59 protein-coding genes, 1 tRNA gene and 1 other RNA gene (2 of these 61 running past the window's edge) are annotated in these 55822 nt (G+C 66.9%); 28 read left to right on the top strand and 33 right to left on the bottom strand.

Features of this window, described 5'->3' with window-relative positions; translation table 11 throughout:
- A protein-coding gene (locus MHEC_RS01480) for a GatB/YqeY domain-containing protein (protein WP_048891512.1) crosses the window boundary here: on the bottom strand, positions 1–259 show its 5' portion. 206 nt of this gene lie to the left of the window's left edge; 259 of the gene's 465 nt are visible here — the first part of the coding sequence; the start codon lies at positions 257–259; the stop codon falls past the left edge of the window.
- Between MHEC_RS01480 and MHEC_RS01475 the strand changes: the two genes are divergently transcribed.
- From MHEC_RS01475 to MHEC_RS01455, 5 genes are read left to right on the top strand one after another with little or no spacing between them, the layout of a single operon-like run.
- A complete protein-coding gene (locus MHEC_RS01475; RefSeq protein ID WP_235434793.1) occupies positions 258–1622 on the top strand; it encodes a hypothetical protein in 1365 nt (454 codons plus the stop codon). The genes MHEC_RS01480 and MHEC_RS01475 overlap by 2 nt on opposite strands.
- 13 nt (positions 1623–1635) lie before the next feature.
- A complete protein-coding gene (locus tag MHEC_RS01470) occupies positions 1636–2244 on the top strand; it encodes a DUF4129 domain-containing protein (protein WP_048891461.1) in 609 nt (202 codons plus the stop codon).
- Positions 2244–3380, top strand: a complete 1137-nt coding sequence (locus MHEC_RS01465) for a DUF4350 domain-containing protein (protein ID WP_048891460.1) — start codon at positions 2244–2246, stop codon at positions 3378–3380. Before MHEC_RS01470 ends, MHEC_RS01465 begins: the two co-directional genes overlap by 1 nt.
- A complete protein-coding gene (locus MHEC_RS01460; RefSeq protein WP_048891459.1) occupies positions 3377–4363 on the top strand; it encodes an AAA family ATPase in 987 nt (328 codons plus the stop codon). Before MHEC_RS01465 ends, MHEC_RS01460 begins: the two co-directional genes overlap by 4 nt.
- Positions 4360–5682 carry a DUF58 domain-containing protein gene (locus MHEC_RS01455; RefSeq protein WP_048891458.1) on the top strand — a complete coding sequence of 441 codons (1323 nt, stop codon included), beginning with the start codon at positions 4360–4362 and terminating at the stop codon, positions 5680–5682. The genes MHEC_RS01460 and MHEC_RS01455 overlap by 4 nt, the downstream gene beginning before the upstream one ends.
- A 486-nt stretch (positions 5683–6168) precedes the next feature.
- Here MHEC_RS01455 and MHEC_RS24915 read toward each other — a convergent pair whose 3' ends face one another.
- Together MHEC_RS24915 and MHEC_RS01445 are read right to left on the bottom strand one after the other, a co-directional pair.
- Complete coding sequence (locus MHEC_RS24915; RefSeq protein ID WP_071700620.1) at positions 6169–6405, bottom strand: helix-turn-helix domain-containing protein; 237 nt, start codon at positions 6403–6405, stop codon at positions 6169–6171.
- Positions 6406–6578: 173 nt separating this feature from the next.
- Positions 6579–7571 (bottom strand): stage II sporulation protein M, encoded by a 993-nt coding sequence (locus MHEC_RS01445; protein WP_048891457.1) that lies wholly within the window; start codon positions 7569–7571, stop codon positions 6579–6581.
- A 35-nt stretch (positions 7572–7606) separates the two neighbouring features.
- On the opposite strand from MHEC_RS01445, the gene MHEC_RS01440 reads away from it, so the two are divergent.
- On the top strand, positions 7607–8443 hold the full coding sequence (locus MHEC_RS01440) for an RDD family protein (protein WP_048891456.1): 837 nt from the start codon (positions 7607–7609) through the stop codon (positions 8441–8443).
- A 4-nt stretch (positions 8444–8447) separates the two neighbouring features.
- Here MHEC_RS01440 and MHEC_RS01435 read toward each other — a convergent pair whose 3' ends face one another.
- Positions 8448–8840 carry a hypothetical protein gene (locus MHEC_RS01435; RefSeq protein WP_053093998.1) on the bottom strand — a complete coding sequence of 131 codons (393 nt, stop codon included), beginning with the start codon at positions 8838–8840 and terminating at the stop codon, positions 8448–8450.
- A gap of 132 nt (positions 8841–8972) precedes the next feature.
- On the opposite strand from MHEC_RS01435, the gene MHEC_RS01430 reads away from it, so the two are divergent.
- Positions 8973–9626, top strand: coding sequence for a PadR family transcriptional regulator (locus MHEC_RS01430; RefSeq protein ID WP_048891509.1), 654 nt, complete (start codon positions 8973–8975; stop codon positions 9624–9626).
- A 28-nt stretch (positions 9627–9654) separates the two neighbouring features.
- Here the strand turns inward: MHEC_RS01430 and glpK are convergent, their stop codons facing one another.
- The gene (gene glpK / locus MHEC_RS01425) at positions 9655–11172 is read right to left on the bottom strand and encodes a glycerol kinase GlpK (RefSeq protein ID WP_071700320.1); all 1518 of its coding nucleotides are present in this window, start codon (positions 11170–11172) and stop codon (positions 9655–9657) included.
- Positions 11173–11322: 150 nt separating this feature from the next.
- On the opposite strand from glpK, the gene MHEC_RS01420 reads away from it, so the two are divergent.
- Positions 11323–12822 carry a hypothetical protein gene (locus MHEC_RS01420; protein WP_048891455.1) on the top strand — a complete coding sequence of 500 codons (1500 nt, stop codon included), beginning with the start codon at positions 11323–11325 and terminating at the stop codon, positions 12820–12822.
- A gap of 100 nt (positions 12823–12922) precedes the next feature.
- Here MHEC_RS01420 and MHEC_RS23880 read toward each other — a convergent pair whose 3' ends face one another.
- From MHEC_RS23880 to MHEC_RS01385, 7 genes are all read right to left on the bottom strand, one after another.
- A complete protein-coding gene (locus tag MHEC_RS23880) occupies positions 12923–13420 on the bottom strand; it encodes a cytochrome P450 (RefSeq protein ID WP_082169867.1) in 498 nt (165 codons plus the stop codon).
- 212 nt (positions 13421–13632) lie between these two features.
- Positions 13633–14598 carry an L-histidine N(alpha)-methyltransferase gene (gene egtD, locus MHEC_RS01410; RefSeq protein WP_048891453.1) on the bottom strand — a complete coding sequence of 322 codons (966 nt, stop codon included), beginning with the start codon at positions 14596–14598 and terminating at the stop codon, positions 13633–13635.
- Entirely contained in the window at positions 14598–15296 is a 699-nt protein-coding gene (gene egtC / locus MHEC_RS01405; RefSeq protein ID WP_048891507.1) for an ergothioneine biosynthesis protein EgtC, read from the bottom strand. The genes egtD and egtC overlap by 1 nt, the downstream gene beginning before the upstream one ends.
- The gene (gene egtB / locus MHEC_RS01400; protein WP_048891452.1) at positions 15296–16579 is read right to left on the bottom strand and encodes an ergothioneine biosynthesis protein EgtB; all 1284 of its coding nucleotides are present in this window, start codon (positions 16577–16579) and stop codon (positions 15296–15298) included. The genes egtC and egtB overlap by 1 nt, the downstream gene beginning before the upstream one ends.
- Complete coding sequence (egtA, locus tag MHEC_RS01395) at positions 16576–17847, bottom strand: ergothioneine biosynthesis glutamate--cysteine ligase EgtA (RefSeq protein ID WP_048891451.1); 1272 nt, start codon at positions 17845–17847, stop codon at positions 16576–16578. Before egtA ends, egtB begins: the two co-directional genes overlap by 4 nt.
- 146 nt (positions 17848–17993) lie before the next feature.
- A complete protein-coding gene (locus MHEC_RS01390) occupies positions 17994–18650 on the bottom strand; it encodes a sensor domain-containing protein (protein ID WP_048891450.1) in 657 nt (218 codons plus the stop codon).
- A 4-nt stretch (positions 18651–18654) separates the two neighbouring features.
- A complete protein-coding gene (locus tag MHEC_RS01385) occupies positions 18655–19083 on the bottom strand; it encodes an organic hydroperoxide resistance protein (RefSeq protein WP_048891449.1) in 429 nt (142 codons plus the stop codon).
- Between the two features lie 154 nt (positions 19084–19237).
- Between MHEC_RS01385 and MHEC_RS24910 the strand changes: the two genes are divergently transcribed.
- Positions 19238–19693, top strand: a complete 456-nt coding sequence (locus tag MHEC_RS24910) for a hypothetical protein (protein WP_201399414.1) — start codon at positions 19238–19240, stop codon at positions 19691–19693.
- 76 nt (positions 19694–19769) lie between these two features.
- Here MHEC_RS24910 and MHEC_RS01375 read toward each other — a convergent pair whose 3' ends face one another.
- Together MHEC_RS01375 and MHEC_RS01370 are read right to left on the bottom strand one after the other, a co-directional pair.
- Positions 19770–19946, bottom strand: a complete 177-nt coding sequence (locus MHEC_RS01375; RefSeq protein WP_162490222.1) for a hypothetical protein — start codon at positions 19944–19946, stop codon at positions 19770–19772.
- Between the two features lie 175 nt (positions 19947–20121).
- A complete protein-coding gene (locus MHEC_RS01370) occupies positions 20122–20490 on the bottom strand; it encodes a hypothetical protein (protein WP_048891447.1) in 369 nt (122 codons plus the stop codon).
- A 255-nt stretch (positions 20491–20745) separates the two neighbouring features.
- Here MHEC_RS01370 and MHEC_RS01365 point away from each other — a divergent pair, with 255 nt between their 5' ends.
- The 4 genes from MHEC_RS01365 to MHEC_RS24640 all read left to right on the top strand — a co-directional run bounded on the left by MHEC_RS01365 (position 20746) and on the right by MHEC_RS24640 (position 23664).
- On the top strand, positions 20746–21048 hold the full coding sequence (locus MHEC_RS01365) for a hypothetical protein (RefSeq protein ID WP_048891446.1): 303 nt from the start codon (positions 20746–20748) through the stop codon (positions 21046–21048).
- The gene (locus tag MHEC_RS01360; protein WP_053093997.1) at positions 21048–22514 is read left to right on the top strand and encodes a hypothetical protein; all 1467 of its coding nucleotides are present in this window, start codon (positions 21048–21050) and stop codon (positions 22512–22514) included. The genes MHEC_RS01365 and MHEC_RS01360 overlap by 1 nt, the downstream gene beginning before the upstream one ends.
- Before the next feature lie 367 nt (positions 22515–22881).
- Positions 22882–23196, top strand: a complete 315-nt coding sequence (locus MHEC_RS23875) for a hypothetical protein (protein ID WP_235434792.1) — start codon at positions 22882–22884, stop codon at positions 23194–23196.
- A gap of 42 nt (positions 23197–23238) precedes the next feature.
- Positions 23239–23664, top strand: coding sequence for a recombinase family protein (locus tag MHEC_RS24640; RefSeq protein WP_142358684.1), 426 nt, complete (start codon positions 23239–23241; stop codon positions 23662–23664).
- A 397-nt stretch (positions 23665–24061) separates the two neighbouring features.
- On the opposite strand, the gene MHEC_RS01345 is transcribed toward MHEC_RS24640, so the two are convergent.
- From MHEC_RS01345 to MHEC_RS01335, 3 genes are read right to left on the bottom strand one after another with little or no spacing between them, the layout of a single operon-like run.
- On the bottom strand, positions 24062–25222 hold the full coding sequence (locus MHEC_RS01345) for a DUF4185 domain-containing protein (protein ID WP_048891445.1): 1161 nt from the start codon (positions 25220–25222) through the stop codon (positions 24062–24064).
- Between the two features lie 7 nt (positions 25223–25229).
- A complete protein-coding gene (locus tag MHEC_RS01340; RefSeq protein ID WP_048891444.1) occupies positions 25230–26273 on the bottom strand; it encodes an aspartate-semialdehyde dehydrogenase in 1044 nt (347 codons plus the stop codon).
- Positions 26273–27538: an aspartate kinase gene (locus MHEC_RS01335; protein ID WP_048891443.1), complete on the bottom strand. Its 1266-nt coding sequence runs from the start codon at positions 27536–27538 to the stop codon at positions 26273–26275. The genes MHEC_RS01340 and MHEC_RS01335 overlap by 1 nt, the downstream gene beginning before the upstream one ends.
- Positions 27539–27786: 248 nt before the next feature.
- Here MHEC_RS01335 and leuA point away from each other — a divergent pair, with 248 nt between their 5' ends.
- Positions 27787–29607: a 2-isopropylmalate synthase gene (gene leuA / locus MHEC_RS01330; protein WP_048891442.1), complete on the top strand. Its 1821-nt coding sequence runs from the start codon at positions 27787–27789 to the stop codon at positions 29605–29607.
- A 5-nt stretch (positions 29608–29612) separates the two neighbouring features.
- Here leuA and MHEC_RS01325 read toward each other — a convergent pair whose 3' ends face one another.
- Entirely contained in the window at positions 29613–30602 is a 990-nt protein-coding gene (locus MHEC_RS01325; RefSeq protein WP_048891441.1) for a DEDDh family exonuclease, read from the bottom strand.
- 98 nt (positions 30603–30700) lie between these two features.
- On the opposite strand from MHEC_RS01325, the gene MHEC_RS01320 reads away from it, so the two are divergent.
- Entirely contained in the window at positions 30701–31933 is a 1233-nt protein-coding gene (locus MHEC_RS01320) for a Mur ligase family protein (protein ID WP_048891440.1), read from the top strand.
- The gene (locus tag MHEC_RS01315; protein ID WP_048891439.1) at positions 31926–32639 is read left to right on the top strand and encodes a type 1 glutamine amidotransferase; all 714 of its coding nucleotides are present in this window, start codon (positions 31926–31928) and stop codon (positions 32637–32639) included. The genes MHEC_RS01320 and MHEC_RS01315 overlap by 8 nt, the downstream gene beginning before the upstream one ends.
- A gap of 255 nt (positions 32640–32894) precedes the next feature.
- On the opposite strand, the gene recR is transcribed toward MHEC_RS01315, so the two are convergent.
- Together recR and MHEC_RS01305 are read right to left on the bottom strand one after the other, a co-directional pair.
- Positions 32895–33506 (bottom strand): recombination mediator RecR, encoded by a 612-nt coding sequence (gene recR, locus MHEC_RS01310; RefSeq protein WP_048891438.1) that lies wholly within the window; start codon positions 33504–33506, stop codon positions 32895–32897.
- 1 nt (position 33507) lies between these two features.
- Positions 33508–33843, bottom strand: a complete 336-nt coding sequence (locus MHEC_RS01305) for a YbaB/EbfC family nucleoid-associated protein (RefSeq protein WP_201399413.1) — start codon at positions 33841–33843, stop codon at positions 33508–33510.
- Positions 33844–33941: 98 nt separating this feature from the next.
- Here MHEC_RS01305 and MHEC_RS01300 point away from each other — a divergent pair, with 98 nt between their 5' ends.
- Together MHEC_RS01300 and MHEC_RS01295 are read left to right on the top strand one after the other, a co-directional pair.
- Positions 33942–34703, top strand: a complete 762-nt coding sequence (locus tag MHEC_RS01300; RefSeq protein ID WP_048891436.1) for an Rv3717 family N-acetylmuramoyl-L-alanine amidase — start codon at positions 33942–33944, stop codon at positions 34701–34703.
- Between the two features lie 155 nt (positions 34704–34858).
- Positions 34859–35089: an MbtH family protein gene (locus MHEC_RS01295; RefSeq protein WP_048891435.1), complete on the top strand. Its 231-nt coding sequence runs from the start codon at positions 34859–34861 to the stop codon at positions 35087–35089.
- An 18-nt stretch (positions 35090–35107) separates the two neighbouring features.
- Here MHEC_RS01295 and MHEC_RS01290 read toward each other — a convergent pair whose 3' ends face one another.
- A complete protein-coding gene (locus MHEC_RS01290; RefSeq protein ID WP_048891434.1) occupies positions 35108–35545 on the bottom strand; it encodes an SRPBCC family protein in 438 nt (145 codons plus the stop codon).
- Positions 35546–35625: 80 nt separating this feature from the next.
- Between MHEC_RS01290 and MHEC_RS01285 the strand changes: the two genes are divergently transcribed.
- Together MHEC_RS01285 and MHEC_RS01280 are read left to right on the top strand one after the other, a co-directional pair.
- Positions 35626–37005 (top strand): FAD-binding oxidoreductase, encoded by a 1380-nt coding sequence (locus MHEC_RS01285; protein ID WP_048891433.1) that lies wholly within the window; start codon positions 35626–35628, stop codon positions 37003–37005.
- The gene (locus tag MHEC_RS01280; protein ID WP_048891432.1) at positions 37002–38312 is read left to right on the top strand and encodes a class I SAM-dependent methyltransferase; all 1311 of its coding nucleotides are present in this window, start codon (positions 37002–37004) and stop codon (positions 38310–38312) included. The genes MHEC_RS01285 and MHEC_RS01280 overlap by 4 nt, the downstream gene beginning before the upstream one ends.
- A 7-nt stretch (positions 38313–38319) precedes the next feature.
- On the opposite strand, the gene MHEC_RS01275 is transcribed toward MHEC_RS01280, so the two are convergent.
- The 3 genes from MHEC_RS01275 to ffs all read right to left on the bottom strand — a co-directional run bounded on the left by MHEC_RS01275 (position 38320) and on the right by ffs (position 41487).
- The gene (locus tag MHEC_RS01275) at positions 38320–40011 is read right to left on the bottom strand and encodes a DNA polymerase III subunits gamma/tau (RefSeq protein ID WP_048891431.1); all 1692 of its coding nucleotides are present in this window, start codon (positions 40009–40011) and stop codon (positions 38320–38322) included.
- A gap of 10 nt (positions 40012–40021) precedes the next feature.
- Entirely contained in the window at positions 40022–41317 is a 1296-nt protein-coding gene (locus tag MHEC_RS01270) for an aminotransferase class I/II-fold pyridoxal phosphate-dependent enzyme (protein WP_099869439.1), read from the bottom strand.
- Between the two features lie 73 nt (positions 41318–41390).
- Positions 41391–41487: signal recognition particle sRNA small type (gene ffs / locus MHEC_RS01265), an RNA gene on the bottom strand.
- Between the two features lie 53 nt (positions 41488–41540).
- Between ffs and MHEC_RS01260 the strand changes: the two genes are divergently transcribed.
- The 3 genes from MHEC_RS01260 to MHEC_RS01250 all read left to right on the top strand — a co-directional run bounded on the left by MHEC_RS01260 (position 41541) and on the right by MHEC_RS01250 (position 43562).
- A tRNA-Ser gene (locus MHEC_RS01260) sits at positions 41541–41626 on the top strand.
- 88 nt (positions 41627–41714) lie between these two features.
- Positions 41715–42461 carry a hypothetical protein gene (locus MHEC_RS01255; protein ID WP_048891429.1) on the top strand — a complete coding sequence of 249 codons (747 nt, stop codon included), beginning with the start codon at positions 41715–41717 and terminating at the stop codon, positions 42459–42461.
- Between the two features lie 42 nt (positions 42462–42503).
- Positions 42504–43562, top strand: coding sequence for an NAD(P)H-dependent amine dehydrogenase family protein (locus tag MHEC_RS01250; RefSeq protein ID WP_048891428.1), 1059 nt, complete (start codon positions 42504–42506; stop codon positions 43560–43562).
- 34 nt (positions 43563–43596) lie between these two features.
- Here the strand turns inward: MHEC_RS01250 and MHEC_RS01245 are convergent, their stop codons facing one another.
- Positions 43597–43932, bottom strand: coding sequence for a DUF732 domain-containing protein (locus MHEC_RS01245; RefSeq protein ID WP_048891427.1), 336 nt, complete (start codon positions 43930–43932; stop codon positions 43597–43599).
- Between the two features lie 396 nt (positions 43933–44328).
- On the opposite strand from MHEC_RS01245, the gene MHEC_RS01240 reads away from it, so the two are divergent.
- Together MHEC_RS01240 and MHEC_RS01235 are read left to right on the top strand one after the other, a co-directional pair.
- Positions 44329–44760 carry an MmpS family transport accessory protein gene (locus tag MHEC_RS01240; RefSeq protein WP_048891426.1) on the top strand — a complete coding sequence of 144 codons (432 nt, stop codon included), beginning with the start codon at positions 44329–44331 and terminating at the stop codon, positions 44758–44760.
- A complete protein-coding gene (locus tag MHEC_RS01235; protein WP_048891425.1) occupies positions 44757–47657 on the top strand; it encodes an MMPL/RND family transporter in 2901 nt (966 codons plus the stop codon). Before MHEC_RS01240 ends, MHEC_RS01235 begins: the two co-directional genes overlap by 4 nt.
- Before the next feature lie 81 nt (positions 47658–47738).
- Here MHEC_RS01235 and MHEC_RS01230 read toward each other — a convergent pair whose 3' ends face one another.
- Positions 47739–48200, bottom strand: coding sequence for a DUF5078 domain-containing protein (locus tag MHEC_RS01230; protein WP_048891424.1), 462 nt, complete (start codon positions 48198–48200; stop codon positions 47739–47741).
- A 162-nt stretch (positions 48201–48362) separates the two neighbouring features.
- Here MHEC_RS01230 and MHEC_RS01225 point away from each other — a divergent pair, with 162 nt between their 5' ends.
- A complete protein-coding gene (locus tag MHEC_RS01225) occupies positions 48363–48965 on the top strand; it encodes a cutinase family protein (RefSeq protein ID WP_048891503.1) in 603 nt (200 codons plus the stop codon).
- 63 nt (positions 48966–49028) lie between these two features.
- A complete protein-coding gene (locus MHEC_RS01220) occupies positions 49029–49682 on the top strand; it encodes a cutinase family protein (RefSeq protein WP_048891423.1) in 654 nt (217 codons plus the stop codon).
- An 11-nt stretch (positions 49683–49693) separates the two neighbouring features.
- On the opposite strand, the gene MHEC_RS01215 is transcribed toward MHEC_RS01220, so the two are convergent.
- From MHEC_RS01215 to MHEC_RS01205, 4 genes are all read right to left on the bottom strand, one after another.
- Positions 49694–49972, bottom strand: a complete 279-nt coding sequence (locus tag MHEC_RS01215; protein ID WP_048891422.1) for a GlsB/YeaQ/YmgE family stress response membrane protein — start codon at positions 49970–49972, stop codon at positions 49694–49696.
- A gap of 106 nt (positions 49973–50078) precedes the next feature.
- Positions 50079–50207 (bottom strand): hypothetical protein, encoded by a 129-nt coding sequence (locus MHEC_RS24635; protein WP_264016475.1) that lies wholly within the window; start codon positions 50205–50207, stop codon positions 50079–50081.
- Between the two features lie 55 nt (positions 50208–50262).
- Positions 50263–51315, bottom strand: coding sequence for a DNA polymerase domain-containing protein (locus MHEC_RS01210; protein ID WP_048891421.1), 1053 nt, complete (start codon positions 51313–51315; stop codon positions 50263–50265).
- A complete protein-coding gene (locus MHEC_RS01205) occupies positions 51315–52355 on the bottom strand; it encodes an ATP-dependent DNA ligase (RefSeq protein ID WP_048891420.1) in 1041 nt (346 codons plus the stop codon). Before MHEC_RS01205 ends, MHEC_RS01210 begins: the two co-directional genes overlap by 1 nt.
- Positions 52356–52415: 60 nt before the next feature.
- Here MHEC_RS01205 and MHEC_RS01200 point away from each other — a divergent pair, with 60 nt between their 5' ends.
- The gene (locus MHEC_RS01200) at positions 52416–53492 is read left to right on the top strand and encodes an ATP-dependent DNA ligase (RefSeq protein WP_048891419.1); all 1077 of its coding nucleotides are present in this window, start codon (positions 52416–52418) and stop codon (positions 53490–53492) included.
- 210 nt (positions 53493–53702) lie between these two features.
- Here the strand turns inward: MHEC_RS01200 and MHEC_RS01195 are convergent, their stop codons facing one another.
- The 3 genes in view from MHEC_RS01195 to MHEC_RS01185 are tightly spaced (at most 44 nt apart) and all read right to left on the bottom strand, a layout consistent with a single transcriptional unit that may run on beyond the window.
- The gene (locus MHEC_RS01195; protein ID WP_048891502.1) at positions 53703–54617 is read right to left on the bottom strand and encodes a haloalkane dehalogenase; all 915 of its coding nucleotides are present in this window, start codon (positions 54615–54617) and stop codon (positions 53703–53705) included.
- Positions 54618–54647: 30 nt separating this feature from the next.
- A complete protein-coding gene (locus tag MHEC_RS01190) occupies positions 54648–55133 on the bottom strand; it encodes an NUDIX domain-containing protein (RefSeq protein WP_048891418.1) in 486 nt (161 codons plus the stop codon).
- Between the two features lie 44 nt (positions 55134–55177).
- Positions 55178–55822, bottom strand: partial view of a DUF7159 family protein gene (locus tag MHEC_RS01185; protein WP_201399412.1) — the end only. 900 nt of this gene lie beyond the right edge of the window; 645 of the gene's 1545 nt are visible here — the last part of the coding sequence; the start codon falls outside the window, past its right edge; the stop codon is at positions 55178–55180.

The following is a 55822-nucleotide window of genomic DNA, read 5'->3' as shown; positions in this document are numbered from 1 at the left end:
GCGCCTCGGCGAGCTCATTGGCGGCGAGCTCGCCACGGCCGTTCTGGGTGTAGACTTCGGCGGCCTCACCACGCTTGCGGGATTCCCGGGTCAGGACCTTGATCACCTCGTCGTCGGAAAGCTCGCGCGACTGTTTGCCGGAGACCTCTTCGGTCTGGATCGCGGCCAGCAGCATCCGCAGGGTCGCGGTGCGCAATTTGTCCTGGGTTTTCATCGCGTCGGTGAGATCCGCCCGCAATCGGGACTTCAGTTCCGGCATGGCCAAGACGGTACGCGCCGCGGTCCGTTCGGGCATGGCCGCGGCAATTGAGAAGATGGAGAATTGCCGTGCAGGCCGAGAGGATGGGAGCCATGAGCGACGACGACGGCGGCGCCACCTGGTGAGCACGCCGCCGCCCGACTACCAGGACTACCCGGCGCCTGATAACCCGCCACCCGGTTACGCCAGTCCTGGGTATTCCGCGCCGGGTTACCCGCCGCTGGGTTACGGCCCACCGCCGGCTTATCCTCCGCCCCCTGGCTATGGCCCGCCACCGGGCTACGGCCCGCCACCGGGCTACGGCCCGCCACCGGGCTACGGCCCGCCGCAGGGATACGGCCCGCCGTTTGGCCCACCCCCGGGATACGGTGCTCCCCCCGGCTATGGCCCGCCGCCCGGCTACGGCGGCATGCCACCGGGAACGCCCGGAGCGCTCAGGCCCGGGATCATCCCGCTTCGGCCGTTAAGCCTCAGCGAGATTTTCAACGGCGCGGTCGGCTACATCCGGGTCAACCCGAAGACCACGCTGGGACTGACCGCCGCGGTGGTGCTCATCATGCAGGTCGTCGGGTTGATCGCCCGGGCCGGGCCGCTCACGGCTGCCGGCTCCCGCGACAACGCCGCCTGGACCCTGTCGGTCGCAGTCGGCGGCCTGATCACCTGGCTGGCCGGCATCCTGCTCAGCGGCATCCTCACCGTGATCGTCGGCAGAGCGGTGTTCGGCTCGACCATCACCATCGGCGAGGCATGGGACAAGGTTCGCCGACGCCTGCCGGCACTGCTCGGGTTGGCGGCGCTGGAAGCCGCGGGCGTGGTGGCGCTGATCGCCGTAACGGCGATGGCGGTCGCAACCGGCGCCTCGATGGCCAACGCCGCCGGGGCCGTCGTCTTCGGTTTGCCGATGGCACTCGCGCTGATCGCGACCATGGTCTATCTGTACACCGTGTTGTCGTTCGCACCGGTGCTGATCGTGCTGGAGCGGTTGACCGTCACCCGTGCGATCAGCCGCTCCTTCGCCTTGGTCCGCAACAGCTTCTGGCGAGTACTCGGCATCCGCCTGTTGACCGCCGTGGTGGTCTTTGTCGTCGCGTACGCAGTCGCCGCACCATTCACCCTCGCGGGGCAGCTGATGGCGTCAACGCAATCCGCCGGCCCGGCACTGGCCGGTGCCACGCTGGTGACCATCGGCTCGGCGATCGGGCAGATCCTCACCACACCGTTCAGCGCCGGAGTCGTCGTCTTGTTGTACACCGACCGCCGCATGCGCGCCGAGGCGTTTGACCTGGTGCTGCAGAGCGGCGCCGCCACCGGGCCTTTCGCGCCAACATCCACCGATGGTCTCTGGCTGATGCGGCCACTGTGAGGAGTCGCTGAGGATGCCCGCCATCGACATCGACCGCGACACCGCGCACCACGCTGCCCAACGCGAACTCGCCAAGGCGATATATCCCAAATTGTCGCCGATGCAACGACTCAACGACTGGGTCGAGGACCTGGTGTACCGCGTCGTGCATGCAGGCGCATCGCTGCCGGGCGGCTGGTTTAGCATTTCGGTGCTGCTCGTCGCGCTAGCCGTCGGGGTGGCCGTCGCCATCCGTATTGCGCGACGCACCATGCGCACCAACCGCGGCGGCGCCTATCCACTGTTCGACGGCGGTGGTCAGCAAAGCGCTGCCCAGCATCGTATGACTGCCGAGGAGTTTGCCGCTCAAGCAAATTGGGCCGCAGCAATACGACACCGGCTGCGTGCGGTAGCGCGCAGCCTGGAGGAGACCGGCGTGCTGCAGCCGATGCCGGGCCGCACTGCAAACGAACTGGCCCGCGACGCCGGCGCATGCCTGCCTCATCTGGCCTCTGAGATGTCGCAGGCCGCAACGATTTTCAACGATGTCACGTACGGCGGGCGTCCCGGCACACCCGCCGCCTACCGAATTGTCGCCGACCTCGACGAACACCTGCAATCGCATGGGGCGCAAGTTCGGTGATGGTCGAGGCCCCGCTGACCCAGCCGCCTGCGGCGCCGGCGCGCCGCAGGCCTTGGCGCGGGGTGGCGCTGATGCTGGTGGCCCTCGCGGGGGTCGCCGCGCTCAGCACATACCTGACCGCGCCGCGGCCCGGTGGCCTGATGGACCCCGCATCCACCGGCCGCCACGGCGCTCACGCGCTCGTGACACTATTGCGCGAGCACGGCGTCGAGGTAGTCGTCGCGGGCAGCGTCGCCGACGTCGAACACGCGGCCCGGCCCGACACGCTGCTGCTGTTCGCCCAGAGCCAACATTTGGCCGACGACGCGCTGCTTCGCCGGCTCGCCAAAGTTCCCGCCGACCTGCTCCTGGTGGAGCCCACGTCGCGCACCCGCGCCGTGTTGACCCCCGGCCTTCGCATCGGCGCAGTCAGTACACTCGACCACAAGCCCAATTGCGCGATGCGCGAAGCTAATCGGGCCGGCTCGGTACAGTTCGGGCCGAGCAACACCTACACCGCCGAGCAATCGTTGACCAGTTGCTACGACGGGGTGCTGGTGCGCTACCGTGACGGCGCCCGCACCGTCACGGTGGTGGGAAACGCCAGCTTCATGACCAACGGCAATCTGCTGCGCGCCGGCAACGCCGCGTTGGCAATGAACCTCGCAGGCGCCCGCCCACGGCTCATCTGGTACGCACCACAGCACATCGAGGGTGAAAAAAAGTCTGCTGCAACACTTTTCGATTTGATCCCGGACAAGGTCGACTGGATCGTCATTCAGCTGTGCGTGGTGGTGATCCTGCTCGCGGTGTGGAAGGGCCGACGACTTGGCCCCCTGGTCGCCGAGGACTTGCCGGTCGTGGTACGCGCATCGGAGACCGTCGAAGGTCGCGGCCGACTGTACCGGTCCAGGCGGGCCCGGGATCGCGCCGCCGAGGCACTGCGCACCGCGACGTTGCACCGGCTGCTGCCCCGCCTCGGGCTCGCGGCCAACGCGCCCGCAGCCGCTGTCGTGGCGGCTGTCGCCCCGCACAGCGAATCAAGCCCAGAATCGCTGCGGCACATACTTTTCGGCCCGCCCCCAACTACCGACACCGAGCTGGTACACCTCGCCCAAGCGCTCGACGACATCGAAAGGCAGGTTGCACGCAGATGACTGAGTCGTCTCCCGCCTCCGCGCAGAACCCGGCAGCCGAATCGGCACGCCAAGCGCTGCTGGCGCTGCGCGCCGAAATCGCCAAGGCAGTCGTCGGGCAGGACGCGGTGGTCAGCGGCCTGGTCATCGCGTTGCTGTGCCGCGGCCACGTGCTGCTCGAAGGTGTTCCCGGCGTGGCGAAAACGCTGCTGGTGCGTGCCCTGGCTGCCGCCTTGCAATTGGAGTTCAAGCGGGTGCAGTTCACGCCAGACCTGATGCCCGGCGACGTCACCGGTTCGCTGATCTATGACGCGCGCACCGCGGCGTTCGTGTTTCGGGCCGGACCGGTGTTTACCAATCTGATGCTGGCCGACGAGATCAACCGGACCCCGCCCAAGACGCAGGCGGCGCTGCTGGAGGCCATGGAAGAGCGCCAGGTCAGTGTGGATGGCGAGCCCAAGTCGCTGCCGGACCCGTTCATCGTCGCCGCGACGCAGAACCCGATCGAGTACGAGGGCACCTACCAGTTGCCCGAGGCGCAGCTCGACCGCTTCCTGCTCAAGCTCAATGTGCCGGTGCCGCCCCGTGATTCCGAGATCGCCATCCTGGGCCGGCACGCACATGGGTTCGACCCGCACGACCTGTCGGCGATCAGACCGGTGGCCGGGCCGGACCAGTTGGCCGCTGGCCGCGACGCGGTGCGTCACGTCTTGGTTGCCGAGGAGGTGCTGGGTTATATCGTCGACATCGTCGCGGCCACCCGCGGCTCCCCGGCCCTGCGCCTGGGTGTTTCGCCTCGGGGCGCCACCGCGCTGCTGGGCGCTGCCCGGGCGTGGTCGTGGCTGTCGGGTCGCAGCTATGTGACCCCCGATGACGTGAAGGCCATGGCCCGGCCGACGCTGCGCCATCGGGTGTCGCTGCGCCCGGAGGCCGAGCTGGAAGGCGCCACACCTGACGGCGTCCTCGACGGAATCCTGGCCTCGGTTCCGGTGCCGCGCTGGTGATCCTGACCGGACGCACTGGGCTGGCCGCGTTGGTATGCGTGCTGCCGATCATGGTGTCGCCCTGGCCTGCAACGTCTTTCGCTGTGCTGCTGACGGCGCTGGCCGTGGCGGTGGTGATCGATGCCGGGTTGGCGGCCAGCCCCCGAGCGTTGCGGTTCGACCGTTTCGGGTCGGCATCGGTGCGGCTCGGCGAGTCGGTCGACGCCGGGCTGGTGATCCGCAACGACGGCGGCCGGCGGTTCCGCGGGCAGGTTCGTGACGCCTGGGCGCCGAGTGCGCGTGCGCAACCGCGCGTGCACACCGTCGACCTGGCTCCCGGCCAGACCCGACGCTTCGCCACCCGCCTGCGACCGGTCCGCCGCGGCTCACAGCGATCGGCTGGCGTCACCGCGCGCTCGATCGGGCCCCTGGGACTGGCGGGACGGCAACGTTCGCGGCCGCTACCCGGGCAGCTCCGGGTCCTGCCGCCGTTTCTGTCGCGCAAGCACCTGCCGTCGCGGCTGGCGAAACTCCGCGACATCGAAGGCCAGCTGCCAACCTTGACCCGCGGGCATGGCACCGAATTCGATTCCCTGCGTGAATACGTGGTCGGCGACGATGTCCGCTCGATCGATTGGCGCGCCACCGCCCGTCGCGCCGACGTGGTGGTTCGAACCTGGCGACCCGAACGCGACCGGCGAGTCGTCGTCGTGCTCGACACCGGGCGCACCGCGGCGGGCCGCGTCGGATTCGACCCGACCGCCAGCGATCCCAGCGGGTGGCCTCGACTGGACTGGTCGATGGACGCCGCGCTGTTGCTGGCGGCGCTCGCCTCACGAGCCGGCGACCACGTCGACTTCCTCGCCCACGACCGGATGACCAGGGCCGCGGTGTTCGGGGCGTCACGCACGGAAGTCCTAGCTCAGCTGGTCGACGCGTTAGCCCCGCTGGAGCCGGCCCTGCTCGAATCAGACTGGCATGCAATGGTTTCCGCTATTCTGCTGCGTGTCCGACGGCGTGCGCTGGTGGTGCTGCTGACCGATCTCAACGCCGCGGCCCTCGACGAAGGGCTGCTGCCGGTTCTTCCGCAGCTGTCGGCCAAACATCAGGTGATCGTGGCCGCGGTCGCCGACCCGCGCGTCGACCAGCTGGCCGCTGGACGCTCCGACGCGGCAGCGGTGTACGACGCGGCCGCTGCCGAACGGGCCCGCAACGACCGGCGCGCGATCGCGGCGCGGCTCCGCCGCGGCGGTGTGGAGGTGGTTGACGCTCCGCCCGAAGAGCTGGCCCCCGCGCTGGCCGATCGCTACCTGACGATGAAGGCCACTGGCCACCTGTGACTTTGGCCGGGCGAATGTGGAGTTGTAATACCTCTTTCCGAATGTAACGTGTCTCAAACTGACCAAACCTCGGCATAGCCTCTACGGCACTGCGGCGGGAGCCGACGGCAGTCATCACCAAAGAGGTTCGCGTAATTCAGTGACCTATTGGTCATAGGGATAGGCAGGTGTGGCGCAGCAGGGCGAAACACAGCGCGGCGGACATGCTCATGCGCTTCTAGTTGAACTTGTGCACCAGCACCGGGGTCTGACCCCTGGGCGCCCGCTGACGCGCACTACTGGAGTCAGGGAAACGCTGGATTCGTCTTGGAGGACGATCCACGCCTGCGGCGCCTTTTACCCGGGCCCGTCGTGTTTGATCCAGCGATGGCCTGCTCGTCGCGTTCGGCGGGCGCACCGGGCCGGGCGTTGCGGAGACCGACCCGGCTCACGCAGCAACCGCCGCGCATGGCCGGGGTGATAGCACGCCCCCGGTGACCGCCTCGATCACCTCGGCCACCCGCGCGGTGGCATACCCGCGTGCGCCCGGAGCTCGGCTTCCACCCGGGTCTTCTGCTCCCCAGTCGGCCGCGCGGGCCGACCGGCCCACCCGGCGTCGACCAACGCTTCCGCGCCCTGTTCTCGCAACCTCCGATGCCAGCGCGAGCCGCTTTGATGGCTCACGTTCAACCGGCGTGCCACCTCAGCCTGCGACACACCCCTCGCGAAAAGTTTGGCCGCCACCCGACGTCGACGCCCCTACGCCTCAAAGTCACGGCGCGACACTGGTTTCGACGCAGAGCCGTTGACCGCCAACTGATTTGCTGTCGTCATCGTTACGACAACAACTCTCGCAGAGAATTGTATTGTTGTCACTCAATAACACAAAGTTCTTTAAGCCCACCGCTCGGCGGGGTTTAGCTGGTCGGGACGACGTCAGGCGCGTCGGCGATGTCACCGGTGTCGCCGACGCGGGCGGCTCGGCGTCCGAAGTGCACGATGTAGGCCAAAAACGCTGCCTCAGCGGCGATCCCGATGCCGACACGAACGACCGTCGGCAACGGCGACGGGGTCACCAGTGCTTCGATGAGACCGGAGACCAGCAACACCGCCACCAGCCCCACAGCGACCGCGACGACTGCGCGGCCGCCTTCGGCGAGCACCTGTGCGCGCGGCCGCTGCCCGGGCGAGATCACCGACCACCCCAGCCGCAGGCCCGCGGCGGCTGCTAGAAACACCGCCGTCAACTCCAGAAGCCCGTGCGGAAGCAACAAGCCCAGCATGATCGCGCCCTTGCCCGCGGCAAACATCAGCCCGGCGGCAACGCCGAGGTTGGCGGCGTTTTGGAACAGCACAAACGGAATCGGTACGCCCAGCAGCACCGCGAACGCAACGCACTTTGCGGCGACCCAGGCGTTGTTCACCCAAACCTCAAGAGCAAACGAGCCGGCCGGGTGCTCGTGGTAGTACGACGCGAATTCATGGTTGACCAATTCGTCTATCTCAGCGGGTGTTCCGATGGTGGACTGCACCTCCGCGCTGCCGGCCACCCAGAACGCGATGACCACCGCGACGGCGAAGAAGGCCGCGCCTGTCGCCAACCACCATCGCCAGGCCCGGTAGGCGACCACCGGGAACGACACCGTCCAGAACCGGGTGAACTCACGGCCCAGCGGGGCGTGCGCGCCGGTGACCGCCGATCGTGCCCGGGCAACCAGTGCCGAAAGCCGACCCACCAGCGCGGAATCCGATGACACCGAGCGCACCATCGACAGGTGTGTGGCGACGCGTTGGTAGAGCTCGACAAGTTCGTCGACCTCGGCACCGGTGAGCCGGCGCCGATTCTTGACCAGCTGCTCGAGCCTATCCCAGGCATTGCGGTGCGCTAGCACGAACGCATCGACGTCCACCCCGCCAAGGCTAATGGTCGAGTAGCGTTCGCAGTATGGCGGAGGTGGTGACCGGCGACGCCGTGGTGCTCGATGTGCAGATCGCCCAGTTGCCGGTGCGGGCGGTGGGTGCGCTGATCGACATCGCGGTGATGTTCGTCGGTTACCTGCTGGCCCTGATGCTTTGGGCGGCCACCTTAACTCAGTTCGACGATGCGGCAACGGCCGCGGTACTGGTCATCTTCACCGTGCTGGTCCTGGTCGGCTATCCGCTCATCTTCGAAACCGCAACCCGGGGGCGTTCGCTCGGCAAGATCGTGATGGGCCTTCGGGTGGTGGCCGACGACGGCGGCCCGGAACGCTTCCGGCAGGCGCTGTTTCGGGCTCTGGCGTCGGTGGTGGAGATCTGGCTGCTCTTGGGCAGCCCCGCGGTCATCTGCAGCGTGCTGTCGCCGAAAGGCAAACGCCTCGGCGACCTCTTCGCCGGCACGGTGGTCGTCAGCGAACGCGGCCCAAAGCTGGGGCCGCCGCCACCGATGCCGCCATTTCTCGCGGGATGGGCGTCCACGCTGCAGCTGTCCGGTCTGGGTGCCGACCAGGCGCAGCTTGCGCGTCAATTCCTATCGCGCGCACCACAACTCGAGCCGCGACTGCGTGAGCAGATGGCATACCGGATTGCCGGTGACGTGCTGGCCCGCATCGCGCCGCCGCCCCCGCCGGGTACCCCGCCGCAGCTGGTGCTGGCCGCGGTGCTCGCCGAGCGGCATCGCCGCGAACTGGCCCGGTTGCGGCTCGGGCCCGCACCGCCGCAGTGGAGCGCGTCCCCGGGGCCGTCGCCGTGGCCGCCGCCCCCGCCGCCGCCCGGCACCGGTGGATTGACGCCGCCCCGGTAGTCGGCTACTGGCGGAAAGCGACGGCCAGCACGACGATGTCGGCAGCCAGCAGTGCCAATGCAGACACCCCGACAACGATGCCCCATCGTCGCCTCGCGGTGAAAAAGGAGACGACGATGGCCACCACGGCCACGACCGGTGCGCCGTAGAACAACACCCCGAACACGATCCCACCCGGACCCCAATCCGGGCACTGCTGGTCGCTACACGCCGCCGTGCTCATCAGCGCCCCGAGCGCGTAGATCAGCACCACCGCGGCCGCCGGCACGGTCAACAGCGCCAACACCCAGTTGACCCACAGCCGCAAACGTCCGGGCCGTGTTCTGCTGTCCACAGCGGTCGTCGCCGCGCTCTCGGTGACGTTGGCGATCGCCGCGTCGCGATGTTCGTCGTTCATCGACGGGTGCTACCCGGCCTGCCGCCTTCGGTAAACCTGGCGGAGGCCAAGCCGTTGCATCGCGATAGATTGCGATATATCGTGAAGTCCACCGGCGGCGCGCCGGCGCCGCCCGTGCAGAAGAGAGAGAACATGAACACCCCATTCCCACCTTTCGCGGTGTCGCTCATCGGCGGTCCGGCCGGTTTCGGGTTCGGCGCCCGCCGTGAATTCCGCGACTACATCCGCGGCCACCAGGCCGGGCACCCGGGTCCTTTCGCGCCGGGCTTCGGGCGCGGTGTCGGTGCGGGCGGATTCGGCGTCGGATTCGGGCCCCGCGGCGGACGGCGCGGCGGCCCCGGCCCACGCGGACGCCGCGGCGATGTTCGCGCCGCCATCTTGGTGCTGTTGGCCGAACACCCGATGCATGGCTACGAAATGATCCAGCAGATCGCCGAACGCAGCCAGGGCCTGTGGCGGCCCAGCCCTGGATCGGTGTATCCGACCCTGCAACTACTGGTCGACGAAGGTCTTATCGTCGGCTCTGAAACTGAAGGCAGCAAAAAGCTTTTCGAGTTGACCGACGAGGGACGCGCAGCCGCCGAAAAAATCGAGACTCCGCCATGGGAGGAGATTGCCGACGGCGTCGACCCCTGCCACCTCAACCTGCGGGCCGCGATGGGTCAACTGTTCGGCGCGGTCGCGCAATCCGTGCACACGGCCAGTGCCGAACAACAGCAGCGCATCACCGCGATCGTGAACAACGCGCGCCGGGAGATCTACACCGTGCTCAGCGAAGACGCCTAAAGGCCGGCCCGCGGCGGCCGGAAGCAGGTCACGACACCTCGACCCAGTCAAGAGTGCGCTGCACCGCCTTGCGCCAGCCCGCATACGCCGCCGCGCGCTGATCGTCGCTCCAGGCCGGGCTCCACCGCTTGTCCTCACGCCAGTGGGCCCGCAAGTCGTTCGGGTCGGCCCAAAAGCCGACTGCCAGGCCCGCGGCGTATGCCGCACCCAGCGCGGTGGTCTCGGCGACCACCGGACGCACCACATCGACACCGAGCACGTCGGCTTGGATCTGCATGCACAGCTCGTTCGCGGTGATGCCGCCGTCGACCTTCAAAAGCTCAAGGCGTACACCGGAATCGGCGGCCATCGCATCGACCACATCGCGGCTTTGGTAGCAGATCGCCTCCAGCGTTGCGCGGGCCAGGTGTGCGTTGGTGTTGAACCGCGACAACCCGACGATCGCGCCGCGCGCATCCGAACGCCAGTAAGGAGCGAACAAACCGGAAAACGCCGGCACAAAATACACACCACCGTTGTCTTCGACCTGCCGGGCCAGCGTCTCGCTTTGAGCTGCACCGCTGATGATGCCCAACTGGTCGCGCAGCCACTGCACGGCTGAGCCGGTGACAGCGATCGAACCCTCAAGGGCGTAAACCGGATTGGCATCGCCGAACTGGTAGCAGACCGTGGTCAGCAGACCGTGCTGCGACCGGACGATATTCTCGCCGGTGTTGAGCAAAAGGAAATTGCCGGTGCCGTAGGTATTTTTGGCCTCGCCGGCGTCCAGGCAGACCTGCCCGACCATGGCCGCATGCTGATCGCCCAGAATGCCGGTAATCGGCACCTCGCCGCCGAGCGGGCCGCTGCTCTGCGTGACACCGAACGGCTGCGTCGGCGCCGAGGCGGCGATCGACGGCAGCATGGCCCTGGGTATCCGGAAAAACGACAGCAGTTCGTCGTCCCAGTCCAGCGTCTGCAGATCCATCAGCATGGTGCGGCTGGCATTGGTGACGTCGGTGACGTGCACGCCGCCCCGCGGACCGCCGGTCAAATTCCACAACACCCAGGTATCGCAGGTGCCGAAGAGGGCGTCGCCGTGGTCCGCCGCGTCTCGGACCCCGTCGACGTTGTCCAGAATCCACTGCAGTTTGCCCGCCGAAAAATACGTCGTCGGGGGCAAGCCAGCCTTGCGCCGGATCACCTCCCCGCGGCCGTCGCGCTCCAGCGCCGACGCGATGCGATCGCTGCGGGTGTCCTGCCAGACGATCGCGTTGTAGTAAGGACGGCCGGTATGGCGATTCCACACCAGGGTGGTTTCCCGCTGGTTCGTGATGCCGAGGGCAGCAATGTCTTTAGACGTCAAGTTGGTTTTGTTCAGCGCCGAGATCAGTACCGACGAAGTGCGTTCCCAGATCTCGATCGGGTCATGCTCGACCCAGCCGGCGCGCGGCAGGATCTGCTCATGTTCGAGCTGGTGTCGCCCCACCTCGGTACCGTCATGGCCGAAGATCATGCACCGAGTGCTGGTGGTGCCCTGGTCGACCGCGGCTATGAATTCGCCCAACTGTTCTCCCCGTGAAGCTCACCGTGCCCAGCCATCATCGAACACCCGGGCTCGACGTGTAGTTGACATAACAGCATGCGCCCCGAACCGGGCCGCAGCTGGCCCGGTGAGAGGTTGCGCATCCGTCGCTAAACCGGTTGCATCAGCGGTGTGGGCGAAGAGGTCAAGCGCACCACCTACACCCGCGCACACCGGCAGGAGTATCGGCGCAAGGTGCAGTTGTGTCTCGACGTCTTCGAGACCATGCTCGCGCAATCGAGCTTCGATTTCGACCGCCCGCTTACCGGGATCGAGATCGAATGCAACCTCGTCGACAGCGACTATCAACCGGCAATGTCGAATCGGGATGTGCTCGCAGCCATCGCCGACCCGGCCTACCAGACCGAATTAGGCGCCTACAACATCGAATTCAATGTGCCGCCTCGTCCATTGACCGGACGCGCCCCCCTCGATTTGGAGAGCGATGTCCGGGCCAGCTTGAACGTCGCCGAGACCAAGGCCAACTCCGGCGGAGCCCATATCGTCATGATCGGCATCCTGCCGACGTTGATGCCCGAACACCTGGCCGCCAACTGGATGAGCGATTCGACACGGTATGCCGCACTCAACGACTCGATTTTCAACGCCCGCGGCGAAGACATCCAGATCGATATCAGCGGCCCGGAACCGCTGAGCCTGCACTACCCGTCGATCGCCCCGGAATCTGCCTGCACCAGCATGCAATTGCACCTTCAGGTCTCCCCCGAAGATTTCGCCGACAACTGGAACGCCGCGCAGGTGCTCGCCGCGCCGCAACTGGCGCTGGGTGCCAACTCGCCCTACTTCTTCGGTCATCAACTTTGGGCCGAAACCCGCATCGAGCTGTTCGCGCAAGCCACCGACACCCGCCCCGACGAGCTGAAAGCCCAAGGCGTGCGGCCCCGGGTATGGTTCGGCGAACGCTGGATCACGTCGATCTTCGATCTGTTCGAGGAGAATGTCCGCTACTTTCCCTCGTTGCTGCCCGAAGTTTCGGACGAGGACCCGGTCGCCGAGCTGGCCGCGGGGCGCACCCCGCGGCTGTCGGAACTGCGTCTGCACAACGGCACGGTGTATCGCTGGAATCGGCCGGTGTACGACGTCGTCGACGCCGACGGTGTCTGCCGTCCACATCTGCGCGTGGAGAACCGGGTGCTGCCGGCCGGACCGACCGTCGTGGACATGATGGCGAATTCGGCGTTCTACTACGGCATGCTGCGCACCCTGTCCGAAGAAGACCGCCCCCTGTGGACGAAAATGAGTTTCGCTGCAGCGCATGCGAACTTCCGCGAAGCCGCTCGCCTCGGGATGGATGCGCGGCTGTATTGGCCAGGGCTGGGCGAAATCGCCCCCAGTGACCTAGTGCTGCGCCACCTGCTGCCACTGGCGGACGAGGGCCTGCGGCGCTGGGAGGTCGACGTGGAGACCCGCGATCGATTTCTCGGAGTCATCGAAGGCCGCGCCAAGACGGGCCGCAACGGCGCCAGCTGGCAGGTGGCCACGGTGCGTGCGCTGCAGCAGCGCGGGATGACACGGCCCGCCGCGTTAGCCGAGATGTTGCGCCGCTACTGCCGGCACATGCACGCCAACGAGCCGGTGCATACCTGGGAGGTGGACGAGGCCGGTTCGTGATGTCTGCCGGCGGCCGTGTGCAGGACCGTTACCGTCGGCGTCCACGGTCTCGCCGGGCAGGAGGATTCACAGGGCCGACGCCACCATCGGCTTGTGACGGTCAGCTCCGCGGATAACCGGGGGTTCGCTGGCGAACCCGGGCCCGAATCGGTGCGGTAACCACCGCGGTCAGACCAGGATTGACGGGGAAATAGCTGTCCGCAGAACGGATTTCGATTCGGCGAGCGATAGCCGCGACGGCAAGAGTAGCCTCCACCATCGCGACGTTCTCGCCGATGCAGGCTCGCGGCCCGGCCCCGAACGGCAAGTACTGCCAGCGGTCGTATCCGGCTGCCCGTTGCGGACCGAACCGGTCGGGATGACCACCACATCCGACCGCAGCCACTTGGGTGCCAGCACCCGACGGGACACCACGCCGTGCACGTCGCGCAACAGCTCGAGATCGGCGTCCAACCGGCGAGTCGCCATCACCCGCTGCAGGTGGGGCAGCAGCTCGTTTGCCGCCAGCGCCGATGTCACGACGCCCCGGCGCTCGCCGGGTTGGTCGGAAATCTTCGCCATGGCGCACCGAGTTCCAGTTGCCGTTGAGGAAAGCCATGTTTGGGTCGCCGTGCTATGGCGGATAGCGTATCCGACTACCCTATTGCGCTCATCGCTGCCGACCGGTCAGTCATGGCGTCGGCCAGCTCGGGCAGCGTGGAGCCCATGCCAAATGAGGTGATGGCGTGGGCACGCGCTACCACGTACCGGTCGCCAAGGGCGCCAGCCAAACGAAGTCGACGGCTGCGCGCGTGGGGCCCGGGGCACCGGTTACTTCACCGCCAGCGACAACGCGAAGTCGCCACCGTCATCGGTCCACCACCGGGTGCGGCGCAGCCCGGCCGCGGCCAATTCGGCGGCCACCGCCTCGATGCGGAACTTGCATGACACCTCGGTCAGCATCTCCTCGCCGGCACCGAACTCGACGGTCATATCCAGCGCACCGATTCGCACGCGTTGCGGGGTTTCGGCGCGCAACCACATCTCGATCCGCTCCGCCCCGGCGTTCCAGCGGGCGACGTGGGCATAGGCGTCGAGGTCGAAATCGGCGTCGAGTTCCCGGTTGATCACCGCGAGCACGTTGCGGTTGAACCGTGCGGTCACCCCGGCGGCGTCGTCGTAGGCGCGGATCAGCCGGTCGGTGTCCTTGACCAGGTCGGTGCCCAGCAGCAGGCTGTCGCCGGGCCGCAACACGTCCGCCAGCGCCGCCAGAAATTGCGCACGCGGCCCGGGCGTAAGGTTGCCGATCGTCGATCCCAAAAACGCGAACAGCCGCCGCCCGTCGCTTGGAATTTCGGTCAGGTGCTCCTCGAAATCGCCGCAGACAGCTGCGATCTCGATATTCGGATACTCGGCCTGGACGGCCACGGCGGCTGACCGCAACATGCTGGCGTCGACGTCGAACGGCACAAATCTGCGCAGTGAACCCCGCTCGCACAACGCGTCGAGCAGCATGCGTGTCTTCGCCGATGTTCCGCTGCCCAATTCGACCAAGGTGTCCGCGCCGGTCGCCGATGCGATCTCCGCGGAGCGGGCAGACAAGATCTCGGCCTCGGCCCGGGTGGGATAGTACTCGGGCAGCCGGGTGATCTGGTCGAACAGCTCACTGCCGACTGAATCATAGAACCACTTGGGCGGCAATGATTTTGGTGAGCTGCGCAGACCGTCGAAGACGTCGCGCCGCAGCGCATGATATGCCGAGTCCTCGGCCAAGTGGTTCGACACTGACAGCGTCATCAAGGTCCTTTCGTCGGGTCCAGCTCGGCGAACGTGACGCCGTCAGCGGTCACTTCGACGACGTGACGGTCGGGAACGTCTTCCCAGTTGGGGTCATCGTCATACGGCTCACTGGCCAGTACCACGCCGTCGTCACGACGCAACACCGACAGGGTGTCTCCCCAGGTTGTGGCCAAAAGTCGGGAACCGTTGGCCGCCAAGATGTTCAACCGTGCGTTCGGGTCGTCGGCGCCGAGTTGGCGGATCACCTCACCCAAGGCGTCGAGACCTCGCGTAAAGATCAACTCCGCGAGAATCGTGCTGTCGCAGACTGGTTCGGCCGAGGCTGGATTGGGAAGCGCCGCGCGGTCCACCGCGCCGTTGTGCGCCAGCAGCCAGCGCCCGTCGGTGAACGGTGCTGTCGCACTGATTTCTATCGGCATGCCGACGGTCGCGGAACGCACCGATGCCACCACGCAGTGGCTGCGCAGCGCCGGTGCCACGGAATCGAACGACACGTCGCCCCACAGCGGCGCGGTGCTGCGCCAGCGTCGCGGCGTGGCCCCGTCGAAAAACCCGACACCCCAGCCGTCGGCGTTCATCATGCCGTGGCGCTGACGACGCGGCGCATACGACTGCACCCGCAGGCTGTGTGGCGGGTCCAACACCAGCGAGGAGACGGTGACCTCGCGACCCAGCCATCCCAGGTGACGACACATCAGCACGCGTCCCACGCCAACCTGACACCGGCGAAGATCTGCCGCCGGTACGGGTGATCCCAATTGCGGAAGCTGGGCCGCAGGATTCCCGGCTCCACCGCCCACGAGCCGCCGCGCAGCACCCGGTAGTCGCCGCCGAAGAACGGCGTCGAATAGCGCTGATAGATCATCGGCACGAATCCGGGCCAGGGCTGCAGCGGCGAGCTGGTCCACTCCCAGACGTCGCCCAGCAACTGCTCGGCCCCGTACGCCGACGCGCCGGCCGGGTAGGCGCCGACGGGGGCCGGGCGCAACGCGCCGCCGCCGAGGTTGGCGTGCGCCGCGGAGGGCTCCTCGGCGCCCCACGGGTAGCGGCGCCGCGCGTTGACCGCCGGGTCCCACGCGCACGCCTTCTCCCATTCGATCTCGGTGGGCAGCCGCGCGCCGGCCCACGCGGCATAGGCCTCGGCCTCGAAATAGGTGACGTGCTGGACCGGTTCGTCGTCGGGTATTGCCTCGACGTGGCCGAACCGGGTTCGGGTCAGCCCGTCGGCGGCCCAGAACCGCGGCGCGGTCAGTCCGGCTTGCTGGCGGTGCTGCCACCCGCGCTCCGACCACCATCGCGGCTCGTGGTAGCCGCCGTCGTCGATGAACTGACGCCACTCGCCGTTGGTGACCGGGACGCGGCCGATCCGGAACGACGGGACGTCGACGACGTGGGCGGGGCGTTCGTTGTCCAGTGAGAACGGTTCGTCGGCGGCGTCGACACCGAGCACGAACGGGCCGCCGGGCACCAGCACCGACGTCCCGGCCACGCCCGGCCGACCGGAAGGCAACGCGGCCGCGGCGCCCAGCAATGGCGGGCCGGTGCGCAGGTTCAGCGCCTGCAGCATGGTTTCGTCGTGCTGGTGTTCGTGACTGACCACCATGGCGAAGACGAAGTTCGCGTCGGGCTCGTCGGGTGCGGCGTCCAGGGCGTCCAGCGCGGCCGACCGGACGGCACGGCAATACGCCCGCGCCTGGGCCGGGGACAGCAGCGGCAGATCCGCGCGGCTGGCGCGAGAATGCACGAAGGCGTCGTAGAGGATCTCGACGTCCGCGGGCAGCAGGCCGGGCCGGTCCGGGTCGCCGCCGCGGAGCAGCCAGAGTTCTTCCTGCTGCCCGATGTGCGCGAGATCCCACACCAGCGGGCTCATCAGCGGGTCGTATTGGCGGCGCAGTTCAGCGTCGTCGAAATCGACCAGCCGCAGCGTGCGCTCGCGCGCCCGCGTCAGGTCGCGGGCCAGCTTATCCCGTACGCTCACGGCTGCCCTTGCGCCAACCGCGCGACGGTGGGCGCGATGCCATGCCCGATCACCCGGTCGGAAAAGTCGTCGGCCGGACACCGCCCTTGCTCGACCGCCTCGACCAGCCGTCGCATTCCGTCGTGCAGCTGCTTCGGCGCCCGCTCGGCGGCGATGGCCACACACCGGTTGGCGGCCGCGTAGAGTCGGCGGTCGCCCAGCCCGACCCGGGCCGCGGTGTCCCATGCCGCGGCCACGGGTTCGACGGCCTCGGCGGCGACGTCGGCGGCGACCGGGTCGTCCAGCAGTGCCACCAGCGTGAAGACCACAGCGGGCCACGTGTCGCTGGGGACGCTGTCGAGGTAGCGGATCTCCAGCCAGCCGCGCGGGCGCACTGGCGGAAACAGGGTGGTGAGGTGGTAGTCCAGGTCGGCGACGGTGGGGCGCCGACCGCCGAGCAGGGCGCGGCCGTCGGCCCAGTCGGTGAACGGCACATAGTGCGTGACCGGCACCGCGTCGGGGTTATGCACCAACATCACCGGGGCCTTCAGCGCGTAGCGCGCCCAGTCGGTGCCCGGATCGTCACCGCTGGCGGCCAGCACCGGCCCGCAGCGCGCCGCGTCGAGCTGACCCCATACCCGCTGGCGAGTCGATAGCCACCCGGAGAACTTCCCGCCCAGCAGCGGCGAGTTGGCGGCGATCGCGATCATCGTCGGCCCGAGCGCGTGCGCCAGCCGCACCCGTGCCGCCCAACCGGGTTGCGGGCCGGCATCGATGTTGACCTGGATCGACGCCGTCGACGTCATCATCGCCTCGCCCGCCACCCCGGTATGACTGGCAGCGAAGAACTGTTCCATCGCGCGATAACGCGCCCCCGGGTTGATCCGCATGGCCGGGCGCAGTGGGTCCGCGCCCAGCGCCACCAGGCCCAGGCCGGCATCGGCGAAGGCGGACCGCAGCACTTCCTGATCACGGGTCATCGCCTCGATCGCCGGCAGCGCGCCGGCCACCGGCGGGCTGGAAAGTTCGACGGCACCGCCGGGTTCGACGCTGACCGTACTACCGCCGGGCAGCGCCGGAAGCGAGGCGAGGATGTCGGTGATTTCTTCCCAGCTCGGCCTGCGGTGCGGAGCGGCCGGGTCGTAGCAGTGCGCCTCGATTTCCAGACCGACCCGCCCCAGCGGCCCGCTGGTTAGGCACGTGTCGGCGAGGTACTGCGCGGCCGCCGATGAACCGGCCAGTTCGGCCTCTCCCACGCGGATACCAGCCAGCTCAGACGCGACCGCCATATCATCGATCCCTCCCGGTCCCGACGCGATGCATCACCGGACCGTGGTTTGCGCGCGGTTATCGGGCACGATAGCCATCCATCGTCAATCTTGCAGACGGCACCGACATATTCCCGCGGGTCGGGTCGGTCTACCCGGCACGCGGGTCACTGGCCGAGCGTGTTCTGCATCGCCCCGGCCAGCGCGTTCACCGCCGGACCGCCATTGCCGGACTGGCACACCTTCGCCTGCAGCAACACGTTCTCGCGCAGCCGGGTCTGGGTGAAGCAGCGCCGATCCGTGCCGGCTTCCTGTTTGGTCCAGGCCGCGTCGGTGGCGGTCGACGGCCCCCCATCGAACGACCACACCTGCGTGGTGCCGTTGTCCAGATGCATTGCCGTGGTCTGCCCGGAGCAGCCGACGGTGCGGTCCACGACACGGTGGAACGCACGGGCCGCGGCGTCACCGGTGGCGAACACGCCCACCGCCTGCTTGACGAAGTGGGTCTGGTCGGTGGCCGTCGTCTGGGTGACAGCGCTGTTGAACGACGCCAGGTCCGGGTCGTTGTAGACCTCCGGCAAGCCGATGTCCGCCCAGTTGTTGCACACCGGGTCGTCGACCCAATAGCCCTGGTACGGATCGGTGGACACCGATTCCCATCGCATCGGGCCGCCGACGATGTTGCCCACCGAGCCCTTGCCCAGCACCGCGTAGTTGACCACACCCGGATCCGACGGACGGGCCGCGGCGGGCGGGTTTCCGAACGCCGCGCCAAGGCCGCCGATCACTAACCCGGCGCTGAGCGCCGCGGCGGTGACCCGCATGCGGCTACACCCTGGCCGAGACGTCGACGTCGACGTTGCCACGGGTGGCGTTGGAGTACGGGCAGACCTGGTGGGCCTGGCGCATCAGGTCATCGGCGGCCTTCTGGTCGAGCCCGGGCAGATTGGCGACGATGTTGCCGCTCAACCCGAACCCGCCCTCGGCTGTGCGGCCGATGCCGATCTTGACGGTGACGTCGGTGTTGTCGGGAAGTTTGACATTGTTTCGGCCGGCCACCAGCCGCAGGGCGCCGAGGAAGCAGGCGGCATAGCCGGCGGAGAACAGTTGCTCCGGGTTGGTGCCTTCGCCGCTGCCGCCCATCGGCTTCGGCGGACGGGTCTCAAGGTCGATGCGACCGTCCGACGATTTGACGTGCCCGTCGCGGCCTCCTCCGGTGGCAGTGGACTCTGCGGTGTAGATGGCTTCGATGGTCATAGGGCTCGATCATGCCAACAAGACATCCGAAACAGAAGGCTGGGCCGCTAATCGCTTGGCCTGGATTCTCCACGCCCTCGCGAGATGTCGAATCATGTTGCAGCCCTGGCGATCTGGAACTCAACCGTGCAGACTGAATCGATGAACGACGAAAATGTCTGCACCGCATATATTTTCGTGTCGGCTACGGACGTGGGGGAGGCGGCGGCTGCGCGGGGCCACCCGGGCGGATACCGGGCATCATCCCGGGCCCTGGCATCATGCCCGGGCCACCGGGCGGGGAGCCGGGTCCACCGGGGCCGCCCGGAAAGACGTACCACTGCCCGGGCCCGGGCGGCGGCCCACCCGGGCCATCGGGGACGAACATGCCGTGGTGATGGTGGCGATAGATGTACCGATGCCCCGCGACCGCGGCACCGGAGAAGAAGATGACCGCCACCACGAACACAATTCCCGCGACGATCACGACCCACGCCGCGGCCTGGTAAAGCCTGCTGGGCTGGGTGATAAACGGGGGCTGCGCCGCGGGCGTGACGGCCCGGGCGGGCTGGGCGGCGGGGTGGCGGACGTCGGCTGGGTCGACGGTTCAGGTGTCTCGGTCATGCCCTAAATCATGCCCAGCCGATAGCGAGCCGTACACCGAGCTCGCCGAGAAGTTACCTGGCAATGCTTCGTCGACGCAGGCCCTAACCGGAGCACCAGAATACGCACACGAAAAGTAATGCCGTCGCGACGACAAACACGCTGCCCGCAACGATCGCCACCCAGGCCGCGACTTGGTAGAGCCGTTCCGGCCGTTGTTGCGGCGCCGGTGACGCCGCGGCGGGAACCGGTGCGGTCGAGGGTCCAGGCGTTTCGCTCATGCATCGCATCATGCCTCAGCGCGGCAGCGGCCGCGGCGCGTTCCCGCGACGAGCTCGCCGTCATTACCGGCCGTGAAAGCCCGGCGCCCACACCGGGGCGCCGGGCTTCGGGTCATGGTCTCGACTTCGTTTGACTTACCAGGGTTTCAAAACCGGCTGCGGTCCCGACGCTGTGCTATGGCTGTGCCGGGGCAGTCGAGGGAGCGATGGACTGCGGCGGCTGGCCGGGGCCAGCACTGGGACCCGCGCCGCCCGCACCGCCTGGCCTGCCCGGCAGGACGGCCCCCGGTCCGCCCTGATGACGCGGCCCGCCCTGGTGGAACATGGCGGCGTGGGGATGGCGGTGATGGTGGCAGCCATGGTGGCCGTGGTGGGCGGCGATCCGGAAGCCGGCGAAGAAGATGGTCGTGACGATGAACAGGATCCCGGCCACGATCACCACCCAAGCCGCCAATCGGAACAGCCAATACGGTTTAACCGGCCCGGCCGATGGCGTGGCCGCGGCCGTGGTCGGTGTGGTTGGGGTGTCAGGTGTTTCACTCATGCCACGAATCATGCGCGGGCAAACAATAGCCGTAGCTAGGTTCCAGCTATGAAAGAGCTATGAGTCCCGCCGCCCATTCGTCCGGCTTGAGGATTTGGCGACAAGCACTTCATTGGAAGCTTTGCGGTCACATCGCCGCGTCGTTGACTGCCTTCAGTCAGTTGGTCCGCAGCCGCGCGATGGTCCGCGCAGATCAGATCACGGTGCTGGCCGCAACATTGCTGTTCTGGGAGGACATTCTTTACGATTCCGTCCGTGCCAGCCGACACCTGGAACCCTCGACTCAAGGTGCTGGCCGCGGGCCTGCACCGGCTGGGCGAGCAATGTGAGAGGATCAGCGGTGAGCTGGCGGCGGCTGCCGCTTCCCCGGTGACCGGCGTCTCGTCGTGGCAGTGCAACGCCGGGGCGGTGCACGTCGCCGCCGCGGCGGCGGGCAAGGACCTGGGTGCGATCGCCGGCCGGGTGGGCAACCGAGGCGGGCACTACCACACCGCGGGCACCGCCTACACCAGCATGGACGAGGAGGGCGCGAAGCGGTTTCGCGGGCTGGTGCCCTGATGGCCGGTGTGCCGGGGGGCTGGCCCACCCTCTCGGAGCTGAAGGCCTCGACATTCGACCATCTGGGGCGCTTCGCCGACTGGTGTGAGCGCATCGCCGGGGTGGAGGAAACGCTGCAGCGGCTGGCCCGCGAGGTTCGCGCCCCGGGGGGTGCGGAGTGGGAGGGTGAGGCCGCCGACGCAGCGATCGCCCAGGCCGAGATGGATGTGTGTCGGGCGCGCCCGTTTTTGTGGAGCGCCGCCGATGCCGCGGTCATCGCCCGCAACGGCCAAGACATGCTTGAGGCCGGCCGGCGGGCGGTCTTGGACGCGGTTGATGACGCCGAGCGCGACGGTTTTCGGGTGGGCGAGGACTACAGCGTGGCCGATACCCATTCGGCCAGCACCCGCGAGCAGCACGCGCAGCGCCAGGCCCAGGCCCAATCCCACGCGAATTTCATCCGCCACCGCCTCGGCCATCTGGTCGCCCACGACCAGCACATCACCGGCGAACTCCAAACCGTCAGCGCGGATTGGGGCAGCCTCAACTTCGAGCAATCAGGCGGCGCCCGACCCCTCGACAACAAGACACTCAAGGAAGCACCGGGGAACGCCGCAGACGAAGGTAAACGCCGCCAGAATCAGATCGACGCCTTCAAGCAGGTCTTTGGCCGCGAGCCGGTATCGGCTGCTGATTGGGATACCGCCGCCGCCCTCGACCCGCACAGCTACGACCCCAAGTACCAGGGTGTTCCCCCCGAAATTCGCGTGGTGAGAATCAATCCGGTGCCGGGACAGGGTGAGGTGCGTGTCTCGCAATGGATCGAACAACGCGACGTAACCAGTAATCCTCTTCCCCCGTTCACGCGTGACTTGGGCGACAACAGAAGAGCGAGCCCAAACTTCGATCCCGAAAATGCCCGGGTCACCACCTATATCGACTATGAGAACGGCATCGTCGTGATGCGGCAGAATCCCTCGGTGCAAGAAACGGACGGTGGTGGACCCGGACAGGTGAAGGTGGGTGTTCCGCAGGGCACCGTGACGCAACTTCCCGACGGTTCCGTGCGCATCAAATACGACGCCGGCAACCCATTCGCACCGGGCTTCTCGAGAAATCCGCCTGAGCCGTTTCATCCGTGGACGGTCAATGGCGATCTGGTGTTCACACCGGGACCGCAAGGCGTCCATGTCGATGGGACCCGCACGGATTATCCGTCGATGGAGGTTTATCAAGACCTGCCCAACGGCTCCACGCATACAGTGCTGATCGACCCAGCTCAGGTGGGAGATTCTGGGGGACCTGCCCTGAATCTTCCGCGACACCATGATGTGGGTATCGGCGGGCGTGCGTTCGAGCCGTTCGACCGGGGCACGTGGAACCCCCGATATGATATCCGCGTTCCGCTGCCCGCCACCGACTTCGGTCCTGTGTCCAGCCCGCCGTCTGTGCCCACGCCGCGTTCGGGTCCCGGAATCCCGGCCTGAATCCAGAGAGGGAGGCTTATGCCATCGATTAATTCGTTGCGTGACCTTGACTCTCGGGTCTGGTCCACGGCCACGTGGGCGTTGCCATTCGTCGTTCAACTCGTATTGGGGGCAATGTTCATCGTTTTATGGCTTTTGGGTAAAGTACCTCCCTTCACGACGCACAGTGCATATGAAGGTGAGCGTGCCTGGTTCATATCGGGAGCTGCAGTCACTATGGTGGCATCCGCGGTGGTAAGTGGTTTGCTCCTCACATCACGATCGCCCTGTGTTCGCGGCGTTGCCCTGAGTGCTGTGGGTTCAGGCACGATTGTTCTTATCGGGTCAATCGTCTACGCCATTTGGGAACTTCGTTGATCGGTTGCTCATGCAGAAAAGTTCGCTGACAGGGACGGCGAAGGACCGCTATGGCGTAAAGAGCTTCTTGGCCGCACTGGTGACTAGTCTCGCAGTGGAAATCCCCGCGTGGGCAGCCGCCATGTATTACGTACTTCCACTGTTTATTTACGTGCTACCGGCACTGGCAGTCATCGATCTGGCCGTCTACAGCCTCCTCGCGAAGCGCCCCGGCACAGCGGGGCAAATCGGCCGGGGAATCCTCATCGGCTCATTGTCGGTCCCGCTGTCGGCCGTCGTGTTCACCGTCGGGTTCATCGTGGCGCACGCCATCGGTCCAATTTGACTATCAAAGCCGTTGCGCGCCAGCCTCGGCCACCAGACCGCGATGTCGACCCGAGCCGGGGAAGGTAAGCAACGAGGCCGCTGCGCGGGTGTCGACCGCGCAGCAGAACTGCCACATGCAAACCCAAGCGTTGAAATCAACTGGTGCGGGTCGGATTTGGACGGAAACCAATGTCGGGGCCGGGATCACCGCCCCCAGTTGGCGACCCTGCTCGCCTACGCCCGCGCCAGGGATGTGCTGTTGATGTGGCGGCTGGACCGGCTGTGCCGCCCCCTGGCACACCTGCTCAAACTCGTGAGCGGGCTGGAGGCCTGCGGCATCGGACTTCGATTTTCCACCGTGGCCACCCAGACCAGCAGCGCGGGTGGGCGGCTAATGTTTGTTCGGGACATTGGCGTCAGCATCGTCAGCTCAGCCGCGATCGTTCTAATTGGGACGATCCCCTTCGCTCTGTGGTTTTTTCGCTGATGGAGTTGCGCAGGGAGAATGCGTCACCGACTGGTGCTGGTAAGTATCGCTACCGTCCCGATCTGAATTTGCAAGGTCAATACCGCACGGGCTTAGAAACGTGAATCGACGTGCATTCAGCGGTATTGGCAGCATTGGACACTTCAACGGTAGGTGCTGGGCACTGCGGTGCGCTTACAAAGCGGCCTGTACCGGCGGGCCGGCTCGCGGTATGCGGCAGCGCGAGCACCCCGATCACTACTCGGATGCCAGTTTCGACGGCATCCTCTGACCAGGCCCAAACCCCCGGGCGTCGCTGATACATATTTGCCTTGCGCCAACATATTTTTCGTTCACTAACCAGCCGATGGCGCTCCCTGGGGACCGTCCCGGACCGAACGCGGCGTCCTAGCGTCGCCTATTCGTCCGGCTTGAACGGATTAACCGCGAACTGGATCACCCGGTAGGGGGCGCGGGCTCGCGGGTCGGCGTTGTTCCACTGGCTGACGAACACCCGAAGCTCGTCCAGCGTCGAGCCCGGCGAGATGTATCCGCCGTAAGGCTGAGCGAGCCGGTTGTCATACGGCGGCGGCAGGCTTTCCGCGGGCTCGGGCCACTCGTCGTGCTGCACCACCGTGGTCACCGGCGCGGTGCCCAGCGAGGTCGGATCGTTGGCCACCCGGACCTCCATGTTGCCGGTGCTGGCGTTGAAATACGACAGCACCGCCTTGCCGTCGATCTGCCGGAAGCTCATCTCGCCGACCTGGTCGTCCCACAACGGGGTGGGTGGCTTGTTCCAGCCGCCGTCGGGCCCGCCGGCCCAGCCTTGCCAGCGCGAGCGGTCGGTGAATGCCTCCGGCGTCGCACGGTAGAGCACGACCGGCTGGGTGCGGTCGAAGCTATCGGCCACGATGTAAACCCAGCCGGTCGGTGAATCGGCCGTTGGCACCGGGTCGTAGTAGCCGCTGATCTGCGACTGCCGACCACCCTGGTAGGCGGCGTCCCTGACTGATCCCGGCACGGTCGGCCAACTCCCTTGCGCCGGGTCGGCTTTCACCAGTCGGGAGGACTGCGGCATCAGGTTGACGGCAGTGGTGACCAGCAGATAGTTCTGCCGGTTGATCTGCACCACCCCGGCCGGCAGTTGCGACGCCCCGGGCGGCGTGGGTTCGGCCAGCAGCGGCTCCCACACCCCCATCACGCCGAAGTAATGCACGCCGGCCGGATCGTCGACCGAGGCGGTGTCGACGTGCAGTGCGATCGGCGCGAACCCCGGGCCGAAGCCCACCCCCTGCCCGGCAAAGCTGTCCCCGCAGACCTGCAGCACTCCGCTGGGAAACTCCATGAACGCGCACAGGTCTGTGGCGCCGATGCCATAGTCGCGGGTGGGTGTGCCGGTGCCGGCGGTGGGGCCCAGCCGTATTACCTCACCCGGCGCCAGCGGCTGCAGCACCGGCTCCGGCATCGGTGCGGGCGGATCGGCGTTGGCAAACGAAAATGCTTGTGGCACAAGAAAACACGCAACAGACGCGGCCGTCAGCGAACACCGCGTGACCCGGCGGGCATGGGCCAAACTCACCCGCGGATCACAGCTCGGCGGCCAGCAGCTCGGCGATCTGAATGGTGTTGAGCGCCGCCCCTTTGCGCAGATTGTCGCTGGAGACGAACAGCGCCAGGCCGCGCCCGTCGGGCACCCCGGGGTCGCGCCGGATCCGGCCGACCAACGATTCGTCGACCCCGGCGGCGGCCAGCGGGGTGGGCACGTCGACCAGCTTCACGCCCGACGCGCCGTCGAGCAGCTCGCTAGCCCGCTTTGGCGAAAGTGGGTGGGCGAACTCGGCATTGATCGACAGTGAATGCCCGGTGAACACGGGAACCCGCACGCACGTCCCGCTGACCGAAAGCTCTGGGATGCCAAGGATTTTGCGGCTTTCGTCGCGCAACTTCTGGTCCTCGTCGGTTTCGCCGGAGTCGTCGTCGGCCAGGGTGCCGGCCAGCGGCACCACGTTGAACGCGATCGGCGCCACATAGGTTTGCGGCCTTGGGAATTCGACCGCGTCGCCGTCGTACACCAGTTGCTCCGCCTCGTCGACGACCGCGCGGGCCTGGCCGGCCAGCTCCTTGACCCCGGCGACGCCGCTGCCGGAGACAGCTTGGTAGGTCGAGACCACCAGGCGCACCAGCTGCGCTTCGTCGTGCAACACCTTGAGCACCGGCATCGCCGCCATCGTGGTGCAGTTGGGATTGGCGATGATGCCCTTGGGCAGGCGCCCGGCGCCGCGAACATCCCTGTCGAAGTTCACTTCGGAAACCACAAGCGGCACGTCCGGGTCCTTGCGCCACGCCGAGGAGTTGTCGATCACCGTCACCCCGGCGGCGGCGAACCGTGGCGCGTGCACCCGCGACATCGTCGCGCCGGCGGAAAACAGCGCGATGTCCAAGCCGGTGGGATCAGCGGTCTCGGCGTCCTCGACCTCGATCTCCTGGCCGCGGAACGCCAGTTTGCGGCCTTGCGAGCGCGCCGAGGCGAAAAACCGCACCGACGTCACCGGGAAGTCGCGTTGCTCCAGCAGCGTGCGCATCACCTGGCCCACCTGTCCGGTGGCGCCGACCACACCCAGCGCGACCATCAGCGACCCGACCCCGCGTAGACGGTCGCCGGTTCATCGCCGCCGAGCCCGAAGGCGTCGTGCAATGCGAGCACGGCCTTGTCCAGTTCGGTGTCGCGGATCAGCACCGAGATGCGGATCTCGGAGGTGGAGATCAGGTCGATGTTGACCCCGACGGCGGCCAGCGCTTCGCAGAACGTGGCGGTCACCCCGGGATGGCTGCGCATGCCCGCGCCGATCAGCGACACCTTGCCGATGTGGTCGTCGTAGAGCACCTGAGAAAACCCGATCTCGTCCTTGAGCGAATCCAGCTTGGCCACCGCGGTCGGTCCGCTGTCGCGGGAGCAGGTGAACGTGATGTCGGTCTTGCCGTTTTCGACCTTGGACACGTTCTGCAGCACCATGTCGATGTTCACGTCGGCGTCGGCGACGGCCCGAAACACCTTGGCCGCGTAACCCGGGATGTCGGGGATCCCGACGACGGTCACCTTGGCCTCGCTGCGGTCGTGTGCGACTCCGGTCAGGATGGGGTCTTCCATGGGCTTGTCCTTGATTGATCCGGTGACCACGGTGCCCGGCTTGTCCGAATACGACGACCGGACGTGGACGGGAATGTTGTAGCGGCGGGCATATTCCACGCAGCGCAGCATCAGCACCCTGGCGCCGCACGCGGCCATTTCGAGCATCTCCTCGAACGTGACCGTGTCCAGCCGCCGCGCGTTCGGCACGATCCGCGGGTCGGCGGAAAAGATGCCGTCCACGTCGGTGTAGATCTCGCAGACGTCGGCCCCCAGCGCTGCGGCCAAGGCCACCGCGGTGGTGTCCGAGCCGCCGCGGCCCAGCGTGGTGACATCCTTGGTGTCCTGGCTGACCCCCTGGAACCCGGCGACCAGCACGATCTTGCCCTCGTCGAGCGCCGCCTGCAGTCGGCTCGGGGTGACGTCGATGATCTTCGCGTTGCCGTGTGTGCCGGTGGTGATCACGCCGGCCTGCGAGCCGGTGAACGAGCGCGCATCCGCGCCCAGCGATTCGATGGCCATCGCCACCAGGGCGTTGGAGATCCGCTCGCCGGCGGTCAGCAGCATATCCAGCTCGCGAGGCGGCGGCGCCGGGCACACCTGCTGCGCCAGCTCCAGCAGTCCGTCGGTGGTGTCGCCCATCGCGGAAACGACCACCACGACGTCGTTGCCCTGCTTTTTGGTTTCGACGATGCGCTCGGCGACACGGCGGATCCGCTCGGCGTCAGCCACCGAGGATCCACCGTACTTCTGGACGACGAGCGCCACCGTTGCCCTTCCGGTCCCGCGAGATTCACCTGGTATGAGTCCAGAACAGAATACGTGGCCGCCCGGGTGACGACGCGGGTCGCGCCGCCCGCATTTTGGGCTGCGGGTAGAGCGGGGTACAGTGCATTGCGTGCAGCGGGTGCTCCTTCTCGGACGCCGCGACGGGGTCTGATCCAGACCGGCTTCCCGTCGCGGGCGTTTGCGATGCGCCGGTCTGAGATCCCTCTTCCAAACCCGGAGCAGCCACCGTGACAAGCTTTTCCCGGCCCTCGGCCGACTCACCTGACGTGTTCTCGTCGATACGTGCCATCACCAAACCCGCCGGTCCGCCCAATCCCGGTCAGCCCGCATGGAACACCCAGCGCGGATCGTCGATGCCGATCCACCGGTACCGGCCGTTCGCCGAGGAAGTGGAGCCGATCAGCCTGCCCGACCGCACCTGGCCCGACCGCGTCATCACCAAAGCACCGATGTGGTGTGCGGTGGATCTGCGCGACGGCAACCAGGCGCTGATCGACCCGATGAGCCCGGCCCGCAAACGGCGCATGTTCGACCTGCTGGTGCGCATGGGCTACAAGGAGATCGAGGTCGGGTTCCCGTCGGCCAGCCAGACCGACTTCGACTTCATCCGCGAGATCATCGAACACGACGCCATCCCGGACGACGTCACCATCCAGGTGCTGACCCAGTGCCGACCGGAGCTGATCGAGCGCACTTTCCAGGCGTGCGAGGGCGCGCCCCGGGCGATCGTGCACTTCTACAACTCGACGTCAATCCTGCAGCGCCGGGTCGTTTTCAAAGCCGACCGGGCCGCCGTGCAGCAGATCGCGGTCCAAGGCGCTCGCAAATGCCTGGACGAGGCCGCCAAATACCCCGGCACGCAATGGCGATTCGAATACTCACCGGAGTCCTACACCGGCACCGAACTGGAATACGCCAAGCAGGTGTGCGACGCCGTCGGCGAGGTCATTCAGCCCACGCCGGACAACCCGATCATCTTCAACCTGCCGGCCACCGTCGAAATGGCAACGCCCAACGTCTACGCGGACTCGATCGAGTGGATGAGCCGTCATTTGGCCCGGCGAGACTCGGTGATCCTGAGTCTGCACCCGCACAATGACCGCGGAACTGCTGTTGCCGCAGCCGAATTGGGCTATCAGGCGGGTGCCGACCGCATCGAAGGCTGCCTGTTCGGTAACGGCGAACGCACCGGCAACGTGTGCCTGGTGACGCTGGGGCTGAACCTGTTCAGCCGCGGCGTTGACCCACAAATCGACTTCTCCAACATCGACGAAATCCGGCGCACCGTCGAGTACTGCAACCAGCTGCCGGTGCACGAACGGCACCCCTACGGCGGCGATTTGGTGTACACCGCGTTCTCCGGCAGCCACCAGGACGCCATCAACAAGGGCCTGGACCAGATGAAGCTGGATGCGGATGCCGCCGATACGGATGTGGACGATCTGTTATGGCAGGTGCCGTACTTGCCGATTGACCCGCGCGACGTGGGGCGTACCTACGAGGCCGTCATCCGGGTCAACTCACAGTCTGGCAAGGGCGGGGTCGCCTACATCATGAAAACCGACCACGGCCTCGTCCTGCCGCGTCGGCTGCAAATCGAATTCAGCCAGGTGATCCAGAAGATCGCCGACGGCGAAGGGGGTGAGGTCTCGCCAAAGGAGATGTGGGAAGCCTTCGCCGAGGAGTATCTGGCTCCGGTGCGCCCGCTGGAGCGGATGCGCCAACGGGTGATCGCCTCGGAGGTCGACGGCGGCACCGACCGCATCGAGGCCGTCGTCAAGGTCGACGGGGTCGAAACGGAGATCAGCGGTGCCGGCAACGGCCCGGTTGCCGCGTTCGTCGATGCGCTGAGCCACATCGGCTTCCATGTCCACGTCCTGGACTACTCCGAACACGCGATGTCCGCCGGCGAGGAAGCGCAGGCCGCCGCCTACGTCGAAGCGTCGGTGGGCGAGCGAACGGTGTGGGGCGTGGGCATCGCGTCGTCAATCACCACCGCGTCGCTGCGTGCGGTCGTCTCGGCGGTGAACCGCGCTTCACGGAACTGACGGCGTCAAAACAACACGAACTGCTCGTCCACCCGGGCGGGGTCGATGAATTCTTCGATGGCCGTGCCGCCGCGGACTTCGCTTACACAGTCGAGGAATACCGCATCGGAGACCACCGGCACGCCCAGCTCGCGCGCCAGGTAGCCCTTGCCGTGGACCGGGCGCGGATCATTGCAGACCACCAGCGAAGTGTCCCGGTCCACCGCATCGCTGTAGGCCAATCCCGCGTGCAGGATCCGCTCGACCAGTTCTTCGTGGGTGCGGCTGCATTCGGCGGCCAGGGCAACTCGCATACCCTGGACCAGCGGCCGGCCCTGGACATACGGCCCTGGGTTGAGGTAAGGGCAGGGCATGCGTGAGGCGAGCATCTTCAGCGGGCGCAGCTCGTCGTGGGTGACCCTGCCATTCGGCCAGCGGCGCCGGGTGACCGGACGCACGGGCAACCACACATCACGTTGGCGGGCACGCTCCAGCGCCGCGGGCAGCACCCGGCTCAACACCAGCGCGTCGTCGAACGCGTCGTGCGGCCGCTGCTGTGCCACACCCCAGTGCGCGGCGAGCGTCTCCAGCCGCAGATTGTCGACCCCGAGGTCAAGCCGGCGGGCCAACTCGACCGTGCACATGACGGTGTCGACGGGAAGCTCCGCGTCGGCGAATTCGGCTTCGGCGGCAAGAAACGCGTAGTCGAACGCCACGTTATGCGCCACCAGCGTGCGGCCGTCGAGCAGTTTGACCACGTCGTCGACAATGTCAGCGAACTGGGGCTGGTCTTCGAGCATGGCCGCGGTCAAACCGTGCACGTGGGTGGGACCCGGATCCACCCCCGGGTTGAGCAGGCTGACCACCGACTGTTCCACGCGGCCATCGGCGTCGAGTGCCAGCACAGCCAGGCTGATGATCCGGGCGGGGCCGGGTCTAAAACCCGAGGTTTCGACGTCGATAACGGCCCAGCCTGCACCGGGTTCGGTGGCCGGTAGGCCCCAGGTTGTCGCCATAAATGGAGGATGGCACGCCGAACCGACATCGCCGGGTCGCTGAGCTCCGTGTCGCCGCCTCAAGTGGGGGGGACCGGCTGCGCCCTACACTCCCGAATGTGATCACCACCCGCGGACGTCTCGCACTGGCCGCCGGCGCGGGTGCGCGGTGGGCGTCGCGGGCGACCGGCCGCGGGGCCGGCGCGATGATCGGCGGTCTGGTCGCCATGACCCTGGACCGTTCGATCCTGCGTCAGCTGGGCGCGGGCCGGCGCACGGTCATCGTCACCGGTACCAACGGCAAGTCGACCACCACCCGCATGACCGCGGCAGCGCTGGGCACGGTTGACGGCCGGGTGGCCACCAACGCCGAGGGCGCCAACATGGATGCCGGACTCATCGCCGCGCTGGCCGCTGACCGCGACGCACAGCTGGCCGCCCTGGAAGTCGACGAAATGCATGTTCCGCACGTCCTGGACGCGGTAGAGGCCGCGGTCGTCGTGCTGCTCAACCTGTCCCGCGACCAGCTGGACCGGGTCGGCGAGATCAACGTCATCGAACGCACGCTGCGCGCCGGCCTGGCCCGCCACCCGGAGACGGTGGTGGTCGCCAATTGCGACGACGTGCTGATGACCTCGGCCGCCTACGACAACCCCCACGTGGTGTGGGTGGCCGCGGGCGGCGCCTGGGCGGCCGACTCGGTCAGCTGCCCGCGCAGCGGCGAGGTGATCGTCCGCGACAAGGCGCACTGGTATTCCACCGGCACCGACTTCAAACGGCCCAGCCCGCACTGGTGGTACGACGACGACGCCCTCCACGGGCCCGACGGGTTGGCTATACCGATGCGGCTGAGCCTGCCGGGTGCGGTGAATCGCGGCAACGCCGCCCAGGCCGTCGCGGCCGCCGCGGCGTTGGGCGCCGATCCGGTGGCCGCGGCGGCAGCGGTGTGCGGGGTCGACGAGGTCGCCGGGCGCTATCGCACGGTGCGCGTCGGCAGCCACACCGTGCGGATGCTGCTGGCCAAAAACCCCGCCGGCTGGCAGGAAGCGCTGTCGATGGTGGATAGGAACGCGGCCGGCCTGGTCATCGCGGTCAACGGGCGGGTGCCCGACGGCGAGGACCTGTCCTGGCTGTGGGACGTGCGCTTCGAGCAGCTCGAGGGCGTCGCTGTGGTGGCCGCCGGCGAGCGGGCCACCGACCTGGCGGTGCGGCTGGGGTATGCGGGGGTCGAGCACACGCTGGTCCACGACACCACCGCGGCCATCGCGTCCTGCCCGCCCGGCCATGTCGAAGTCCTCGCCAACTACACCGCATTCCTGCAGCTGCAGCGGAAGCTGGGGCGCCGTGGCTGACTCGAGCGTGCGGATCGGGCTGGTGCTGCCCGACGTGATGGGTACCTACGGCGACGGCGGTAACGCGACGGTGCTGCGGCAGCGGCTGCGGATGCGCGGCATCGACGCGGAGACCGTCGAGATCACACTGGCCGACGCGGTGCCGGAGAGCCTGGACATCTACACGCTGGGCGGGGCGGAAGACTATGCGCAGCGGCTGGCGACCCGCCATCTCGTCAAGCATCCGGGGCTGCAGCGCGCGGCGGCTCGCGGCGCTCCGGTGTTGGCGATCTGCGCGGCCATCCAGGTGCTCGGGCACTGGTATGAGACGTCGGCGGGTGAACGCGTCGACGGGGTGGGCCTGCTCGATGTGACCACCTCGCCGCAGGCGAAACGCAGCATCGGCGAGCTCGTCAGCACCCCTTTGCTGGACGGGTTGACGGCGCCGTTGACCGGCTTTGAAAACCACCGCGGCGGCACGGTGCTCGGCGCCGCGGCGGCACCGCTGGGCGCGGTGAAAAAGGGTGCGGGCAACCGCGCCGGCGACGGGTTCGACGGCGCGGTCCAGGGCAGCGTGATCGCCACCTACATGCACGGGCCGTGCCTGGCCCGCAATCCCGAACTCGCCGACCTGCTGCTGCGCCGAGTCGTCGGCGAGCTGCCGCCGCTGGAGCTGTCCGAGGTGGACCTGCTGCGCCGCGAGCGGCTGCGGGCCGCCCGGGTTTGAGGCCGGCCAGCCTCTGGCGAGCGCCGCGCTGCGCACCCGCCGTATGACGTCTTGACGTCGCGGCGGCGGCCACGTCGATGGTGGTCGCCGTCGTACGCGACCGCCACCTTGTAGTTGGCCCAGCTCCTGTCGACGCTGCCACCGGCCGGTCGCCGCCGAGCACGGGTCCTTGGGTGGTCGGGGTGGGCGAGCCGGCGTCGCGGAACAGTGCCAGTGGACCGCTCGCTGGTTACCGGCTCGCCGCAACGGCGACGGTCACGCCATGGCGCGTCGGCCGAGCAAAGCGCGGCCCAGGGTCAGCTCGTCGGCGAACTCCAGGTCGCCGCCCATCGGCAGGCCGGAGGCGATCCGTGTCACGCTAAGCCCGGGAATGTCGCGCAGGACCCGCATCAGGTAGGTGGCGGTGGCCTCGCCCTCGGTGTTCGGGTCGGTGGCGATGATCACCTCGGTGACATCGACCCCGTCGACCCGTTCCCCGATCCGATTCAGCAGCTCGCGGATCCGCAGCTGGTCAGGCCCGATGCCGGACAACGGATCGAGCGCCCCGCCCAACACGTGGTAGCGGCCGCGGAATTCGCGGGTGCGCTCGACGGCCTGGACGTCCTTGGGCTCCTCGACCACGCATACCAACGACGCGTCGCGGCGCGGGTCCGCGCAGATCCGGCACCGCTCGTCATCGGAAACGTTGCCGCACACCGCGCAGAACCGCACTCCGTCGCGGACCTTCGCCAGCACCGCGGTGAGCCGGTCGATGTCGGCGGGCTCGACCGACAACAGGTGAAAGGCGATGCGCTGAGCGCTCTTGGGCCCGATGCCCGGCAATTTGCCCAGCTCGTCGATCAGATCCTGGACCGGCCCCTCGAACACGTCAGGTCTCCGGTAGACCGAGCGCGCTACCCATCCCCCCGGCCAGCGGCCCCAGCTTTTGCTGCGCCATGGTGGTGACCTGCGCCGACGCATCGGCCAGCGCACCGACGATCAGGTCTTGCAGGGTCTCGACGTCGTCCGGGTCGACGACCTTGGGGTCGATGGTCACGGCCACCACCTCGCCGCTGCGTTTCACGGTGACCTGCACCAGGCCGCCACCGGCCTGACCGCGCACCTCGGAGTTGGCGAGCTGTTGCTGGGCTTCCATCAACTGTTGCTGCATCTGCTGCGCCTGGGCAAGCAACGCCGACATGTCGGGCTGGCCTCCAGGTTGCATGACAGTCCCCTTGCGTTCTGATCTCGACTTGGTTTCGCCTGCCGCTGCCGCGCGGTTCGAAACTTTCAGCCTAGACGGCCGCGAGCTACCGTGGCGCGGTGCGCATAGGAGTTTGCCCGCGTGTCGGGGTCGCGATCGCCGCCGGTGTGCTCGTCACCGCCTTGACGCCGGCTGTCCCGACGGCGCCCGCAATCCCGGCCAACATCGCCGGCATGATCGTGTTCCTCGATCCCGGCCACAACGGGGCCAACGACGCCTCGATCAATCGTCAGGTATCCAACGGCCGCGGCGGCACCAAGGATTGCCAGGCCAGTGGAACCTCGACCAACAGCGGCTACCCGGAGCACACCTTCACCTGGGACACCACGCTGCGGATCCGCGCCGCGCTCAACGCGCTGGGGGCGCGGACCGCGATGTCGCGGGGCAACGACACCGAGGTGGGGCCCTGTGTGGACCAGCGCGCCGAGATGGCCAACGCGGTACACCCCAACGCCATCGTCAGCATCCACGCCGACGGCGGTCCGCCGACCGGGCGCGGGTTCCACGTCAACTATTCGGCGCCGCCGCTCAACCAGGCCCAGGCGGGCCCGTCGGTGCAGTTCGCCCGGATCATGCGCGACCAGCTGCAGAGCTCGGGGATTCCGCCGGCCAACTACATCGGCCAAAACGGGCTCTACGGGCGCGCGGATCTTGCCGGGCTCAACCTGGCGCAGTATCCGGCGGTGCTCGTCGAGTTGGGCAACATGAAAAACCCGGCCGACTCGGCGCTGATGGAGTCCCCCGAGGGCCGGCAAAAGTACGCCGACGCCGTCGTCAAGGGCATCGCGGGCTTCCTCGCCAGCCAGCCCCAAGCTGGTTGACTGCCCCGAGACCGGAAACTTGAAGCCGTCATGTCGCTCGCAGTCGATCGAGGAGTCAGTTATTCTGTCCCGGCGTTTAAGTGGCCTCCAGTACGGGTTGTCAGTACGGGGGTAGGACTGTTGGAGTCATCTCGACTAGATGGTCTGGAGGACCAGTGAGCATCAATCCGTTCGACGACGAAAATGGCCGCTTCTTCGTCTTGGTCAACGACGAAGAGCAACACAGCCTGTGGCCCACCTTCGCCGAGGTTCCGGACGGCTGGCGCGTGGTGTACGGCGAAGCCGACCGTGCCTCGTGCCTGGACTACATCGAAGCGAACTGGCCCGACATCCGGCCGAAGAGCCTGCGTGACAGGCTGGCTCAGCAGCAGGCTTCGGAGAACTGAACGCCACTGGCCGACGGTCTAGCTTTCCAGTTCCTTCTTCAGGTTGGCGAGCACCTCGGCCTGGATCTTCTTCAGGCCCAACGGTGCGAACGTCTTCTCGAAGAAGCCCTTCAGCCCGCCGGCCCCGGTCCAGGTGGTCTTGACGGTGACGCTGCAGCCAGGTCCTGCCGGGGCGACCGTCCAGTTGGTGACCATCGACGAGTTGGCGTCTTTTTCGATGACGGCATGGCCGGCGACGTCGACGCTGGCTTGTACCTCGCGCACCCGGGACTTGGTGGCCTGTAGCTTCCACTTGGCAACCGTGCCCTGACCTTGGCCGCCGTGCAGCACTTGGTAGTCGCGGTAGTGCGAGGACAGGATTTTCGGGCGGACGTTTGTGTAGTCGGCGACGGCGGTGAGGACGGCTTCCGGCGTGGCATTGATCAAAACGGTGCTGGCGGCGCTGACCTGTCCCATCTGGCAAGACTCCTCTGCTGTGGATGTGCTGACATCGCGCGCCTACGCTGCGACGGCGGCTGTCGGGGACTAGGGTATATGTGGTGCCTGTTCCCGAAGCCGCACTGGAGGCTCACAGGGCGGGCGTCGAGCGGTTGTTGGCGAGCTATCGCTGCATCCCCGCGACGGCGTCCGTCCGACTCGCCAAGCCCACGTCGAACTTGTTCCGTGCCCGCGTCAAACGCGATGCTCCCGGCCTCGACACTTCCGGGCTTACCGATGTCATCTGGGTCGATCCCGACGCCCGTACCGCCGACGTGGCCGGCATGTGCACCTATGAAGACCTGGTGGCGGCCACCCTGCCGTACGGCTTGTCGCCCCTGGTAGTGCCGCAATTGAAGACCATCACGCTGGGCGGGGCGGTCACCGGCTTGGGTATCGAGTCGGCGTCGTTCCGCAACGGTCTGCCGCATGAGTCGGTGCTGGAGATGGACATCCTCACCGGCGCCGGCGAATTGCTCACGGTGTCGCCGCAACAGCACGCCGACCTCTACCGAGCATTTCCCAATTCATATGGAACGCTTGGCTATTCGACGAGGCTGCGCATTGAGCTGGAGACCGTCAAGCCGTTTGTCGCGCTGCGCCACGTTCGATTCCATTCGCTGGCCGACATGGTGGCGGCCATGGACCGCATCGTCGATACCGGCGGATTCGACGGTGTCCCAGTCGATTACCTCGACGGTGTGGTGTTCAGTGCCGACGAGAGCTACCTGTGTGTCGGCGTGCGGACCACCACCCCGGGCCCGGTCAGCGACTACACCGGCCAGCAGATCTACTATCGGTCAATCCAGCACGACACCGGTATCAAGGAAGACCGGCTGACGATTCTCGACTACTTCTGGCGCTGGGACACCGATTGGTTCTGGTGCTCACGGTCATTCGGCGCGCAGAATCCGCGCATCAGGCGTTTTTGGCCGCGGCGCTACCGGCGCAGCAGCGTGTACTGGAAGCTGGTGTCCCTCGACCAGCGGTTCGCCATCTCCGACCGGATCGAGAAACGCAAGGGTCGTCCGCCGCGCGAGCGGGTGGTACAAGACATCGAAGTCCCGATCGAGCGGACCGAGGAGTTCCTGACCTGGTTCCTCGACAACGTTCCGATCACACCGATCTGGCTGTGCCCGTTGCGGTTACGCGATCAGGACGGCTGGCCGCTGTATCCGATCCGACCGGGCCGCACCTATGTCAACGTAGGCTTTTGGTCGTCGGTGCCGGCGGGTGCGACCGAGGGGGCCACGAACCGGTCGATCGAAGCCAAGGTCGGCGAGCTCGACGGACACAAGTCGCTGTACTCCGACTCCTACTACACCCGTGAGGAATTCGACGAACTCTACGGCGGCGAGACCTACAAGACGGTGAAGAAGACCTACGACCCGGATTCACGTCTTCTCGACCTCTATGCGAAGGCGGTGCAGCGACGGTGACGACGACCAAAGAACATGCCCCGGCCACCGGCAAGATGAGCCTGGCTCAGATCCTGGCGATTCTCACCGAGGGTGGACAGCAGCCGCTGAAGTTCAGCGCCTACGACGGCAGCACCGCCGGGCCCGACGATGCCGTGCTGGGCCTGGACTTGTTGACCCCCCGGGGCACCACCTACCTGGCCACTGCGCCCGGCGAGCTCGGGCTGGCCCGCGCCTACGTCTCGGGCGATCTGGAACCGCGTGGCGTGCATCCCGGCGACCCGTACGAGCTGCTCAAGGCGCTGGCGGAAAGACTCGACTTCAAACGGCCCTCTCCGTGGCTGCTGGCCAGCATCGTCCGCTCCATCGGACTCGAGCGCTTGGTGCCCGTCGCGCCACCACCGCAGGAGGCTCTGCCCCGCTGGCGTCGGATCGCCGAGGGCTTGCGGCACAGCAAAACCCGCGACGCCGAAGCCATCCATCACCACTACGACGTCTCCAACACCTTCTACGAATGGGTGCTCGGGCCGTCGATGACTTACACCTGCGCTGTCTACCCACACCCGGACGCGACACTGGAGGAAGCGCAGGAAAACAAGTACCGGCTGATCTTCGACAAGCTGCGTCTGCAACCCGGTGACCGCCTGCTCGACGTCGGCTGCGGCTGGGGTGGCATGGTCCGCTACGCGGCCCGCCGCGGGGTGCGCGCCATCGGCGCCACGCTGTCGGCCGAGCAGGCCAAGTGGGCGCAACGAAAGATCGCCGACGAGGGCCTGGGCGACCTGGCCGAGGTGCGCCACTCCGACTACCGCGATGTCCCCGAGATCGGTTTCGACGCGGTGTCGTCCATCGGGCTCACCGAGCACATCGGCGTCAAGAATTACCCGGCGTATTTCCGCTTCCTCAAACAGAAGCTGCGCACCGGCGGCTTGCTGCTCAACCACTGCATCACCCGCCACTCCAACCGGTCCACCTTCCGAGCCGGTGGCTTCACCGACCGCTACGTGTTCCCCGACGGTGAACTGACCGGATCCGGCCGCATCATCACCGAGATCCAAGAGGCCGGCTTCGAGGTGCTGCATAACGAGAACTTCCGCAATCACTACGCGATGACGCTGCGTGACTGGTGCCGTAACCTCGTCGCGCACTGGGACGAGGCGGTCGCCGAGGTCGGTCTGCCCACCGCCAAGATCTGGGGTCTGTACATGGCCGCTTCACGGGTGGGCTTCGAGCAGAACAAGATTCAGCTACATCACGTGCTGGCGGTTAAGCCCGACAAGCATGGCCACGACGGCGGCCTGCCGCTGCGGCCCTGGTGGCAGCCCTAGGTCGAGCTCAACCTTTGTCGATGCGCCGGGCGCCGAGTTCGTTCTGCAGCAGTTCGAGCGCGGCCTCCTCCGGATCGCGGCGTGGCGGCGGGCTGTCGCGTCCGGCCTCGGCCATCATGCTGTCCTCTTCGGCCCGCTGAGCCGGATCCCCCTGCGCAGCAGGCGCGTCAGCAGGTGCCGGAGCGCCGGTCTCGCATCGCACCCGCCAATCCACGCCCAGGGCGTCTTTGAGCGCTTCGGCGATGACGTCGGCGTTGCGCTGCTCGCACAGTCGTTTGGCCAGCGGCGCCGATTCGTGGCTCAACACCAACGTATTGCCCTCGACCGCGCGCACGGTGGCCCCGGCCAGCATCACCTCGGTGGTGCGGCTGCGCTGCCGCACCTTGTCGCGCACTGTCGGCCACATGGTCCGTACCGCCGCGGCCCCGGGCTCGCCCGGGCTGGCCGGCTCCGCCGGCCGCGCCGGTGCTGGTGGTTTGCGCTCCGGCTCGGTCGCCTTGTTGGCCGGCCCCGACCGCGTCGGCGCTTCACCGGCCGGGACCGAAAGTTTCAGCCGGTTCTCGATGCGCTCGATGCGTTGCAGCAACGCCGATTCGGTGTCGCTGGCTGACGGCAGCAGCATCCGCGCGCAGATGACTTCGAGCAGCAGGCGCGGTGCCGTCGCTCCGCGCATCTCCCCCAGCCCGGCCTGCACCACCTCGGCGTACCGGGTCAGGGTGGCCATCCCGATCCGCGCCGCTTGATCACGCATCCGCTCCAGCACGTCTTCCGGCGCGTCCACCACGCCGCGGGCGGCGGCATCGGGAACCGATTGCAGCACAATGAGATCCCTGAACCGTTCTAACAGGTCGGTAGCGAACCGGCGCGGATCGTGGCCGGCGTCGATCACCGATTCGACCGCGCCGAACAGCGCCGCGGCGTCCTCGGCGGCCAGCGCATCGACGGCCTCGTCGACCAGGGCGATATCGGTCGCACCGAGCAATCCCAGCGCCCGCTGGTAGCTCACCCGATCGCCCTCGGCGCCGGCCAGCAACTGGTCGAGCACCGACAAGGTGTCGCGGGGAGAACCGCCGCCGGCCCGGATCAGCAGCGGGTAGACCGCGTCGTCGATGGCCACGCCCTCCTGCTGGCAGATGCGCTCGAGCAATGCCCGCATGGTGCGCGGCGGCAACAGCCGGAACGGATAGTGATGGGTGCGCGACCGGATCGTCGGCAGCACCTTCTCGGGCTCGGTGGTGGCGAAGACGAAGATGAGGTGTTCGGGCGGCTCCTCGACGATCTTGAGCAGCGCGTTGAACCCCGCGGTAGTCACCATGTGTGCCTCGTCGACGATGAAGACGCGGTAGCGGGACTGGGCCGGCGCGTAGAACGCCCGGTCGCGCAGCTCGCGGGTGTCGTCGACGCCGCCGTGGCTGGCCGCGTCGAGCTCGACGACGTCGATGCTGCCCGGCCCGTTGGGTGCCAGCGCGACGCAGGACTCGCACACCCCGCAGGGGCTCGACGTGGGTCCCTGACTGCAGTTCAGCGAGCGGGCCAGGATCCGCGCACACGAGGTCTTGCCGCAGCCGCGCGGACCCGAGAACAGGTAGGCGTGGTGAATCCGACCAGCGCCAAGGGCAACCGACAGCGGCTCGGTGACATGCTCCTGCCCCACCACGTCGGCGAACGTCGCCGGTCGGTACTTGCGGTAGAGGGCCACGGTCAGCAGGCTACCGACGCGCTCCGACGCCGGCGCGGGCCAGCAGGGACTCGGTGGCCGCCAAGAGCGCGCAAGTGGCCAACCCGTCAATCGCATCGCGCAGGTCCGGGATCGACGGGAACGTCGGCGCGATCCGAATGTTCTTGTCGTCGGGGTCTTTTCGGTATGGGAACGACGCGCCAGCCTCGGTGACGGCGATGCCGGCGTCCTTGGCCAGCGCCACCGTGCGACGCGCGGTGCCGGGTAGCACGTCGAGGCTGATGAAATAGCCGCCTTTGGGCTCGGTCCAGGAAGCGATCTGGGAATCACGCAGCCGTTTGTCGAGAATTTCCAGCGCCAACGCGAACTTCGGCGCCAGAATCTGCTGGTGGCGCAGCATCTGCAGGCGCACCCCGTCGGCGTCGCCGAAAAAGCGCAGATGGCGCAGCTGGTTGACCTTGTCCGGGCCGATCGACTTCTTGCCCGCATACTGCAAATACCAGGCGATATTGCCCAGCGAGCCGCCGAAGAAGCTGACGCCGGCACCGGCAAAAGTGATCTTCGATGTTGACGCGAAGACATACGGCCGGTTGGGGTTGCCGGCTGTCGCGGCCAGTCCCAGCACGTCGATCTGTCGGACAAAGTCCAGCGTCAACGTGTGCACCGCGTAGGCGTTGTCCCAGAACAACCGGAAATCGTTTGCCGCCGTGTGCATCTGGACAAGACGGCGAGCGGTCTCCCATGAGTAGGTGACCCCGGTGGGGTTGGAGAACACCGGCACCGCCCACATGCCCTTGATGGCGGGGTCGACGGCGACGAGCTCCTCGACCAGGTCGACGTCGGGCCCGTCGTCGCGCATCGGGATCGAGATCATCTCGATGCCCAGGCTCTCGTTGATCGCGAAGTGCCGGTCATAGCCCGGGACCGGACAGAGAAACTTGACCGTCGGTTCGTCTTTCCAGGGCCGCGGCGAATCCACACCGCCGTGCAGCATCGAGAAAACGATGACGTCGTGCATCATCTCGAGGCTGGAGTTGTTGCCAGCGATCAGATTCGGCACCGGGATGCCAAGCAGCTCACCGAAAATCGCGCGCAACCCTGGCAGGCCGTGCTGTCCGCCGTAATTGCGGGTGTCGGTGCCGTCCTCGTCGCGGTAGTCGTCGCCGGGCAGGCTCAGCAGCGCATTGGACAGGGCGAGCTGCTCGCTCGACGGTTTGCCGCGCGTGAGGTCCAGGGCCAGCTTCTTGGACTGCAGCTCCGCATACTCCTGCTGGTGGCGGGCGTGTAAGGCCGCCAGCTCGTCACGGCGCAGGGAGTGGAACGACACCATACGCCTTTCACCGTCGAACGCCGTGCAGCAAGTGGGCTCGGTACCCGGCCGGACCCCGCGGCCGCCACCGACCTGGGGGACCCCGCGCACCCGCCAGAGCCTGTTGACCCTTGCTGCCTTCCGGCCCTGGGGGAGTTCACAGGATAGACGCCGCGCGGGGTCCACCGCGAGTCTAGTACCGTGGCCCGGGCAACTTCGGCCAGCCAGCTACCATGACCGAGGAGGATTCGCCTAGTGGCCTATGGCGCTCGCCTGGAACGCGGGTTGGGTTAACAGCCCTCGCGGGTTCAAATCCCGCATCCTCCGCACGCGGTCCAAGGTGCGGCCAGTCAGGATGGTCAGGGTTTGGCCGCCCTTGGACCGAGTTCACCTCGATCAAGGCTTGAGGAGGGCTATGGGGCGCAAGGTCGCTATCGTGTGGCACGCGCTGTCGTGGATGGCTGCCGGCGCCCTCTACTTCTTCTTCGCGATCCCCCGCTGGTATGAGCTCATGGGCGAATTGCCGCACGCGCTCGGGACGGCGGGGCGCATCGGTTGTGGTGTGCTGATCGGTCTGAGCGCGCTTCCGGTGGTGTTTACCCTGTTGCGGACCCGCAAGCCCGAATACGGCACCCCGCAGCTGGCGCTGTCGCTGCGCACCTGGTCGATCGCGGCGCAGGTGCTGGCCGGGGTGCTCGTCGTCGGCGCGGCGATCAGCGAAATCTGGTTGAGCCTGGATGACGCCGGGCAGTGGTTGTTCGGGATCTACGGGGCCGCGGCAGCGATAGCACTGCTGGGCATTTTCTCCTTCTACCTGTCGTTTGTCGCCGAGCTGCCGCCACCGCAGCCCAAGCCGCGCAAGGCCAAGCCACCCAAGCGCCGCCTGCGTCGCAAGAAACGCCGCGCGACAGAACCCGAGGCCGAAGCAGAGGTAGCCCGCACGGAAACCACCGAGGAAGCCGAGGAAGCCGAGGAGGCCACGGCCGGCGCCAACGACCCCGAACCGCCGGCCGAGTCCGCGCACGAAGAATCACCCAGCGCCGAGGACACCGCGGCAACCGGGTCGCCGCGAGGTGGATTGCGCAACCGCCGCCCGACCGGCAAGTCGGCGGTGCGGCGGCGTCGACGCTCACGCGGCGGCGTCGCGGTCGACGACAAGTAGGCCCGCCCCGGCATCGTCGACGCCGGACAATATGCTGAGCGGGTGCCAAACAGCTATCGGGTCGTCCAGTGGACGACAGGAAATGTCGGCAAGAGCTCGGTACAGGCCCTGGTGGCCAACCCCACGTTCGAACTCGTCGGCTGTTATGCCCACTCACCCGACAAGGTGGGCCGCGACGTCGGAGAACTGTGCGGCATCGACCCACTGGGTGTTGTCGCCACCGACGATGTCGACGCCCTGCTGGCGCTGAAGCCGGACTGCGTTGTCTACAACCCGATGTGGATCAACGTCGACGAGCTGGTACGCATCCTGTCGGCCGGCGTCAACGTCGTCGCGACGGCATCGTTTATCACCGGACACAACTTGGGCGCGGACCGCGACCGCATCGCCGAAGCCTGCCGCAAAGGCGGCTCGACGATCTTCGGCTCCGGTGTCAGCCCCGGATTCGCTGAACTATTGGCGATCGTGTCGGCCATGGTGTGCGACCGGGTGGACAAGGTCACCGTCAACGAGGCCGCCGACACCACGTTTTACGATTCGCCGGCCACCGAACTGCCGGTGGGGTTCGGCAAGCCGATCGACCACCCCGACCTGCCCGCGATGACGGCGCAAGGCACGGCGGTGTTCGGCGAGGCGGTGCGGCTGGTCGCTGACGCGCTCGGGGTCGAGTTAGACGAGGTGCGCTGCCAGGCGGAGTATGCGCAAACCACCGCGGATCTCGACCTGGGCTCCTGGACCATCGCGGCCGGCTGCGTCGCCGGTGTCTACGCAAGCTGGCAAGGGCTCGTCGGCGGCAAATCCCTCGTCGAGCTCAACGTGCGGTGGCGCAAGGGCCAGACCCTCGAGCCGGACTGGAAAATCGATCAGGACGGGTGGGTCATCCACGTCGACGGGCGGCCAACGGTGAAGACCACCGTCGGGTTTTTGCCGCCCCCCGATTTCCAGGCCGGGACCATCGCCGACTTCATGACACTCGGCCACATCATGACGGCGATGCCTACCATCAACGCGATTCCTGCTGTCGTCGCGGCCGCACCGGGCATCGTCACTTACACCGACCTGCCGTTGACGCTGCCACGCGGCGTGGCCTCGGCCGGATGACCGGTCGCTCGAGGCGGGTGACAAGCGGCGGCGCTCAGCCTTGGACCGGTGGAATGTTTTGCAGTTTGGGTGCCAGGTCGGGGCAGTAGAAGCTGATGGCGGTGCCGAGGAACTGATACGTCTGCACCGGTGTGGTGCCGCGCGGCAAGTTGTGTGACAGGAATCGGGCGGATGCGGCAGCGTCCGGGTCGACGCCGTCACCGAGTCGCCGGCAAGCGATTTTGGCCAGGTACGGGTTGTAGTCGTGGGGGCCGTAGATGCCGTAGGTCTGAAGCTGGTTATCGAAGTCGGTGTCCGGGTCGGCGTGCGCTGGTGCGGCCAGAGCGCTCGCAATGGCGATCGCGGCGACCGTGAACCTCGTTACCTTCATGGCTGGATCGTACCTTTCCGTTCCACCTGCGGGCCCGTCTCGGCTGGATGGGCCCGGACAGCCATACTCGTGGGCCGGCGCACCAATCAGACTTTAGCGTCGCTAATCTATGGCGCACGTACGTTAGGCCAACTAATCTATGGCAATACGGTAAGGAGGACGGTCAACATGGCAGGGACCGGGTCCGCGGTCAGGAAACCACGGGCCGGCAAAGCTTCTGAGGTCATATCTCAGTGGCAACCGCACCGCCACACCTGAGCAGACCCGCTGACGTACCGGATGAGCTGGTGTACGCCGGTGACGGCAGCGTGTCGCCGATCGTCTGCGTATGCCGACGCGGCGAAGCGCGCCCGGCCGCAGGCTGTCGATGGTCACGACGAGAGGGGTGAGCTTTCGATGTACAGAGTTATCAAACGCGTCTGGATGCCGTTGCTCATTGCCGTTGTCGTCGCCGTCGGCGGGTTCACCGTGTATCGCGTGCACGGCTATTTCGGCGCTCATGGCGCCGCGGGCGGCTCGTCGGTCAAATACGAAGACACCAAGCCGTTCAACCCGAAGGTGGTGGTCTACGAAATCTTCGGCCAAGGCGGCGCCATGGCCGACATCAATTACCTGGATCTCAACGCCACCCCCCGGCGGGTGGACGGTGCATCGCTGCCATGGTCGCTGACGTTGTCGACCACTGACCCTGCGGTGAGCCCGAACATCGTGGCGCAGGGCAACGGCGACACGATCGGCTGCCGCATCACCGTCGACGGCGTGGTCAAAGACGAAAGGATCTCCAACGGCGTGAACGCCCAGACCTTCTGCTTGGTGAAATCCGCATGAGCGCCCACTCGGCCGACGCGCCCACCGACGCGTTGCGGGTAGCCGGTGAGCCGATACACGAGCGGTTGCCGCGCTGGATCCGCCGGCTGGCGGTGCCGATTCTGCTCGCGTGGGTTGCGGTCACCGTGGTGTTGAACCTGGTTGTCCCCCAATTGGACGTCGTGGGCCAGATGCGGACGGTGTCGATGAGCCCCAAAGACGCGCCATCGATGATCGCGATGAAGCGCGTCGGTCAGGTCTTCCACGAATTCAAATCCGACAGCTCGGCGATGGTCGTGTTGGAGGGCGATCGCCCCCTCGGTGACGCGGCCCACCACTACTACGACGGCCTGGTCGCCAAGTTCAGGGCGGACACCAAACACGTCGAGAACGTCCAGGACTTCTGGAGCGACCCGCTGACCGCGGCGGGCTCGCAGAGCCCTGACGGCAAAGCGGCCTACGTTCAGGTGTATCTCGCCGGTAATCAGGGTGAGAGCCTGGCCAACGAGTCGGTCGAGGCGATCCAGACCATCCTCAAGAACAATCCACCACCGCCCGGAATCCACGTGTATGCCACCGGGGCGGCGCCGCTGCTGGCCGACCAGCACATCGCCGGTGACCGCAGCCTCAAGCTGATCACCAGCCTCACCTTCCTGGTGATCATTGTGATGCTGCTGTTCGTCTACCGGTCGATCATCACGGTGTTGATCGTGATGGCAATGGTGTTCCTGGAGTTGGCGGTGGCCCGCGGCGTGGTGGCATTCCTGGGCTACCACAACATCATTGGGCTCTCCACATTCGCGGTGAACCTGCTTGTGATGCTGGCCATCGCTGCGGCGACCGACTATGCCATCTTTTTGATCGGCCGCTACCAGGAAGCCCGCACCGTCGGCGAGGACCGCGAGTCCGCGTTCTACACGATGTATCGCGGGACGGGCCACGTGATCCTGGGCTCGGGTCTGACGATCGCGGGCGCGACCTTCTGCCTGCGTTTCACCCGGTTGCCCTATTTCCAGACCCTCGGTGTTCCGCTGGCGATCGGCATGCTCGTCGTGGTGTTCGCCGCGCTGACGCTCGGAGCGGCGGCCGTTGTGGTGGCCAGTCATTTCGGGCTGCTCGAGCCGCGACGGGCGATGCGGATACGCGGCTGGCGAAAGATCGGCGCGGCGGTCGTGCGCTGGCCGGCTCCCGTCCTGGCCGCGACGGTGGCCATCGCCCTGGTCGGCCTGATCACCTTGCCCAGCTATCGGCCCGGCTACGACAACCGCAACTACATGCCGGCCGACATCCCGGCGAACGTGGGATATGCCGCCGCGGACCGGCACTTCGCGCAAGCCCGGATGAATCCCGAATTGCTGCTGATCGAAACCGATCACGACATGCGAAACCCCGCCGACTTCCTGGTGATCAACCGGGTGGCCAAGGCCGTCTTCCAGGTGCCCGGCATCGCGCGGGTACAGGCCATCACGCGGCCCCAGGGGACGCCGATCAATCACACGACGATCCCGTTCATGATCAGCATGCAGGGCACCACCCAGCAGCTGAACATGAAGTACATGCTGGACCGCATGAACGACATGCTGGTGCAGGCCGACGAAATGCAAAAGACCATCAACAACATGGAGAAGATGCTCGACATCACCCGGCAGATGGCGGACACCACGCACAGCATGGTCGGCAAGATGCACGGCATGGTCGCCGACATTCAGGAGTTACGAGATCAGATCGCGAACTTCGACGACTTCTGGCGACCGATCCGCAGCTACTTCTATTGGGAGAAGCACTGTTTCGACATTCCCATCTGCTGGTCGCTGCGGTCGATCTTCGACGCACTGGACGGCGTTGACACGATGACCGATGACATCACGAACTTGATGCCGGACATGGACCGGCTCGACACGCTGATGCCGCAGATGCTCACGATCATGCCGCCGATGATCGAGACCATGAAGACGATGAAGACCATGATGCTGACCATGCAGCAAACCATGGGCGGCCTTCAGCATCAGATGCAGGCGATGATGGACAACCAGTCCGCGATGGGCCACGCATTCGACGACGCCAAAAACGACGACTCGTTCTATCTGCCGCCGGAAGCCTTTGACAATCCCGATTTCAAGCGCGGCGTAAAAATGTTCCTGTCGCCCGACGGCCATGCGGTCCGGATGATCATCTTCCACGAAGGTGATCCCATGTCACCGGAAGGTATTTCGCACGTCACCCCGATAAAGCGGGCCGTACACGAGGCCATCAAGGCCACGCCGCTGGAGGGCTCCAAGGTGTACCTCGGTGGTACGGCTGCCATCTACAAAGACATGTCCACCGGGGCGACGTGGGACTTGATCATCGCCGGAATCGCCTCGCTGTGTTTGATTTTCATCGTGATGCTGGTCATCACCCGAAGCATCATCGCCGCTGCCGTCATCGTCGGCACCGTGCTGCTCTCGCTGGGCAGCGCGTTCGGACTGTCCGTGCTGATCTGGCAGCACATCGTCGGACTCGATGTGCACTGGATGGTGCTGGCCATGTCGGTGATCATCTTGTTGGCGGTCGGCTCGGACTACAACCTGCTGCTGGTGGCGCGGTTCAAAGAGGAGATTCACGCCGGGCTCAAGACCGGCATTATCCGCGCAATGGGCGGCAGCGGTTCCGTCGTCACATCGGCCGGCCTGGTGTTCGCGTTCACCATGATGGCCATGGTGGTCAGTGACCTGCGCGTCATCGGCCAGGTCGGCACCACCATCGGTCTGGGTTTGCTGTTCGACACCTTGGTGGTGCGCTCGTTCATGACACCGTCCATCGCCGCGCTGCTCGGCCGGTGGTTCTGGTGGCCACAACGCGTGCGCACCCGGCCGGCTCGGCACCGGGCGGCGCCGACCGCGCCCGTTAGCCGGGAGTTAGCGGAAGCGAGATCGTAGGCGACGCAATGGCGCAGCTGACTGCGCCAGCGGATCATCCGCGAATCTCTTTGAGCGACAGCGTGTTACGTGCGGTTGTCGTCACCAGTCCCACACGGACATGTCGTTCGGTGGGTATTCAGCGCAGTGGTCGGTTTCCTTGGCGACGACGCCCTTGTTGTTGAAGAAGATCTTGAAGTTGTTGACCCATTGGATCGTCATCGGGTCGCGTACGCCCGGCTCATACAAGTGGTCCGAGTATTGCCTGCGCTCCGCGGGCGTCAATGAAAAGAACCAGTGCGCCTTGTCCTGGACTGCCTGCTGAAAATTTTGGTGGAAGTGGTAGTCGTTCATATACCGCTCGTAGTACACCGGAGCGTAGTCTCTGGCGGCGGCCAGCAGTTGCTCGGCGGTGCACGTGGTGTTGATGATCCGCCGCGGGATCGGGTAGTCGTCTGTGGAGTCCGCCGCTGCGCGGCCGGGAAGGGCCGTGGCGGCGATGCCGAGGGCAAGCATTGCCGCCGCACCGGCGCACAGGACTGGTTTCCGACGATTGCGACGCATGTGGCCTACTATAACGCCCCGGTAACGACCTTTGCGCCGTCTCTGCCACATCCGTCAAACAGCCGCATCCGCCGCTACCCGGCCGTGACAACACCGCCCGACAGGCACCGAGGCTGTGCCAACATTCGTAAGGTGAGCGCACGGGCCACCGCCGCGTGCCTCGTGGCGGGCGCCGCGGTGATCGGCTGCGGGTTGCTGAACACGGCGATCATCGCCGATGCGGACCCCTGTCCCGACGCCGAAGTGGTGTTTGCTCGTGGCACCAATGAGCCTGCGGGCGTCGGCGCGGTCGGCCAGGCGTTCGTCGATTCGCTCAGAAGCCAAGCGCCGCGGCGTTCGATCGGCGTCTACCCGGTGAACTACCCGGCGACCGACGCCTTTGTCAGCAGCTCGTTCGCCGGTGCCGCTGATGCCCGCGCTCACGTGGAAAACACGGTCGCGACCTGCCCCGACACCCGGCTCGTGCTCGGCGGATATTCGCAGGGCGCGGGGGTGATCGATATGGCCACCGAGTCGATGCCGCCGCGGGTGGCCGACCACGTCGCCGCGGTGGCGCTGTTCGGCAACCCGGAAAGTACCTTCGCGCGGACGTTGGGCGGGGGCCGGCTGCCCACGATCAGCCCGCTGTACCGTCCGAAAACCATCGACTTGTGCGTTCCCGACGACCCGATCTGCTCCGAAGGCAGGAATCCCGCGGCGCACGTCGCCTATATCCAGTCGGGTATGACGAACCAGGCCGCGTCATTCGCGGCTGGTCGGCTCTAGCCGGGGCCGGTGCGGTTACCACCAGCCGTCAGGCAATCACCGGCGATGTGTCAGCATGCACAGATGACCATCCGCGACATCGCTCGCGTGCTCGGCGCGGCCGGCGTGCTGCCGTGGACGCTTGTCGGCGCACCGAGCCTTACCGCGTCGGCTCACGCCGATCAATGCCCCGACACCGAGGTGGTATTCGCCCGTGGCACCGGTGAGCCTCCCGGTGTGGGCGGGGTCGGCCAGGCGTTCGTCGACTCGCTTGAGTCGCAACTTGCGGGGCGATCGCTGCAGGTCTACGCGGTCAACTACCCGGCGACCGCCGACTACGTCAACAGCGCGCTGGCCGGCGCGAGCGATGCCGGCGCGCACATCCAAAACATCGTCGCGGAATGCCCCAAGACCAGCGTGGTGCTCGGCGGATATTCGCAGGGCGCGGGTGTGATGGACCTGGTCAGCAACCAGATGCCGGCCCAGCTGGCCAACCACGTCGCCGCGGTCGCTCTCTTCGGCAACCCGTCGAGCAGCTACGCAAAGTCGTTGACGGACGGCCGGATTCCCGCGGTCAACGCTGTCTATCGCCCGAAGACCATCGACTTGTGCCTTCCCGACGACATCATCTGCGCCGACGGCGGAAACATGGTCCCTCACCTGCTGTATGTGCAGAACGGTATGCCGGATCAGGCCGCGGCATTTGTTGCGAGCCGACTCCAGCAGCCGTCGGCGTAGGTTGCGGGCAGCTATCGAAGCGTTCTGGGGCGGCGAGCGGTCACTGCCTGATAGATCGCGATCAAAATGACGGCGACAACCACGCCAATGATGAAGGGAATCCAGGCGATTCCACCATTGGCATTGTGGTACCCGAACGCGCCGGCGACCGCCGAGCCGACGAGGCCACCGACCGCGCCGAGCAGAACTGTCATGACCATGCCGATGTTCTGCTTGCCCGGCATGACCAGACGCGCCACCACACCGATAATCGCGCCCACGATGATGGCCAGGATGATTGATCCGATCATTGCTGCTCCTGTCATAGCGACGCCCGGGTCGGCGCCCTTCGCGGCTAGGGAGTTCCCGCAATTGACCGGGTTATAACGTCGGACAATCCGGTGCCCTGATCCACGGTTACGCTCGTCGGTCGTCATTGCTGCTGCCGGGGGGCGGCTTGTTCAGCCACTTCCGCAGCCAAAGCAGCCGATCGATGACAATGCCGAGCGCCACGAGCGTCAGCGTCACCACGATCGCGGTGGTCACGTATTCCATGGTGACAGCCGGGTGACCTCCTGGGCCACCGGTCCCGGATTGCGGGCTACTGCAGGCTGCCTGGTTTCTTCAGGTCGGTATCCCGGGAGGGCTGCACCCGTTTGGGTTCGCCCGGCATCTTCGGGTAGTTCGGCGGATAGGGCAGGTCGCCCAGGCCACGCTCTTCGTCGGCCCTGACCATCTCCAGCAGCGGCGCAATCGACTGGCGGACAGATTCCATGTCGGCCCACGGGTCGTCGCGGCGGGCCACCAGGTCGGGCACGGTGACGAGAGTGTAGTCGTCGGGGTCAGCGCGGGCCAGCTCCTGCCAGGTCAGCGGGGTGGATACCGTCGCGATCGGCGTGCGCCGCACCGAGTATGCCGACGCGAACGTGCGGTCGCGGGCGTTTTGGTTGTAGTCGATGAAAATCCGCTTCCCGCGCTCCTCTTTCCACCACGAGGTGGTGACCGCGTCCGGTGCGCGGCGTTCCACCTCGCGGGCCAGGGCGATCCCGGCGCGGCGCACGGCGACGAAATCCCACTCCGTTTTGATCCGCAGGAACACGTGCACGCCCCGGCCACCGGATGTCTTGGGATAGCCGACCAGGCCCAGTTCGTCGAGCAGCGGTTTGAGCACGTCGACGGCGATCGCCCGGGCCTCGGCGAAGCCGGTGCCCGGTTGCGGGTCGAGGTCAACTCTGAGTTCGTCGGGATGTTCGGTGTCCGGGCAGCGCACCGGCCACGGATGCAGGGTCACGGTGCCCATCTGCGCGGCCCACACGATCGCCGCGGGATGGGTCACCTTCAGCGCGTCGGCGGTGCGCCCGGACGGGAACGTGATCCGGCAGGTTTCCAGGTAATCCGGGTGGTGCCGCGGGATCCGCTTTTGGTAGATCTCCTCGCCGTCGATGCCGTCGGGGAAGCGTTGCAAATGGGTGGGCCGGTCACGCAGCGCGGTCAGCATCGGGCCGCGCGCAACCGCGCGATAGTACTCGACGAGCCGGCGTTTGGTGCCGGCCGAACCCAGCATGGGGAAATACACGCGGTCCGGGTTGGTCAACCGGACGGTGATCCCGTCGACATCGAGTTCTTCTGCTTCTCCCCTGTTCGGGCCGGGCATTACGATTCCAGCACGTCGTACAGGTCGTAGGTCGCGGGTACGTCGAGCTGGTCGAAGGTGCAGCTTGTGGGGTCACGGTCGGGTCGCCAGCGCACGAAATGGGCGGCGTGGCGGAACCGCTGACCCTCCATCTGGTCATAGGCGACTTCGGCGACCTTCTCCGGGCGAATGGGTATCCACCGTTTGTCCGCCGCCGAATTCCATCTGCTGGGCTCACCGTCGTAGACGACGTCGGCGCCCTTGCGCAACGGCTCGAGGTCGGCCAGCAGCTTGAGCCGATCTTTGGCGGTGAATGATGCTGCGCCGCCGACCATCTGCAGTTCGCCGTCGTCGCGGTACAAGCCCAGCAGGATCGATCCGATGCCCTGGCCGCTTTTGTGGATGCGGTAGCCGATCGCCACACAATCGGCGTCGCGGGCGTGTTTGACCTTGACCATGTCCCGCTTGCCCGGCAGGTACGGCCCGTCGAGCCGTTTGGCGACAACCCCGTCCAAACCCGCGCCTTCGAACATCGTCAGCCACTGCTGCCCCAGTTGCGGGTCTTCGGTGGCACCGGTGACGTGGCACCGCTGCCGGTGATCGACCAGTTCCGACAGCGCGCGGCGGCGGATCCGCAACGGTTCACCGAGCAAGGATGCGGAGCCGGTGGCCAGCGCGTCGAAACCGATGAAGTGTGCCGGGGTCTGTTGGGCCAGCATCGTGATCCGGCTGGTCGCGGGGTGGATGCGCTGGGAGAGCGATTCCCAGTCCAGCCGGATTCGGCCGCCGATGTCGCGGGGCACGACGACCTCTCCGTCGAGCACGCACCGGGTGGCCACCTCGGCGCGCAGGGCGTCGAGCAGCTCCGGAAAATACCGGCCGAGCTCCCTGCCGTTGCGCGATTGCAGCACTACCTTGTCGCCGTCGCGGAAAACCAAGGCCCTAAACCCATCCCACTTCGGTTCGTATGACCACACTCCGGCGTCGGTGGGGACTTTGGTCTGCGCCTTGGCCAGCATCGGCTCTAACGGCGGCTGCACGGGGAGATCCACGCCTTTCATACAAACGTAGACCCTGAACCGGGGGCAATGTCATCGGTACCCGGGCGCAAGAATGAGCGGGTGCAGCTGCCTGTGATGCCGCCGGTATCGCCGATGTTGGCCAAACCCGTCCGGTCGATCCCGTCCGGCGCCTGCTACGAGCCGAAGTGGGATGGGTTCAGGGCGATCTGCTTTCGCGACGGCGACGAAGTCGAGCTGGGCAGCCGCAACGAGCGACCGATGACGCGGTATTTCCCGGAACTCGTCGCGGCGGCAACCGCGGAGCTGCCGCGTCGGTGTGTGATCGACGGCGAAATTGTCATCGCGACCGACCACGGCCTGGACTTCGATGCGCTGCAGCTGCGGCTGCATCCGGCGGCGTCGCGGGTGCGAATGCTCGCCACGCAGACACCGGCTTCGTTGATCGCCTTCGATTTGCTTGCCCTCGGCGACACCGACTACACCCAGCGGCCGTTCAGCGAGCGCCGCGCCGCCCTCGTGGATGCGCTGGCCGGCTCGGGACCGTCGATTCACGTCACCCCGGCGACCACCGACCTTGACACCGCCCGGCGATGGTTCGACCAGTTCGAGGGGGCAGGGCTCGACGGGATCATCGCCAAGCCGCCGACCATCACCTATCAGCCGGACAGGCGCGTGATGTTCAAGGTCAAACACGAGCGGACCGCGGATTGCGTTGTCGCCGGCTACCGGGTGCACAAATCGGGCGGCGACGCGGTCGGCTCGCTCCTGCTGGGCCTCTACAAAGACGACGGCACACTCGCTTGGGTCGGCGTCATCGGCGCATTCCCGATGGCCGAGCGGAAGCTGATGTTCGCTGAATTACAGCCGCTGGTAACCACTTTCGATGCGCACCCGTGGAATTGGTCCACACACACGCTCGGTGAGCGCCCGCCACGGCGCAACGCAGGCTCACGCTGGAATGCGGGTAAGGATCTCTCCTTCGTACCGCTGCGGCCCGAAAGGGTCGTCGAGGTGCGCTACGACCACCTTGACGGCGAACGCTTCCGCCACACGGTGCAATTCCACCGCTGGCGACCCGACCGCGACCCGCGCTCGTGCACCTATGCCCAACTGGAACAACCGGTTACGTTCCGCCTCGGCGACATCATGCCGGGTCTCGGTGTGGGCAGCGGCTGACCCGCGGTATAGCAGGAGCGGATAGTGGCCGCAGAGTCGACGAAGAGGGAGGCCACGCGGAAACCCGCGCCAGACGGGCGGTCGCGATCGACGGCGGGCGCGCCACCCGCACCTTCGCTGCGATCGTGTGCCCGTCTACCGCTACCGGAACCGGCGCTGGCACAAGCCGGTCCGCCACCACCTGATGCCCGACGGCCCCGCGTCCGTGGCCTAGGCGGGATTGCCGCGGACGAACTCGACGATGTAGTTGGCCAGCTCCTCACCGGCGTCTTCTTGCAGGAAATGCCCGGCGTCGCGCACGACGGGGTGGTCGATGCCCTGCGCGCCGCGCATTTCACGTTTGAAGATCGGCGCCATCGCCCCGGTGATCGGGTCGCCGTCGCTGAACGCGACCAGCATCGGCGTCGGGCTCGCGCACAGCTTCTGCCAGGCCGACCGGTTGGCCGGTGTGGCGGGGTCATCGGGCGACGTCGGGACCAGGCCGGGCATCGCGCGCGGGCCGGCGCAATAGGTGTCGTCGGGAAACGGCGCGTCGTAGGCGGCGCGCACCGCCTCACTCATGGGCCGCCGGCAACCCGATTGCACGAAACCGCCGATGTCCAGCGACGGCCGGTTTTGGATGGCCTCCCGGAACCGCCACCAGATTTCCGGCATCGGCTGGTCGCCGGTCGGCAGCCCGGTGTTGGCGACGACCAGACGGCTGAAGCGTTCGGGATGTTCGGCCGCCAGCCGCAACCCGATCAGCCCGCCCCAATCCTGTCCGACCAGGGTCACCCGGCGCAGGTCCAGCACGTCGAACGCCAACGCCCGCATCCACTCGACGTGGCGCGCATAGGAGTGGTCTTCGCGGCGGGCCGGTTTGTCGGAGCGGCCGAATCCGACCAAGTCCGGACAGACGACGCGATACCCGGCGCTGGCCACGATCGGGATCAGTTTGCGGTACAGGAAGGACCACGACGGTTCGCCGTGCAGCATCAGCACGGGGTCGGCGTCGTCTGGTCCGTCCTGCACCCATGCCACCCGCAGCTGCCCGCCTTCACCGTCTGTGACTTCGGAATACCTTGGGGTATAAGGGAATTCTGGAATTCCTGCGAATCGCTCGTCGGGAGTTCGCAATATCTGCATGGGTGCGAACATACCGCCCGCAAGCGAAGTTCAGTGCTCTTCGTGCAGCCTCGCCAGCGCAGGTTGTGCCATCAACCGGTCGAGGAACGGGCGCTGCCCTTTCAGTAGCCTGGTCCTGGCCTGCGCGACCGGAAACCAGCCGACCCGATCGACTTCCGGAAATTCGCGGAGGGTTCCCGAGCGCGGCGGCCACTCGAGTTGGAAGGTATTGCTGCGGGCATTGGTGATATCCAGGTCACCCGGGACGGCGAACACGGTCACCACTTTGCCGCCGGGTTGCTTTAACGCACCGAGGTCGATCCGCGGACCCGCAGGCGCCTGCAGACCGATTTCCTCGGCGAACTCGCGCTGCGCGACGACCCACGGGTTCTCGCCCTCGGTGTACTCGCCCTTGGGGATCGACCATGCGGCCTCGTCCTTGGTGGCCCAAAACGGGCCGCCCGGGTGGGCGATCAGGACCTCGACCACCCCGTTGTGCACGCGATAGAGCAGCAGACCCGCACTGAGCTTGGCCACCGGCCTCAACCCCTGTTGCGGTCCGCCGAGAGGTGCACCGTGCCTCAGAAGTGCGGAATGCCCGGAATGCCGCCGCCGATCCCCGGGATGCCCGGGCCGCCACCGCCGTGGCCGATACCCGGGATCGGCGGACCCGGAATGTTCGGCCCCGGGATTCCGGGTCCAGGAATCCCTGGACCGGGCAGTTTCGGCCCCGGAATGTTCGGGCCCGGTATTGGATTGGCGGGCGCGGGCACTCGCGGCGGCGCGACCGGGACAGCGGGCGGCGGCGCGACCGGGACAGCGGGCGGCGCGACCGGGACAGCGGGCGGCGGCGCGACCGGCGGAGGTGCCGGAACCGCGGGGGCTGGCGCTGGGGCTGGGCCTGCCGGGGCGGGGGCTGGAGCCGGAGCCGGGGCGGCCGGGGCGGGGGCTGGAGCCGCCGGGGCAGGCGCCGACGGCGCGGGTGCTTGCGGCGGCGACGGGGCTTGCTTGGTCGGCACGACCATGCGTTGGCCGAGGTTAGGCCGGTCGTTGACCTTAGGACGGATGTTCAGCGCCAGCGCAATGGCCAACGCCGCAACGCCGACGACAAAGATCGTCAATGCGCTCATGGCCACCAAGAACGGCTTGCGTGCCGGTCGCTGGTCGCCGACGTCGGCGTCGAACGCGCCACCGGCCACCAGCTCGGCGCCTTCCGCGCTCGCAAC

Source organism: Mycobacterium heckeshornense (genome assembly GCF_016592155.1).
GTDB lineage: Bacteria > Actinomycetota > Actinomycetes > Mycobacteriales > Mycobacteriaceae > Mycobacterium > Mycobacterium heckeshornense.
This window is presented reverse-complemented; position numbering and strand designations above follow the sequence as displayed.

Coding starts and splice junctions, on each gene's coding strand:
- MHEC_RS01475 (WP_235434793.1), top strand. CDS start 258: ATGGCCAAGACGGTACGCGCCGCGGTCCGTTCGGGCATGGCCGCGGCA.
- MHEC_RS01470 (WP_048891461.1), top strand. CDS start 1,636: ATGCCCGCCATCGACATCGACCGCGACACCGCGCACCACGCTGCCCAA.
- MHEC_RS01465 (WP_048891460.1), top strand. CDS start 2,244: ATGGTCGAGGCCCCGCTGACCCAGCCGCCTGCGGCGCCGGCGCGCCGC.
- MHEC_RS01460 (WP_048891459.1), top strand. CDS start 3,377: ATGACTGAGTCGTCTCCCGCCTCCGCGCAGAACCCGGCAGCCGAATCG.
- MHEC_RS01440 (WP_048891456.1), top strand. CDS start 7,607: ATGGCGGAGGTGGTGACCGGCGACGCCGTGGTGCTCGATGTGCAGATC.
- MHEC_RS01435 (WP_053093998.1), bottom strand. CDS start 8,840: ATGAACGACGAACATCGCGACGCGGCGATCGCCAACGTCACCGAGAGC.
- MHEC_RS01430 (WP_048891509.1), top strand. CDS start 8,973: ATGAACACCCCATTCCCACCTTTCGCGGTGTCGCTCATCGGCGGTCCG.
- MHEC_RS23880 (WP_082169867.1), bottom strand. CDS start 13,420: ATGGCTTTCCTCAACGGCAACTGGAACTCGGTGCGCCATGGCGAAGAT.
- egtD (WP_048891453.1), bottom strand. CDS start 14,598: ATGACGCTGTCAGTGTCGAACCACTTGGCCGAGGACTCGGCATATCAT.
- egtC (WP_048891507.1), bottom strand. CDS start 15,296: ATGTGTCGTCACCTGGGATGGCTGGGTCGCGAGGTCACCGTCTCCTCG.
- egtA (WP_048891451.1), bottom strand. CDS start 17,847: ATGGCGGTCGCGTCTGAGCTGGCTGGTATCCGCGTGGGAGAGGCCGAA.
- MHEC_RS01390 (WP_048891450.1), bottom strand. CDS start 18,650: ATGCGGGTCACCGCCGCGGCGCTCAGCGCCGGGTTAGTGATCGGCGGC.
- MHEC_RS01385 (WP_048891449.1), bottom strand. CDS start 19,083: ATGACCATCGAAGCCATCTACACCGCAGAGTCCACTGCCACCGGAGGA.
- MHEC_RS24910 (WP_201399414.1), top strand. CDS start 19,238: ATGTCTGCACCGCATATATTTTCGTGTCGGCTACGGACGTGGGGGAGG.
- MHEC_RS01375 (WP_162490222.1), bottom strand. CDS start 19,946: ATGAGCGAAACGCCTGGACCCTCGACCGCACCGGTTCCCGCCGCGGCG.
- MHEC_RS01370 (WP_048891447.1), bottom strand. CDS start 20,490: ATGAGTGAAACACCTGACACCCCAACCACACCGACCACGGCCGCGGCC.
- MHEC_RS01360 (WP_053093997.1), top strand. CDS start 21,048: ATGGCCGGTGTGCCGGGGGGCTGGCCCACCCTCTCGGAGCTGAAGGCC.
- MHEC_RS23875 (WP_235434792.1), top strand. CDS start 22,882: ATGCAGAAAAGTTCGCTGACAGGGACGGCGAAGGACCGCTATGGCGTA.
- MHEC_RS24640 (WP_142358684.1), top strand. CDS start 23,239: ATGTCGACCCGAGCCGGGGAAGGTAAGCAACGAGGCCGCTGCGCGGGT.
- MHEC_RS01340 (WP_048891444.1), bottom strand. CDS start 26,273: ATGGTCGCGCTGGGTGTGGTCGGCGCCACCGGACAGGTGGGCCAGGTG.
- MHEC_RS01325 (WP_048891441.1), bottom strand. CDS start 30,602: ATGGCGACAACCTGGGGCCTACCGGCCACCGAACCCGGTGCAGGCTGG.
- MHEC_RS01305 (WP_201399413.1), bottom strand. CDS start 33,843: ATGCAACCTGGAGGCCAGCCCGACATGTCGGCGTTGCTTGCCCAGGCG.
- MHEC_RS01290 (WP_048891434.1), bottom strand. CDS start 35,545: ATGGGACAGGTCAGCGCCGCCAGCACCGTTTTGATCAATGCCACGCCG.
- MHEC_RS01255 (WP_048891429.1), top strand. CDS start 41,715: ATGGGGCGCAAGGTCGCTATCGTGTGGCACGCGCTGTCGTGGATGGCT.
- MHEC_RS01245 (WP_048891427.1), bottom strand. CDS start 43,932: ATGAAGGTAACGAGGTTCACGGTCGCCGCGATCGCCATTGCGAGCGCT.
- MHEC_RS01240 (WP_048891426.1), top strand. CDS start 44,329: ATGTACAGAGTTATCAAACGCGTCTGGATGCCGTTGCTCATTGCCGTT.
- MHEC_RS01235 (WP_048891425.1), top strand. CDS start 44,757: ATGAGCGCCCACTCGGCCGACGCGCCCACCGACGCGTTGCGGGTAGCC.
- MHEC_RS01230 (WP_048891424.1), bottom strand. CDS start 48,200: ATGCGTCGCAATCGTCGGAAACCAGTCCTGTGCGCCGGTGCGGCGGCA.
- MHEC_RS01220 (WP_048891423.1), top strand. CDS start 49,029: ATGACCATCCGCGACATCGCTCGCGTGCTCGGCGCGGCCGGCGTGCTG.
- MHEC_RS01215 (WP_048891422.1), bottom strand. CDS start 49,972: ATGATCGGATCAATCATCCTGGCCATCATCGTGGGCGCGATTATCGGT.
- MHEC_RS01210 (WP_048891421.1), bottom strand. CDS start 51,315: ATGCCCGGCCCGAACAGGGGAGAAGCAGAAGAACTCGATGTCGACGGG.
- MHEC_RS01205 (WP_048891420.1), bottom strand. CDS start 52,355: ATGAAAGGCGTGGATCTCCCCGTGCAGCCGCCGTTAGAGCCGATGCTG.
- MHEC_RS01195 (WP_048891502.1), bottom strand. CDS start 54,617: ATGCAGATATTGCGAACTCCCGACGAGCGATTCGCAGGAATTCCAGAA.